The sequence below is a fragment of the Calothrix sp. NIES-2098 genome (genome assembly GCF_963875125.1).
GTDB lineage: Bacteria > Cyanobacteriota > Cyanobacteriia > Cyanobacteriales > Nostocaceae > Aulosira.
This window is the reverse complement of record NZ_CAWNKJ010000001.1, coordinates 7,807,615-7,865,285: the sequence shown is the minus strand read 5'-3', so window position 1 is coordinate 7,865,285 and position 57,671 is coordinate 7,807,615. Positions and strand designations below refer to the sequence as shown.

Here is a 57,671-nt window from a genome sequence, read left to right as displayed (position 1 = left end):
CACAATGAATTAGGAATACAGGGGCAAAATCTAGCTTTATCCAAAGTTCCCGGTCAGATGTTGCCAGAAATTTTACCTAAGTTGTAGACATAAATATAGCTGCACACAGATAAATAAAGATGAATTTATAAGCTTACACCGATGTTCATCTGTGGTTGCAAACTATTTTAGTAAGGCATCAAAGCATCTAATCTCCCTAGTACTGCCATATCTTCTGCATCTAATTCCATTGGCGTGCCACTACGAATTAGTTCAGAAAAATCTTCATTGGGCACCATAATTGTTAATGTATACAAGCGAGTTGAACCTGTATTTTTAATCAAATGAGTGCCTGTAGGCGGTACTAATAAACTATCTCCTGTTTTAATAGGAACTTTCTTGCCATCACAAATAGCTATGCCTTCCCCTTTGAGGACAAAAAACATTTCCACTGCCCATTGATGACGATTAGGTGGAGTTTGCCCGCCAACATCAAAAATTTCTACACAGCAAGTTAAGGAAGTATTCGCATTTGCTGTATCGAAGATAATTGCTAACCGATTAGAATCGTGAGGACTAATGCGGTAAACTTGGTAATCTTGGGGAGATTTAATAACAGGAATTACACAACGAGTAGCGTGCATTAATATATCTCCTGTGAATGATTATCAGATGCAAAACTCAAGCATCAGCATTTTGCAATGCTGTTAAAATCGCTTGTGAATCAGTAACAAACCCGAAGCATTGTTTCACGTTGTACAACGTCGCCAGCCAACAATAGTCGGGGGAGGTTGTAGCGGTGCAATCTTTTACTAAAATGCAGTCATATCCTAAGAAGTTGGCATCACATAGGGTAGCCATCACACATTGGTCGGCATTGACACCAGCAAAAAATATTGTCGTCTTTCCCAGGTTCCGCAAGATACTATCTAAGGGAGTATCCCAAAAGCCACTCATACGGTATTTATCAATACGAATATCTTCCGGTAACTGTTGAAGTTCGTCTACTACTGCTGCTGCCCAACTACCTGCCATCAGTACCTTAGCACCATTGCTAGGTAGAGGAGCGCCCAATCCTACGCCCTCGCCTGTAGAGTTGTAAACGTGATGCAAGCCAGCACTGATATTGAGTAAATCGGGACGATTTCCCCAATTTAGCCAGATTACCGGAACACCAGCTACACGCAGTTGTGGAAGTAAGTTTTGTAAAGGTTCGATTGGCTTGCGGGCCGGGGTGATATCTACGCCAATATGGGCTAACCAGCCATCGGGGTGGCAAAAGTCGTTTTGCATATCAATCACGATCGCGATCGCTTTTGCCAAGTCTAGTCGCAGGGTTTTGGTTTCTGTTGATAAGATAGCGGGTTGTGGGGTCTTTGGAGGACGAGTAATGTCTGCGATCGCCTGATTCACTGTCCATGCATTTGGTGCAACTCCCAATGACCGTAAAGGCTGATTCATAAATGGCAATACCCAACACCTTTTTTTATTTTGTACCCTGAAATCCCCTGAGACGTTCGATTACTTAATCAAGGTTAAAATCGTGAAGTTTACTATCAAGAATGCTTTAATTCCCACTGATAATGCTTACGCATTCGTTGATGTCCAGATTGGAGATGGGAAAATTGCGGCGATCGCGCCGAACTTAGATGTAATTGGTACAGCTATTGATGGCACAAATCAATTATTACTTCCTGGCTTCATCAATGCTCATACCCATTCTTCGGAAATGTGGCAACGTGGAGCGATTCCACCTTTACCTTTAGAATTATGGCTGGCGGAACTCTACGATTTTGCTCCCCTCGATTTAGAAAAGGTTTACCTCAGCGCTTTGGGAACGGCGGTAGAAACTCTGCTTTCTGGCGGTACGAGTGTAGTAGATCATTTGGTATTGATTCCAGAACAAGAGTTTGAAACCATTGCTACAGCTGCCCGCGCTTACAAAGAAGTGGGAATTCGGGCTTTTATCGCCCCTTTAATTCAAGATGAATCCTTGACAGCAGGGATACCATCTGGGGAAACGCAACAAACTCATGAACCTTATTTTCGCTCAACGCAAGCAACCTTAGACATCATCGAAGAAGCGGTAAAGCAGTTACATCGTCCCGATGAGGGTGTGAATATTTTAGTTGCGCCTACGGGAATTCAATTGTGTAGTGATGCTTTATTTACTGGCTGTATTGAATTAAGCGATCGCTATAATCTTTGTCGTCACTCTCACTTACTAGAAACCAAAGCACAGGAAAAACTCGCCGAAGAAAAATACGGCTGTTCGGCTGTGGAACATCTCAACCGCATTGGCTATTTAAGCGATCGCACTTCTCTTGCTCATTGCGTCTGGTTAAGCGATGCTGATATTAAAATTCTGGCAGAAACTCAATCTACAGTCGTTCATAACCCCTTGAGTAATCTGCGTCTAGGTAGCGGTGTCGCCCCAATTTTAAAATATCGTCAAGCTGGAGTAAATGTTACCTTTGGTTGTGATGGCGCTTCGAGTAATGACTCACAAGATTTGTTAGAAGCAATTAAAATTGGCTCGATTTTACACAACATTACAGACTTGGATTATCAGCACTGGATTACACCCAGACAAGCAGTAGAAATGGCATCCTTGGGAGGTGCTAAGGGATTAAATCTGGCAGATCAATTGGGTTCTTTATCCATAGGTAAACAAGCCGATTTAGTACTTTACGATCTGACTAATTTATCCTTATTACCCCGTACAGATCCCATTGGTTTATTAGTTTTAGGAAGACCTAGTAATGTTGTTAATCATGCTTGGATGAATGGCAAGCAAATTGTTGCTAATGGCAAAGTTACTACTATCAACGTTAATGACTTGCGAAAACAAATATTTAACCACAGCCAATGGCATAGTCAACGCCCATCTCCAACTGTAGACCAACTTGCAACCCATTATCGTGCAGTTATGGGTTTGCCTTCATGAAAGAGTAGGGGACAAGGAGGACAAGGTAGACAGGGAAGAAACAACTCTTGACTCTTGACCCTTGACCCTTACTTATTTACATCCCAAACTTTCGCGTGTAGAAATACCTGTAACTGGATTTATTCCATCGGCGCGATCGCATAATAAGGACACTTGATAGCGGTCAATCAACGCATCTGTAAAATCAGCACCAGTAATTACCGCATCATAAAAGCGGCTATTGGTCAAAGTTGCTTCTGTAAAAATCGCATTTTTCAAGTTTGCGCTATCAAAAGTTACCCGATCTACTAAAGCACCGGTGAGGTTTGCAGCTTCTAAATTGGCTTTTAATAAAACGCCTTTAGTAAGAATAGCGTTAGTTAAATTTGCTCCTTGAAAATTTGCTCCCCGCATTTCCGCTGCTACAAATTTAGCTCCAGCTAAATCAGTGTAAGAAAAGTCGCGATTTTCTAAATGGGTATTGTTGTAGTTAATGGTCTTTGCTTGCGCAAAAGCTGGTTTAGGAGACAAAATCACCCATAAACCAGCTAGGAGTAAAATCAGTATTAAACTCAAAAAGCGTAGCCAGAAATTTTTCATAACTTTGTCCTTTGTCCTCTGTCAATTGTCAGCAGTCAGTTGTTATTTGCTTACTGACTACTGACTAATGACCAATGACTAATGACTACTTCCAATCTTTACCAATCCGGATTGTTAAGTCAGATTCCAAATCGCCGGTAGCTGAAACTTCGATTTGACCTAAACCAACTAATTGTTGCAAGTCAATTCCTAGTTCTCGTCTACCTTTTTGCACAATAATTTGAGTTTGGCGTTGAGTATCAGGCCAATCTGGCGCTGCGTAAACACTAGTGAAGCCTTTTTGTTTGAGATAATTGATAACTTTTTGAGTTAACTGAGGTTGATTAGAAGCATTTTGAATAGCAATTTTGAGTTTAGTTACCGGTCGCGCGTCGGGCTTGAGACCAGGTACATTTACCCCAACATAATCATTCAATAGGCTTTGTTGTCCAGTCATATTCAACCAATAACTATTGGGGTCTTGGCTGAAACGGCTGAAACCACCAGGTAATACAGTCATTTGGAAATTATCTCTATCTTGGTTGAGAGAGAAATTTACCAATGCCATCATTTCTTCGATTTTCAGGTTGGTATCAAAATACTTCCGCATAATCCGGGTTAATTGCGGCAACCTGGGTAAAACAGTAGGACTATTGAGGCGTTCTAGTAACGCTTTCATGAGTGCTTGCTGCCGTTGCACCCTTGGTAGATCTCCCAAGCCTGGTTCGCGGTAACGTACAAATAATTCTGCTTGTTCGCCGTTAATAGTTTGCCAGCCGCTAACTAAATTAACTGACTGTTGCCCAGAAGTGCCTTCATATGACATGGATTTGGGAACAAAAACCTCTACTCCACCCAACTGATCGACCAACTGACGCAAGCCACTGGTTGAGATGCGCATATAGCGATCGATTGGTGCATTATTTAAAGTCCGGCTGATTACCCGTGCTGCCAAAACTGGGCCGCCTTGGGCATTAGCATCGGATACTTTTGTCAATCCCTTTTCGGGGATCGCAATCATCGTATCTCTGGGAATTGAAAGCACTTTAATCGATTTATCAGCAGGGTTGAGCCTGACCATGAGCATGGTGTCGCTTTTACCTGCAAAACTTTCGGGTGAGCCATCAACAGTACCTTTGACTGGTTCAATCCCCATAATCAAGATATTCATGGGTCTTGAAAGCTGATACTCAGAGATTTTTCCCCATAGTTCCCCAGGTAGAGGTATCTTTTGTTGATCTTTAGTAGCTACTCCAGCGTCTTCATCGGTTTGATCGAGATTGCTCCATAAAGGAGTCCATAAAGCCAAGGTAGATACCAATAGCCCCGATAAAACGATCCCCAAAACCACCGTTAAAATCCACAACAGCCATCGCGGCATGGTTAAGCCCAAGCGCTCATAAAGCTGATTGGGGATTTCACCTACAGACTCGACGACGCCACGGGAAACATGAGTTGGTTCCTTGGGTCTAACTTCCTGCTCTGGTGCTGGTGTTTCTTGAGGTGCAACCTGATTTTCTGACTTTTGTAATTGCTGAGGTGTAACCTCATCTAAATCTATAGCTGGTACTTGCTGAGGCGTAACTTGATTTTCCGTCCATTGCATTTGTTTGATCACAATTATCTCCCCACTCAACCACTCCCTAAACGTATGTTAATGCAACCTACAAATCCTGCCAGTGGCTAAACCCACTGTAAACTTGTAGTGTTCTTTAGTAGGCATGTATGACATAATGACTAACTCATTGTTCCCCGCGATCCTTGCTGGTGGTAAAGGTGAGCGTTTTTGGCCATTGAGTCGTTCTGGGCGACCCAAGCAATTTTTAAGCCTTGATGGTAGCTCTAGGAGCCTACTGCAAGCAACCGCCGATCGACTGATAGAATTCGTAGGCGGATGGGATTCTTTATTTGTCATTACTTCTAAACAACTAGCTGAAGGAGTGCGACAACAACTACCACAACTGCCGTCACAAAATTTATTGATCGAGCCAGAGGGAAGAGACACTGCCGCAGCTGTTGCTTGGACAAGTTTAGAAATCAAACAGCGTTATGGAGAAGACGCGATCGTTGGCTTTTTCCCCGCCGATCACTGGATTGCCGATCGCGAAGCATTTGCAGACACATTAAATGCTGCTAGCTCTTTGGCAGCAAGCACAGAAGCGATTGTCACATTGGGGATCGAGCCTACTTTCCCATCAACTGGTTACGGCTATATCGAACAAGGCGCAAAAATTGGTAACTTTAATGAGTTGCCAGCTTATCACGTCAACCGCTTTACTGAAAAGCCCAACCGCGAAACGGCTGAATCTTTCTTATCAACGGGGCGTTTTAGCTGGAATAGTGGTATGTTCGTTTTTCGAGCTGGGGTGGTTCTGAAGGAACTTTATACCCATGCACCGGAAATTATCGAACCTCTAGCACAAAATGGGCCTGATATTTACTCGCAATTACCTAAAAAAAGTATAGACTATGCTCTCATGGAAAAGACCACTTTAGCATATGTCTTACCTGCGGCATTTGGTTGGGACGATCTAGGCGATTGGAATGCGATTGAGCGCTTGCTGAAAACAGAAGAGACTCCCAATGTGGAACTTGCTACCCATGTTGGGTTGGACACAAAAGGGGCACTACTTTACGCCACCGATCCCGACGACGTGATTGTTACCATAGGCTTAGAGGATGTTGTGATCGTACGCGATCGCAATGTCACCCTCGTAGTCAAAAAAGACCGTACCCAGGAAATTAAGCAGATACTCAAAACACTCCAAAGCGATCCCCGATTTACCGACTTGCTATAGCTGTAAAATTTAAAACCCTTGGCAGAGGCTAAAATTCTGCTTGTTTCATTATAACTTGATATAGGCGAGTGACTAGAGGCAGGGGGTAAAGAGGCAGGGGAGCAGGGAGCAGGGGGAGAAGAAATGCTTGACTCTTGATTCTTGATCGCCAGTTCACTCAACGGAGGGAACCTCCGCACGTGACTGGCTCCTCTTAACAAACTGACCATGACCTTCTTCCCAATCCCTAATACCCCATGCCCCATGCCCAATGCCCAATTCCCAATGCCCCATCCCCAAAAAAATGTTCCTCACTCAAACAGTTCCTCGTCAAAGAGAAATTATCGAAGTAGTCCTACGTAATGGCTGGGACTATATGCGCAGGCTACTTACTGGTGGTAAAGCTGATGAACCACAGTTACCTACACCTGCGGTACTAAAAAATATCCTGGTGGATTTGGGGCCAGTTTATGTAAAACTAGGTCAGCTACTTTCTACTCGTCCAGACTTACTTAGTGCTAGCTACATTGAAGAACTATCGACACTGCAAGATGAAGTTCCACCAGTTCCCTGGACAGAAATAGAAATACTTTTGCGCCAACAACTAAAAAGCCCCCTAGAGCAAACTTTCAGGACAATTAATCCCGTACCAGTAGCGGCGGGATCGATTGCCCAAACCCATCGCGCTACATTAACGGATGGTAGAGAAGTAGCTTTAAAGGTGCAACGTCCGGGGATCGATATTACAGTTGCTCAAGATATTGCTTTAATTCAAGGAATTGCTGATTTAGTAGCTCGAACTGATTTTGGCAAAACCTATGAAATTAAATCTATTGCCGAAGAATTTACTAAAGCCTTAGAAGCAGAATTAGATTTCACCAGGGAAGCAGGATATACCGACCAACTGCGACAGAATTTATCTCATAGCCGCTGGTTCGATCCCCAGCAAATAGTAGTTGCCCAAATTTATTGGGAATTAACTACAGAAAAATTAATGGTGATGGAGTGGCTGGAGGGTGTACCGATCCTGACAGCCAATTTTAGTAATAATAATGGTAAAGATCCCGTTACAGAACGCAAAGCGATCACGTCTTTGCTATTTCGAGCTTTTTTTCAACAACTATATATAGATGGATTTTTTCATGCCGATCCCCATCCGGGGAATTTATTTTATCTCCAAGATGGCCGGGTTGCTTTGTTAGATTGTGGTATGGTTGGCAGACTCGATCCCCGCACCCAGCAGATATTAACAGAAATGCTGTTAGCGATCGTGGATTTGGATGCTCAACGATGCGCGCAGTTAACTTTACAGTTAGCAGATTCTAGCCAGCCTGTAATTTTAGCGCGCTTAGAAAATGATTATGACCGGATGCTGCGCAAGTATCTCAACGTCAATTTATCGCAAATTAATTTCAGTCATGTCATTTACGAAATTCTGCAAGTCGCCCGGAATAATAAAATTCGCTTGCCCAGTAACATGGGTTTGTATGCCAAAACTCTGGCTAACTTAGAAGGGTTGGCACGGGGGTTTAATCCCGAACTCAACTTCATCGATGAAATTCAGCCATTACTCACAGACTTATTTCGCCGCCAGTTAGTAGGAGCCAATCCTTTGCGATCGCTCTTAAGAACGGCATTGGATCTTAAAAGTCTCTCGTTACAATCTCCCCGCCAGATTGAACTGTTATTAGATCGAGTAACTTCGGAAACATTGCAGTGGAATTTATCGCTGCGGGGTTTAGATGGTGTACGCCGAACTATGGATGATGCAGCCAACCGCCTTTCTTTTAGCATTTTGGTAGGTTCGCTGATTATGGGCGCAGCAATTATTTCCAACCATGCACAGACAACTCAACTATCTTTTTTGAGCAGCGTCCTGTTTGCAGCTGCTAGTCTGTTGGGACTGTGGCTAATTCTGAGTATTTTGCGCTCAGGTCGTTTAAAATGAGGCTTATGCCGATAATCGTGGCTGAAAACCTCAGCAAATTTTATCCGGTGGCGGTGAAAGAGCCTGGTATTAAAGGGACGATCGCTCACTTTTTCCGCCGCACTTACCGCCAAATTAAAGCAGTTCAAGATGTTTCCTTTGAAATCGCTACTGGGGAAGTAGTAGGTTTTTTAGGGCCAAATGGTGCAGGTAAAACTACTACCCTGAAAATGCTGACGGGACTGATTCATCCTTCTAGCGGTCGCGTTAGAGTCGCAGGACAGGTTCCCTTTGCGCGCCAAGAAGCATTTTTGCAGAAGATTACTTTGGTAATGGGGCAAAAGCAACAGTTAATTTGGGATTTACCAGCCCTCGATTCGTTAAAAATTAACGCTGCTGTCTACAACATCCCCGATCGCGAGTTCCAGCGACGGGTAGGTGAATTAGCGGAGATGCTTTCCCTAGAAACTAAGCTTACCCAACCAGTCAGGAAGCTATCTTTGGGCGAACGCATGAAGGCGGAACTTTTAGCCGCACTATTGCATCGTCCGCAGGTATTGTTTTTAGATGAACCTACCTTAGGTTTAGACGTGAATGCTCAAGCAGGAGTGAGAGATTTTTTACGCGAGTACAATCAGCGTTACCAAGCAACTGTATTATTGACTAGCCATTATATGGCTGATATTACAGCTTTATGTCAACGAGTGTTGTTAATTCATCATGGAAAACTGATGTATGATGGCAGCTTGGATGAACTCTTAGAACGCTTCGCACCTTACCGAGAAATTCACGTTGAGTTAGCTCAATGTTTGCCCCAAGAAAAACTTGCAACTTATGGTGAGGTGCAACTTTTAGAAGGACGAACTGTGCGTTTTTTAGTACCCCAAGAAACGTTAACTCAAACTGTATCTCAGATTTTGGCTGACTTAGAGGTAGTCGATTTAAAAGTAACTGAACCGCCTGTAGAAGAAGTTATTGGTAAAGTATTTCAAGCAGGAGTTGTGTAGTAAATTTTGAGTAGAGTGGACACTGTCCACCTTTTATTTAAATGTTAATTAGATAAGCTATTGGTGGGCGATGCCCACCCTACAATTTCTATTCTAATTCTTTTAAATTAGCTATAAAATTGCAATCAATAAATGAAGCGAATTATTAGAAAAGCCCTAACTTTGCTGTCAGTTTACTACGCCTATATACTTGAGTATCGGGCAGAAATGATTTTTTGGGTTTTGTCTGGTTCTTTACCTATTATCTTTATGGGTATTTGGATACAGGCGGCGCAAAATAGCAAATTAAATTTAACACCTGTAGATTTTGCTCGTTACTTTTTAGCAGTTTTTATTATTAGGCAATTTACTGCTGTGTGGGTAATTTGGGATTTTCAAAAAGAGGTAGTGGAAGGCAAACTTTCTCCCAAACTCCTACAACCTATCGATCCTGTTTGGCATCATGTTGCAACTCATGTTGCTGATAGAGTTGCTCGGCTGCAATTTACATTTATATTAATACTATTATTTTTTATCCTTTATCCTCAAGCATTTTGGCTGCCTAGCTTGAGTAATTTGTTATTGTTTCTGTTATCAGTAGCGTTAGCTTTTACTTTAAGATTTATTATTCAATATACTTTCGCGATGTTAGCTTTTTGGACAGAAAGAGCAACTGCTTTAGAAAATATTTGGTTATTATTTTATTTATTTTTATCTGGTTTGATTGCACCGTTAGAAGTATTTCCTGAAGGCGTGCGAATGATACTCATGTGGACACCTTTTCCTTATTTAGTTGATTTTCCTGCGAGTATTTTGGTTGGTTTACCTGTGGATTTAGGACGAGGATTTTTATCCTTGGTAGGTTGGGCATTAATATTTTTCGTGATTAATCGCTGGCTATGGCGTATGGGTTTGAAGCAATATTCTGGAATGGGAGCGTAAATAATTTAAAATTAAGAGTTAAGAAATTTAAGGCTTTAGTTAACTAAGTTTAATCAAGTTTAGATACTTAAGCATTCTAGTGATTTTTAGATTCTGAGACAGCTTTTCAGGCATGATTTTGGAAGTAAAGAAATGACAGAAGCACTATGCTCAAATTTAAAAGCTTATTTTGCTTGGTTCCTAATGCTATATTATTCAATCTGCTAATAGCGAACGCGCCATCTCAAGCCAATTGCGCCGATCAAATTGCGAATTTACAAAAAGTTCAACCTGCAATGGAACGTCATTGGCAGCAATTGCAACAGCAGAAAACTTATCCTTGGGGTGAAGCGCGTCCTTACGGTAAACTAAATGGCGATCGCATCACTCTCACTTCAGCATTCGATCGTTTGACCACTCCCCAAAAGGAGCAAGTATTAAACACATTACTTTCTTATACTTTGACACCACAAGAGCAACAAGACTCATCGGGTGATTATATTGGCGCACCACCCTTTAAAGTTTATGCTAACGATGGTCGCGCTGTCTCTATGCCCTACGATGGTTGTACTCGCTTTACTCTACTGACTGAAAGGGCAAGATATGGTTATTATTACAACACCGTCTACGGCTTTAATCGCGGTAACTCGATTTTAGAGCAATTGCGTAATTCTGGGCGTCCGTCGTGGCGAGAAGTAAGATTTCCGATTTCCGCAGCAGAAGAAAAGAAAACTCGTCTGCAATTTTGGAATGTTATCGGCTGGAAAACTGGTGAAGTTTGGTGGATTGCTTGGGTGCCAGAAAACGGATACTTTGAAATTAACATTCCTGTTGGGTATCAACAAAGCCGTTTGCAACGTTTCTGGCAGATTGCACCGCGTCAGTATCGTTATGTGGTAGTAGCCAATGATGGCAGAGTTTTGCTAGAAAAGAAGTTTTAATAATAGAATAACACTCACATATTTTCTATAAATTACTTGGGATTGTCTTAAATTTCTCCGCAGAACCCAAGGAATAATCTTCTAATTTAAAATCAGCAAAAGGTTTCTTATCTAACCTATTTCTTAAAGCTTCATCTAAAATTACACCCTTTGATTTTTTCTTAACGCCAATAATAATAATGCTTCTTTGATATGCAGTTAAATCTTGATTAGGCTGACAATCATCGCGTTGAAATTGTCCGAGGTTTAATAAGCGATAACCTTTAACGCTGGGTATATTGCTAAATAATTTTTTGGTTAAAAGTTGTATTTGTTGAGAACGTTCTAGCGCGCGGCGTTGTTCGACTGCTACATTGCCTTCACAAGAAGCTGTACCTACAGAAATAATCTCGTTAGGATTTTCCATTATATTCTGTATACCTTCTTGTTCTAAGTTTAATTTTAAAGCTTCTATACTGATAATTGTATTGTTATGTTTTATTTGGAAATTACTACCTAACAGCCATTTATATTCAATTGATAAAACAGCTATATTAAATTCTGCGGTTCTACCTTCGCTGTCTTTACCTTCAGCATAGCTAAAGTAATCTACCTTACCTTTTCGTTCTGGTAATTGTGCATAATTAGGAACGGCAGGAAATTTTAGTGTGCTAAAAAATAAAGCTATAACACCAAGTAATCCTAATGAGGTGAGTAATGCTGCTATTAATGCCAACAATGGCATTTTTTCTGGACGCTTTTCTGACGATGAAACAGTTTTGCTAGCTGGCGAAGCTAACTGTTGTGTTTGTTGATTTCCCTGTACAGTTAGTTGTTGTTCAATTTCTGCTAAACGCTGTAGAATTTCTTGAGCATTAGCAGGACGGTTTTTGATGTCTGGTGCCATTAACCAATCAATGAGATTTAATAGCAAAGTTGAGACATGAGTCGCACGATTTCGCCAGTGCAAAACATTGTGTTGAAGATCGTGCATATCAACAGGATGATATCCCGTCAGCAAAAATACAAAGGTACGTCCCAAAGCAAAGAAATCTGATTGCGGTACAGCTTGACCGTGCATTTGTTCTGGGGCACTATAACCAGAGGACATCATTGCATTCATCCTGGTTAAAGTTTTAGCTAATTCTTTAGCTGTGCCAAAATCAATTAAGACTAAATTTCCCCAATCTTCCTTCTCCAAAGTATTTGCAGAAGTGCGCAGCATAATATTAGAGGGCTTAATATCTCGATGCAGATATTGTTTGCCATGTAATACAACTAAAATCTCTGTTAACTGTTTCAACCAGGCTATAGCTTGTGCTTGAGAAATGGGGAGATTATTTTGCTGCTTTAACCATTGGTCTAAGTTGAGTCCGTCAATTTTCTCCATTGCCAAGCAGTGCAACGCCAAGCCATTTCTGGTTTGATACTGAAAGTAACCATCTATTTTTGGTATACCAGGATAATTTAACTGTTGCAGTACAGCTACCTCTTGCTGGAATAGTTCAACTACTTTGGCGTCCCCAGACAGATTTTCTTGAAGCACCTTGAGAATTTTGGCTGTGTCTTGTTCGTATGCTTCATAGACTTTAGTAAAGCCAGTTTTGTCACTTAACAGGCCCATCACTCGGTAGCGTCCCAACAATTCCAACTGGGAACCACAATTTTGACAAAAGCGTTGTTCCTCCTGGTCTGATTGATTTGGTTGAGGACAAACGGGATTAATACAAAGGCTCATGACTGACCAATCGGTGATATAAGGAAAGCAATCCTCATCTGATTTCTAGCGTTCCCGTCAATGATAAGGAGATTTCTCTTATTTGTGCTGTTTTAAAAAAGCTTCCACAGTCTGGTTAAAGGCGTCCGGTTGTGTCAAGAAAGGCCAATGATTTCCGGGAACTTGGCAGATGCTTAAGTTTTTCAGATGAGTTTTGTAGGGTTTAAGTTGCCATTCTTGACGGTTTACACCTTTTTGGGGTTGTACGAACAGAGTAGGTAGGTAAATTGGCTGTGTCAACCCAGGTACTCGCATGACATCTTCAAAAATGCGATCGCGGGCAGCTATCGTAAATTTACTACCCCAACTACCATCGGGTTTTTGTTCAATTCCAGCTTCAAAGACTTTTTGGTGTAAGTCAGTCCATCCTTGATATTGGCTTAACTGTTGCGCTTGTTGTTTGGCTGACTCGTAACTAGCAAAAGGCCCCATGCTTTTAAGGAAAGGTAAGACGCGGTATAACAGAGGAAATGTCAGCTTGAAGACGCTGGGCATTTTCCAGATAAAGATGGGATCGACCAGAATCATACTCCGCAAACGTTCTGGATTTTGTTTTGCCCAAATGGCAGCTAGTTTACCCGTCCACGAATGACTGACAACATGGGCACTAGACCATCCTAAACGATCCATGAGAGCTTCTAAATCCGCGATCGCACTCTCAAAACTATAATCATCTTCTGGCTTGCTGCTTTCGCCATGACCGCGCATATCTGGGGCAACTATGTGATAATCTGCTGCTAGATAATCTCCTAAACTAGACCAGACTAAGGCATTGTCGGCTAGTCCGTGTAAAAACAATAAGGGTTCTTCACCTTGGTGCCACTCTAAGTAAGATAGTTGAATGTCAGATTTAGATAAGGTTTGACGTATAGGCATCATTGCATATCCACCCAGAGATAGACCTTTGCGCTTATTATGTTATCGCGAAAAGAAAAATGCCTGCACAGTAGGAGGATACTGCTAGTGAATTACAGGTATGACCCCGCTTATCCCAAGCCCGCCGTCACACCATAGAATGGTGCTGCTAATTGTACAAAGCCCACGCAGGTGGGCTTTGTATGTATAGCCCCAGGCTTCTAGCCTGTGGGCGGTATGTCGGTTATGCGAGAGAACTATTTGTATCCTCTAGGGTATCGGGTCGCATCGTGTCGATATTGCCAAGCGATCGCAGGTGTTTCCACGCTATAAAAAGAATAATGAAGACTAAAAAGAAACGAAACGCTCTGCGACAATCACTGGCCGTTTTCCGTTACAGCGGACGCGCTATTAGCTTGGTGTGGACTACCAGCCGCAGTTTAACTATTATCCTTGCTACTTTAACTTTAGTGGCTGGTCTGTTACCAGCAGCGATCGCCTACATCGGAAAGTTGATTGTGGATGCTGTAGTGTTGGCATCTCAAGCTGGTGCAGATCGTAACATTACTAGCCCTTTATTGTATGTAGCCTTAGAAGCGATCGCAGTCATGTTATTGGCGGGAAGTCAGCGAGGTCTCACCGTCTGTCAATCGCTGTTACGGGTGCTACTAGGTCAGCGCGTGAATGTACTCATCTTAGAAAAAGCGCTGACACTGGATCTCACCCATTTTGAAGACTCAGAATTTTATGACAAACTCTTGAATGCGCGGCGAGAAGCTTCAGTACGTCCGCTTTCTTTGGTAACTCGCACATTTGGTTTAGTGCAAAGTGCCCTGTCATTGGTGACTTACGGTATTTTGTTGGTGAAGTTTTCTGTGTGGGCGTTGATTGTGCTGATTTTAGCAGCAATGCCCGCATTTATTGCGGAAACCAAATTTGCTGGGCAAGCCTTTCGTCTATTTAGTTGGCGCGCGCCTGAAACTCGCCAACAGCATTACCTAGAAAATCTCTTGGCGAGAGAAGACTTTGTGACAGAAGTCAAACTCTATCAACTAGGAGAAATGCTGCTGGGACGTTATCGCAATATTTTTGACCAACTTTATGGCGAAGATCGGGACTTAACTTTGCGGCGCGGGCTGTGGGGATATCTTCTGAGTTTGGTAAGTACCACAGCATTTTACATAGCCTACGCTTGGATTGTTGTCGAAACTGTTTTGGGTAGGATTTCTTTGGGAGATATGACGATGTATCTCACCGTCTTCCGCCAAGGTCAGTCTACTTTTTCGGGTGCGCTGACTTCTATTGGGGGGATGTACGAAGATAACCTCTATCTTTCTAATCTTTACGACTTTCTTGAAGAGGAAGCGCCTCAGCCTTGGGGTACAGTTACCAGAGGTATCAATCCCCAAGATGGGATTCGGTTTGAGAATGTCTCGTTTACTTATCCAGGAAGCTCAAAGCCTGCATTGAAGAATATTTCTCTACATTTAAAACCGGGAGAAAAACTGGCAATTGTCGGTGAAAACGGTTCTGGTAAAACAACTCTCATTAAATTACTCACCCGACTTTACACTCCCGACTCCGGAAGGATTTTCCTTGACGGTGTGGATTTGCAAGAATGGGAGATCGAAGCATTAAGGCAGCGCATTGGTGTGATTTTTCAGAACTTTGTCCGTTATCAATTCACGGTCGGGGAAAATATTGGCGTTGGTGATGTGGAGTATTTGGAAGATACAAATCGCTGGCAAAATGCTGCCCAAAAAGGCATGGCGGAACCATTTATTCACCAGTTACCTGACAGCTTTAGGACGCAACTTGGTCGTTGGTTCAAGGGAGGACAGGAACTTTCTGGGGGACAGTGGCAAAAAATCGCCCTTTCCCGTGCTTTTATGCGAACTAGGGCAGATATTTTAGTATTAGACGAACCAACATCAGCAATGGATGCCCAAGCTGAGTTTGATATTTTCAATCATTTTCGCAGCGTTACCCAAAATCAAATGGTATTCTTGATTTCCCACCGTTTCTCGACAGTACGCATGGCCGATAAAATCATGGTGATTGAAGCAGGACAGGTTGTGGAACAGGGAACTCACGAAGAATTGTTAGCCGCTGGTGGACAATATGCCAAGTTGTTCTTGTTACAAGCGGCAGGTTATCAGTAGAAGGCAGAAGGCAGGGGGCAGAGGGCAGGAGGAAGAGTAAATTTGATGGTCGGTTGTGAATTGATGATGTCTGTTGAGCCTTTTAAGGTGAAAGATGAGCCTTGGAACAATGAAAATTGAGCCTTTGAGCCTGAACGTTGCACCTTGGAACGCGGAAGTTGAGCCTTTGAGCCTGAACGTTGCACCTTTTATCCTCGATGTTGCGCCTTTGAACTTGAATGTTGCGGTTTTGATGTCGAAAATTGCGCCTTTTATCCTTAATGTTGCACCTTTGATGTCGGAAATTGCACCTTTGAACCTGAACGTTGCGGTTTTGATGTCGGAAATTGCACCTTTGAACCTGAACGTTGCGGTTTTGATGTCGAAAATTGCACCTTTGAACCTGAACGTTGCGGTTTTGATGTCGGAAGCTGCACCTTGAAACTTAATCTTTGACTATTGACCCTTGACTTTTGACTCTTGACTCTGGACTTTTGACCAAATTATGGAGTAATCGCTAATGAGATTGATATCCGAACCGCCAATTTCTGTGAAAATTCACAAGATGCAGGAAAGGGTGCGGTGGCTACACCCGAATATTGTGCAAAGAGGAATCGACCAAACTAGTATGGTCATTGACGATTGTAAAAACGATCGCCCAGACTTCTCTTTTATGGTGATTGGTGATAGTGGTACAAAGTCTCATTACGGACACCACCCCCAACGCCAAGTTGCAAAACTGATGCTTCCCCACAAAGACGAGTGCAGTTTGGTGTTGCACACGGGTGATGTGATTTATGTGGTGGGTTCCCATGAATATTACCCGACAAATTTTATCGAACCTTACCGAGAATTTCTGGTAGGTGGGGAGAATCCAGAAAATATTGCCTATGATCGCATGGTATTTAATCTACCTTTTCTACCAGTGCCGGGCAATCATGATTATTACGATGTTCCTTTGATGTATCGTCTGCTGACAGGCAGTACGCTGCGGCTACGGCGGATGCTACGCTACAAAGATTTTGAAATTGGTTGGCACGGTTCTAATCAAGGCGATGCTTACTCGCGGGCGTTTCTCGATTATCTCGCAGGAATCGCTTCTTCTGAAGAATTAAACGAGCATTTAGACTTCCATTACACGGCAAAAACAGAAACAGGGCGATGTTTGCGCTACGAACCAGGAATTTTTACCCGTTTACCCAACCGCTATTACACTTTTAGGTACGGTGGTATAGATTTTTTCGCGCTTGATTCTAATACTTTTAACGAGCCTTCACCTTTACCGACAACTCAAGCAGGGGGAATTTACCGTCTAGAATTGGAAAAGCGCCGCCATGAGATAGATCGGGAAGAAGTCCAGATTTTAGAAATGAGCGATCGCCTAAACCCCGATAACCCAGAAGATGCGGAACAACTCGATGACCTCAGTGCTAAATTAGACCAAATAAACGAAATCAAAATCGACATTGAAAAACAACTAGCATCTCATACACCAGCAACTATTGACTTAGAACAACTCAACTGGCTGCGTAACAGACTAATTGAATCTTGGAATAACTCCGAAGTACGGGGAAGAGTAATTTATCTCCACCATCCCCCCTACGTTACCGAAGCAACTAAATGGCAGCAAGCCCAAACTCTAGCAGTGCGTCACCGTTTGCGATGGGTATTTGAGCAAGTAGCACAAACTCTTGGTTCCCAACTGCAAGAACGTCCCGTAGTAGATTTAGTACTTAGCGGTCACGCCCACTGTCTAGAATATCTCCGCACCGTTGATACTGGTTACGCCGACTCCCATATCAACTATATAATCTCCGGTGGTAGCGGTCGCCGCCCTCGCCGCCAAAGACCAGAGGGAAGCGAACTTCTGGAAACCTTTACCGAGGTTCCTGGTAGCCCCACTCGCAAAGTCGCAGATTCCCATCTCTATGTAGGACGCAAAGACTACGCTTTTCAAAAGCAACTTTCTTATTCTTGCGTGCGCATTGACGTTAATGACGGCACTCCACCCAAGTTTACCGTCAGACCATTAATCGCAGAGCGCGTTGGCGAACAATGGTTTAGTAGCCGCCTTGACTCCTTCGTAATTTAACTTGATATCGTCTCTTTATATCATCTTCGTTCAAATAACCGTCATTGCGACCGTAGAGTAGCAATCCCAAAAACACTGAGATTGCTACGTTTCACTTTGTTCCACTCGCAATGACATATTAAGGTAATTTACAGGACATCAAATTGTCTGCGTCTCCGCAGTTTTGCGTGAGAAAAAACCCCAATCAAAGGTATAATTTGAACCGCGATCGCAGGGATAGCACTACCGTAACAGTCAAATAATACCTTTGTAATCAACAACCAATGAAAACACCTCTAGCTGCTGTGACTGCTGGCTTTGCTGTACTCATAGGAAGCAATGCTGCGATTGCGGCTGTACTGTATAACGGCTTATCAATTCCTAGCCAAACATTAGCTCAACAAGGATGGATGTATCTTTGGAGTGCTGTACCTCCTGCACCGACTGCGATCGCCACAACTAATGGTACGATTCTCGATACTAGCGGCACTAACGCCAATTATGCTGGATATTTCCGCCAATCTCCGGTGACTTTAGATCGCATTAAAGGTTACACCATCACTTTTAGAGTGCAAATTAATTCTGAAAGCCACAGTTCCAATAATCGCGCTGGCTTTAGTATGATGGCGATCTCTAACAAGTTGGCTAACGAACAGCAACCCTACGGTATAGAATTGAGTTTCTGGGAAAACAGCATTTGGGCGCAGGATGTCGGCTTTACTCGTGGCGAAAATGTTGCTTATGACACGAAGGCTTCAGCAAAAACATATAAGCTAACCGTCAAAGATACTAACTATCAACTGTCCGTCACCGGAATTGTTGCTCCAATTCTTCAAGGTAAGCTGCGACAATATACAGGTTTCACGCCACCACCGGGTTATAAAAATCCTTACACCACACCTAATTTACTTTTTCTGGGCGACAATACTACATCTGCCAAGGCAAAAGTCACTATAGTGAGTGTGGAAGTAAACTAAGGCAGGGGGCAGATGGCAGGAGGCAGAAGGGGAACTTCTTCAAAGGTTGGTGTTGTATTAATCTTGGTTATCATCCTGAGTTTTCTACTTAGTGTGAATAACACAGCCATAGCTTACGAACAGCGCACTATCCATAGCCCCGATGGTATTGGCAAATACTACATGGGTAGAGAAATTGCGCAGGTGATGGGACATACAGGCGCAGGCTGGTTGGAAAGACCTAATCGCGAAGCCGAGGAACAGCCAAGCAAGATAGTCAGCGTCCTTAACCTCAAACCTAGCGATGTAGTAGCAGATATTGGTGCTGGTACAGGCTACATGAGTTTCCGTATCGCGCCATTATTAACCGAAGGGAAAGTGTTAGCTGTAGATATTCAGCCAGAAATGCTGGATATTATTGAGTTGCTTAAAAAAGAAAATAATATTACTAACGTTGAACCTGTCTTAGCCACCCTGACCAACCCCAACCTACCACCTGCAAGCATTGATTTAGCGCTGATGGTGGATGCTTATCACGAGTTTGCTTATCCCCAAGAAGTAATGCAAGGTATAGTTAAAGCACTTAAGCCAGGTGGAAGGGTAGTTTTAGTAGAATATCGGGGCGAAAATCCCTTTATTCTGATTAAACGCCTGCACAAAATGACGCAAAAGCAAGTCCGTCAAGAAATGCAAGCTGTAGGTTTAGTTTGGCGTGAAACCAAAAACCTGTTACCGCAACAGCATTTAATGGTGTTTGCAAAGCAAAGCTGATTGATTTATTCAATCCTGATTTTCTTGCTTGAGCGCCCGACGAGCTAATTTGACGTAGGTTTTCACGGTAGTATAGGGCATCTCTAAATCTTCGGCGATTACTTGCAAAGATTCTCCCATTTCCCGCCGTGCCAAAATCGTTGCCCATGTAGAAGCAATTTTATCAGTGCGATCGCCTCCTGTGCGTTTGCGTTGAGCAGTAAATAAGGCTGTCAATTCCGCAATACGTTCTCCCAAGAGATTTGTTAGCAATTGCGTAGGCGTAGTTGGTTCTGGTTCCAGCCATTCTAAGCGCGTTTGTCCCAACCCAAAAGTAGTTTTATGTCCCGTACCGCAGTAAGGCGCAAGTTTGACTAAGGCGTAAAACAACTGGGTAAATTCAGTGTTAGCCAAAGCAGCTTTACTTAAACCACAAGAAATTGCACCTGTGAAACCAGTCACCGAACCGCGTTTACCCGCCGCTACTTTGACTGACTCTAAGCGGTGCTGGTGGATAATTACCCCTTCATCTATCCATTCCAAAAAAGACTCTGGTTCGACAAACATTCCCGAAAAATCATTCCAACGCCGCAGGTAACTGTGAAACAGATTTACAGGAACGGGAAGAGGAAAATGATGACCTTTGCGGCGAAAGCTGGTAGGTGAAACAAAACTCAGACTGACACTAGCTTTTTTCTCTACAGATGACTGCAACAATTGCGCGTAAGTGGTGGGTGGATGAGCAATACTCACCTGTTTGATTTGCAAAGGTGCATCTCTTAAAGCCAAAGTTTGCGGTAATTGAGTTAACCATTGGCTAAGAAACTGCGCTACTCTTTGAGACAGAGCGTTGACATGCCAACGATAAATTTGTTTAGCTTCTAGTTGCAGTTGTTTGCCAGTAGGAAGAAGTTGACCTTCCAGCGCCGAAATATTGAAAGGCTTTTCTGACTCCCCATCATGGAGGTAAGCAGAAAGTTCCGGGTTTAATTGCCTTACTCGATCTAAAAACCAGGCATGAAGTCCAATTGTGTACTGAGAATAGAGGCTACTAGAACTAGTTGCCTCAAGGTCAAACACCAATCCTACCAATTCAGTGTCATCTGTCCAAGTGGGAAGAGAAGAAGCTGACACAGACTTGGACTTGGCTTTGCGACTGGTAGATGTAGCTGCTCTTGCCATCGCTGCTTGCTTTGCAAATAACGTTAAATATTTTACTTTGTATTCATCCCCATAAGGAGATGAAAATCAAATTAGGTGTAATCTAACCAACTTTCTTCTGTCCAAGCTAGTAGAAAATCAAACTCTTCAGATGAATATTACCTTCGCGCAGCGTTTCGTAGAGAAGCAGTACTAGTTTCCAGGGAATGTATTGGTTCTTCATGCCAAAATCCTCTAACTTTAAGCAAGTGAAGCCGCTAAAAACGGGTAAAGACCTATGCTAATAGCCGTCGTTGGACATGGAACTAAAAATCAATGGGGATCAATTTCAACATAATTCCTAATTACTAATTAACCCCACAATTCTTTCGTTTTGTAAACTGAAAACTGCGTTTCTACGCTGACTCCGATTGCTGAAGTTGTTTATTTAGCTAGTAACTAGTGAAATATTACAGATTGTTAAAATAACCAACTCAATAAGACTAGTCAGTAATTTTAAATCAAAAAATCCTTTACCTGTGTGTTCTAAATTTTTACCGCAAAGAAATCAAGTATTTTGAAGTGAGACGCTAGCGCTTCGATTTTCGAGTACTCAATTGCCATTTTAGAGACTACAATAGCTATTTCGGATACTACAATTGCAATTTCGGAGTACTCGATTGCGATTTCGGAGTACTCGATTGCCATTTTGGTTACTACAATTGCGATTTCGGAGTCCTTAATTGCCATTTTGAGTACTACAATTGCGATTTCGGAGTACTCAATTGCCATTTCGGAGTACTCAATTGCTATTACGCCTTCTACCCAAAGCCTTTTTTCAAGTTAGGACAAAGGACATTAATCAACATCCAACTGAATTTCACAATTTAATCTTTTGAGCAGCGATATTTTATACACATCGCCTTGATTCATTTCGCCTGGTATCTGCATTTGACTCAAAGCGGTGACAACTTCATCAGAATTAGCGGTGAGAATTACCACAGGGCGATCGCACGCTATGGGAAAATCATGCCAAGTGCCAATATGCAACAACAGTCCATAACCAGCAGGAAACCGCAGTGCTTGTACTTGATTTAAATTAGGCAAGTTTTCGCCATTTTCATGATTAGGTGGTGCCATCACCATAATAAATGGTGCTTGTCCCAAACCAATAAACATTTGGGTCATGTGCATATGGCGTTCTAACCAAATAATTGAGGGATATCCTGGTAAGATTTTTGCAGTTCTAAAAGTTGCCGTTCCCCGATAAGTAAAGTCAATATTTTCGCCTTCTAATACTCGTCCTTGATAAAAGGGAATTCCTAACCCAGGTTTACTCACATCATCACCTAGAAGATGCCCATAGGGTTTGGTATTTTCTGTATTGGCATCAATTACAGGGATTTTTAAAATATTAGTTTGCGAAACATCCATATTTTTAATTTTAGAGCTTAGATAAATGAATATTAATTATCTAGAGTTTATTAATCCACTCATAAATACCTTCACCTGTAGTTAACCAGGTCTGAGGTTGATTTTTAATATGTAACAAACACTGCTTTAAATATTTTAGGCGTAGTGGTTGACCAACAATAAATGGATGCAAGCCAATTGCCATTACTCTTGGTTGATTTTTGCCTTCTTGCCACAGTTGGTCAAATTGGTCTTCAATAGCTTGGGCAAATTCTGCACCCGAAAATCGGTTACTTAAACATAAAGTAATATCATTTGCTTCTATAGTGTAAGGAATAGCCAGCAAGCGATCGTTATTAGGTAAAGGATACCAATAGGGTTGGTCATCATTTACCCAATCAGCAGTGTACACAATTCCGGCATTATGTAAAATTTCAAAAGTTGATTCTGTAATCGAAAAGCCAGGGGTTAACCAACCTTGAGGAGTTTTACCCGTTGCTTGACGCAGTAAATCTAGAGTTTGATTAATTATCTCTGTTTCTACTTGCATATTCATTCCACTATGCCCAGTGGAATTATTAATCCCATGCGCCATTATTTCCCAACCATATTGTCGTATGGCTGTAATTATTTCTGGATAAAGCGTACAAATTTCGCCGTTAACTGCGGCTGTTACCGGAATTTCTAACTCAGCAAATAGTTCAAACAATCGCCAAATACCTACACGATTTCCATAGTCTCGCCAAGCATAATTAGCAATTTCTGGGTAGCTATTTAAATGGGGTTGAATTGCGGTTCCGAGTTTGCCAAAGGTGAAGTGTTCGACATTCATTACTACCCAGACTGCAACTCTGGCATTATTGGGTAATTTTAATGCCGGACGCTGGGTAATAGCTTGAAAAGATGGAGGCTGCAACATTAAAAATTCAAAAATCAAAATTTATGAAGTTGTCTTATACCAATTAACAGAAACTATGATATTGATAGATTTTTCGTAGGGGCATCGCATTGCCATGCCCTTACCGATGTATTTGTATCATGATTAATGTGAAATGGTATTATTACCGCTTGGCATAAGTTCGTAACGTTTTTAAACGCAGAAAAACACAAAGGTTAACGTAGAGTATTTACCAAGCTATTCGCTACTTAGTGCTTTACTTGTTCATCCTTTGTCACCGCAGGTGAAGGTTTGATTGCTGTTGCTTCTTCTTTAGCTTGCATTTCTAGCAGTTCCGATACTGTCACGCATTTATAACCTTTAGCTTTCAGACCAGCAATAATTCCTGGTAAAGCTTTCACAGTCCGAGAATGATTACCACCACCATCGTGCATCAACACAATTGAGCCTGGTTTGGCATTATTAACTACATTTTTGATCATTCCTGGCACCTGTGGTACATGACGGTCAGCATCCCCTGTAAGACTTGACCACATCATGACAGCGTAATTCTGACTTTTGGCGTAGTCAGCTAATCCATTATGCAGGTATCCTCCAGGAGGACGGAACAATGCGGTTTTGACTCCTGTAGTTTTATAGATAATATCTGCTGTGCGATCGATTTCACTAGCCGCCGTAGCTGTATCCATCTGACGATACCAATGATGCCAGGTATGATTACCAAGGGCATGACCATCAGCTACGACTTGTTTGGCGATTTGGGGATAAGTTTGCACCATTTCCCCAAGAAAAAAAAACGTAGCTTTAATATGATTTTTCTTTAAAATCTCTAGTACCTGTGCGGTATTTTTCGGGCCCGGGCCATCATCAAAAGTTAGAGCAACTAGTTTGTCATTCGGCTTCAGATTTGCATGATAAATGGTTTGTCCCTGAAATGGCTTTGGCACTTCTACAATTAAATTTTTGGCGGGTGCAGTATTTTGAGATGTTAAATTTTTAGTCCCACCTTTGACATTGTGATTAGTTGGCTTGTTAGTTGCTAATTCATGGAGTAGCCCACCCTTTAGCAAAGTCAGACTTAAACCCCCTGTAGCAATCACAACTATAATGATTACTGCTTGTAAAACTTGCGATATCCTCTGGGCAGTCACTTTAACACTCCTTACACTTCATTTATGAGTTCCGTTCGCGTTTCCCTTTTGCAATCCTGGCTGTTTGAATAGTAGCTGAGATTTTTGTTCCTGTAGGTCAGATCACAATAGATTGTAAATTAAGTTATCCGTTGCCAAAAGAAAAAAAGGCATTGCATAAATAGATGATTTTACGGAATCTCCTTGACTACAGAGGTTTACACTAGCTGCTACCCTGTCGCTAGAGCAATAAACAAAACCTAATAAGTAAAAATACTTTCTATAATAAAGTGTAATTTTTTACAAAATATCATAGCCTACAAATTCATCTTTATGCCTTTAAACTGAGGTGAGAACGCTCGTTAAATTCTTGCTAGATGAATTTAAATTAAAAGTGCGATCGCAAGGCATATCCTATGAGAGTTCTTCTTAAGGCTGTTCTGTGTCTCATCCTTGAAGCGATTTGCACAAAAAAATAATAGCGCTACCTGCAATACTAGGTAAGCGCTACTGTTTCAGTTTGACTCAAGAAAGATTCAAAAATAATTAAACAGATTTGCAGATTTCTACAATCATTCGTCCGCAACCTGATTTTTACACGGCGCTGTGGCGGTTTAGTAAGTTCCACAAGAAGACAGCAATAATCGCGCCAATAACTGCCACAAAGATCCCAGGAATACTCAGAGTAGGAGCTGCTAAAGCTAATCTACCTGTAGTGAATAATATGCCCAGGCTACCGCCAATAAATGCACCGATGATCCCTAAGATGATTGTTGCCAGAATGCCACCGCCTTGACGGCCAGGATAAATGGCTTTAGCAATAGCACCAGCAATCAGACCTAAAACAATCCAAGCAATAATGTTCATAAGTTCACTGTTTATTAAAGGTTTTTACTGAAAAAAATAGTAACAGTCATGCTAGAAGCAGCCAATCTATCAACAGAACTAATTATTGAATACCTTGAGGAATATATAAATTACTGGTATATAAGACTACTATTAAACCTTTACAAAATTTATATACTTAAATTTCCCTTATTGCCTGTGACCAGTTCTCTTGTGCTATGAGTAATTTCTGCAATAAAATCGGATTTATATATCTATAGATAGATGCCACTCAGGAATTAAGAAAAAGCTTCTAGCAGGTCTTTTACTAGAAGCTTGTCAAACTATTGCTTGGTAATTGCAGTATATGCATTTCTCATTAACTATCTCTTCTACTAGAAGCATTAGAGAATGTATGAAAATTCCAATTTGCTAAGGGAGTCTCACCAAAATCCGCTGTAATGCATTTAAGCTGCATATTTGCTCAACAAGCCTTTCATTTACCATTGCTCCCCTTGTCTTCCGAGACTCCTATAGATTTATAACAATGGGATCGTTTCTTTGATTTGAAAGTCTCTTATACCTAGCTCAGGTAAGCATCGAAAGTAATTTGATTATTTATTGCCTCTATTTTCTTGAATTATATGAATAATCGATGGCAGCAAAGAAATCACGATAATTAATCCAATAATCGGTAATAGATATTTATCAACTTGTTCGGCTGGCAAAGATTTTCCTAAGAAAAATCCTAGAAAGGTAATTCCAAATGTCCACAAGAAACCACCAATCAAGTTATAAGACATAAATGTCCGATAATGCATGGCACCAATACCTGCAACGATAGGTGCAAAAGTCCTAACAATCGGTACGAAACGTGCTAAAACAATGGTTTTTTTACCATGTTTTTGATAAAAACTTTGGGTTTTATAAATATGCTTTTTATGAAATAACCATGAATCTTCTTTGCTAAATAATTTTCTGCCAAATCTATATCCAGTAGTGTAACCAACATTATCACCGAGAACTGCACAGATAAAAGCACCAATAATTAAAATCCAAATGTTTAATAGTTGCTGAGAAGCGACAAATCCAGCAGTAAATAATAAACTATCGCCAGGCAGAAAAAAACCAATTAATAACCCAGACTCAGCAAATATAATTCCCCATACACCGAAATAGCCGAGTGATTTAATTAATGCCGGTAAATCGAAATGCATAGAATATCGTACCTTTTAAGCATAAACATACAACATCTTAACGTTCGGCAATTTTTCGTGATGCAAAATAATATTAAGATTACGTGAATATATTGTTGACTCTACAAAAAACTCATGGCAATCGGTAGGTTTTCGGTTAAGGGTGCAAGATGCAGAGATATTTGCAAGTTTTAAAACTATTTTGGAGTACTGCGATCGCAGCTGAGATGGAATATCGCGTTAACTTTATCGTCGCTACCATCACTAGCTTAGGTAATCTGGCGGGTAGCCTGTTTGGGCTATTCTTGTTTTACCGTACTGGCTACACTTTTGCTGGCTGGTCATGGAACGCCGCTTTAGTTGTACTGGGTATTTTTACTCTGCTACAAGGTTTTTCTTCTACATTTCTAGCTCCGAACCTAAATAGCATTGTCCGCCACGTGCAAGAAGGTACTTTAGACTTTGTGCTGCTCAAACCTATCCGCAGTCAGTTTTGGCTTTCTACTCATACCCTGTCGCCTTGGGGACTACCCGATTTAGTTTTTGGTAGTGCGATTATTGGTTATGCAGGTACGCGCCTTGGTTTAACTCTCAACAACTATCTAGTCAGTGCAGTACCCTTATTGTTGGGTTTGGTAATTCTTTATAGCTTGTGGTTTATGCTAGGTGCCACTAGCATCTGGTTTGTGAAAATATACAACGTTACTGAAGTATTACGAGGTTTATTGGAAGCAGGAAGATATCCGATCGCAGCTTACCCTGCTGCTTACCGCTTTTTCTTTACATTCGTAGTACCCGTAGCTTTTTTAACTACTGTGCCAGCAGAAGCTATGCTGGGTCGCGGACAAATTACTTGGCTAATAGGTGCAGTGGGATTAGCATTAGGGTTATTTTTTATTTCTACTTGCTTTTGGCGGTTTGCGTTGCGTTTTTATACCAGTGCTTCGAGTTAGAGGGAAGGGCGAATAACTGCTGTTTCTACCGATTTTTACCTAAAAATAAAAAATATTTGTAAAAATATGAGAAAATTTTCAGGAAATTTACATAGAAGATGTGGTTTCAATATAAATATTGTGTAAATCACTGCTGACAGTCAATTGCTTAAAACCTGAAAGGATACAAAATGAGTTCTGAATCTAACGTCAAACTGACGATCGCTCTTCCCAATCCCGACTTAGATGCAGAAGAGCAGGAGCGAGAAACGCGAAATTTCCTGCGAGAGATAAAAGACTTAGATGTAGAAAGTGCAGAACTCGTAGCAGTGACAAAAACACCCCAAGGAGCAAAGTCTGTTGGAGGTTTTCTGGTAGGAGTTTTGCAGACTGAGGTAAGCCTAGCCAATTTTAAGAAAGTTTTGGGATTTTTGCGCGATCGCCTGGGTAACAAACCAATTGAATTGGAAGTAGAAGCCAACGGGAAAAAGCTAAAAGTTAAAGCTAACAGCCAGCAAGAGTTAACCGCAGTCATTGAACAAGCGCAAAAGTTTGTCGCAGGTAACTAAGTAATTCCAGCAGTAAGGAACAATAACGAGATGGTGAAAGTAGCACTGCTAATTGGAGTCAGTGAGTATGAGCCTGGTCTTACCCCATTGCCAGCGACAATAAAAGATGTTGAGGCAATGCAGCGAGTTTTGCAGAATCCAGAGATTGGCGGTTTTGATGATGTAAAAGTACTGCTGAATCCTCAACAACATGAGATGGCGGAAGCTATTGAAATCTTGTTTGCTGATCGTCAAAGAGATGACCTCGTTTTGCTATTTTTCTCTGGTCACGGAATCAAAGATGAAAGCGGCAAACTTTACTTTGCTACTCGCAATACTCGCAAAACAGATAGAGGAGTACCGATTAAGGCAACAACAGTACTAGCTAGCTTTGTGCATGAAGTCATGAGCAATAGTCGCTCCAAACGTGAGGTAGTGATTCTTGATTGTTGCTTTAGTGGTGCGTTTGCTGAGGGGATGTTAGCAAGAGATGATGGTTTTGTGGATGTCAAAAACCAATTGGGTGGCGAAGGACGGGCTATTCTCACATCTTCGACTTCAACCCAGTATTCTTTTGAACAGCAAGGAACAGATAACTCAACTTACACCCGCTACATAGTGGAGGGGCTAGAAACTGGTGCAGCAGATCGTGATCAAGATGCTTTTATCTCTGTTGATGAATTGCATGAGTATGCTACCAAGAAAGTGCAAGAAAGCACTCCGGCTATGAAACCGGAGATATACGCTATCAAAGAAGGTTATAAAATTAAGCTTGCTAAAGCACCAAGTAATGATCCCATGCTCACATATCGTCGAGAAGTTGAGTATTGGGTAGAGGGAGGTAACGGTGAAATTTCTGTTGCTGGTCGTGCTGCATTGGTAGGTTTACAAGAGACATTAAAACTAACACCTGAACAGGCTGCGGCAATTGAAACTCAGGTTTTAGCACCTATAGAAGATAAAAAGAAAAAATTGCAGCAATATGAGCTAGCTTTCCGCGACGAGATTAAACATGGGTTTCCTGCGAGTGATAGAACTCGCGCTAATTTGAAACGTGTTCAGCAACGTTTAGGGCTCAGAGATGAAGATATAGCCCTAATCGAAGCTTCTTTAATTACTGAACACCAACTTACCGCATCTCCGGTAGTTGTTCATCCTCCACGTTTCCAAAATAGGAATTTTTCATATTACATAGGAGCGTGCATTATTGGAGTAATCGGAGTAGTTTTTGGTGGTGCTGTAGTCTACTTATTTAATATTCGATATCAACCTCAACCTGTAGTTCAGCCTATAGTAAATTCTTGTGTCAAAGAGGAGTATATTATGGTCGATAGAATTAGCTTGGGTGAAGAAATTTTATTGAAACAAGATACAAACCTTGATAAAGAAGCTGGAGTTCAAGCATTTGCTAAAGGTGATTGTAACACTGCTATTGAAAAGTTTGATGCTTATCGAAAAACTAATCCTACTGACCCAGAAGCATTAATTTACTTGAATAATACTAAAGCTCGTCAGAAAGGAGAACGGCTCAAAATTGCTGTGAGCGTACCGATTGGTACAAACCCAAATGTAGCAAAAGAAATGCTGCGTGGTGTGGCTCAAGTACAGGATGAGGTAAATAATAGTAGTGGTATTAATGGCAAAGCGTTGGAAGTCGCTATTGCTAATGATGACAACAACCCAAGTAAAGCTGCATTGCTTGCCTCTGAGTTTGTCAAAGATCAAAACATTTTAGCTGTCGTAGGACATAATTCTAGTAATGCTTCCCTCTCCGCAGCTCCAATATATCAAAAAGATGGCTTAGTAATGGTATCTCCTACTAGCTATGCTCAAAATCTTGATAGTGTTGGCAAATATATTTTCCGAACTGTTCCTAGCGTTAAATCTATAGCAAATAAGGTTTCTAATTATGCTATTAAAAATGTAGGAAAAACTAATTTTCTTATTTGTGTTGATTACCAAGGAATAGATAATCAATCATTTAACAGAGAGTTTGTTCAAGCTATCAAGGCGATGGGCGGTCAGATTAATCCTACAGAGTGTGATGTTTCTGCTCGTAACTTTAACCCTAGTAATGTTATTTCTAAAGCTTTAAGTAGTGGTGCTAATGGCTTAGTGTTAGGTCTTTATATAGACAAAATAAAGGAAGGTTTAGCAATAGTAGAATCAAACCAAGGGAAGTTGACTGTATTTGGTAGCCCTACACTGTTCACTGAAGAAACATTAAAGGAAGGCAAAGGTATCAACGGATTGATCATCTCTACGCCTTGGCATTCTACAGCATTTCCTAATAATCCTTTTTTGCAAAATTCGCAAACCCTTTGGCGTGCGCCGGTGAACTGGCGAACAGCTACAGCTTATGACGCAACTAAAGCAATTATCGCTGGCTTGCAGCAAAATAGTACACGTGACGGATTACAACAAGTACTGCACAGTCCAAATTTTTCAGTCGAGGGTGCGACAGGAGAAATTCAGTTTTCACTAAATGGCGATCGCATTAATAACCCTATATTTTTAGTCAAAATTCAACAAAAATCTGGTAAAAATGAATATGAATTTGTGCCTGTTCAACCTTAATAAAGGTGAGTTGTATTATTACTTCAAACTATGCAATCAAAGGTAAATTAACAATAAGCTACAAATTCTTCTTCACCCAATTTCTAAAATTACGAATCGCTTGACTTCTGCCAATCGTTAAACACTGCCGAACATATTCATTGACTAATTCAATAATTGGGATACTAAGAAAATTAGGACTAGATTGAGATTTGATATATTTTCCTTCTCGAAGCAAATTAATTTCTAACCCTTGTTGTGTATATCGCCAAAATTCAGGAACTCCTAAAAGCTCATAATTTTCAAATCGAGTACGGGATGTAATATCAATTTCAATCGCTAAATCTGGTGGCGAATCTACAGTTAAATCAATCCGATTTTTGCCAATTATAGCAGCTTGATTTTGAATATAAAAACAAGTATCTGGTTCTACTGCTTGCCGCATTCGCTCATTTTTCAGTGTTGTGGAACCAAAAGGTTCAAAATCAATTTGCAGTTGTTCTAACAAGATTTTGACTAAATCACCAATCAATTCTTTATCTTTTTCGTGTTCGGGTAGCGGCACCATAATTTCTAACCAGCCATGACTATAGGAAATGCGTGCAGCACGGTGTTCTCCCATTTCTGCCAAAATATTTTCTAATTGCTGCCAACTCACATCTTTAAGCAACATTTGTTGTCCTGGTTTGACGATAATTTGTTGCAGTTCTAAAAGCATATCGCCTCGAAAAGTGGATGTAGATATCATTCTAAATCTGGCGATCGCATTTCTCTTCGATCTTTCTGGCTCCGAACTTACAGAGGATTGTTCTTCATGTTATTTTTGCTACTTAACCATGAGGTTTTTATATCCAGGCAGAAAAAAATATAAGGCTGATTTTAAGTCTCAGACTTTCTAACTAGACGGTTAGTAACTGCTTATAAGCGCATAGGCTCTTTACTCTTAGTACTAAGTCTTAACCATGTCTTATTTATTTATTAAAAATCAATTTTTATTTTCTTGATTACTGGTGTTTTTCAAAAAATATTCTGATGAGCTTATCAAGACGTAACTTTTTCAAGCTCGCTGGTGCGAGTGCTGTTGGTGTATCAATGCTTTCTCCTTTAGAAGCTTTGTATGCCAGAGCAGCTCGTGGTCAAGTGGCGGGAGGAATTGGTTATGGCCCATTAGAGCCGAAGCTACCCGTAAATGCGGATGAACTTGCTGATGTTATGCTTGGTGGAATTAACTTAGGAACCCAACCCCTATTAGAACTTCCTCCTGGTTTTAACTATACCGCCATATCCTATACAGGCCAAAGTATGGATGATGGAGGAATAGTACGAAGTAATCATGATGGTATGGCTGCCTTTGCTGGCCCTAACAACACCACAATTTTGGTGCGCAATCATGAACTGAATCCTAGTTCTAATGGGCTTTTAGCTTCACCCCGGTATGACCAGATTGGGGGAGGTACAATCACAGTTGTTGTTGGCCCTAATCGTAGAGTGAGAAAGCAATTTGTTTCTCTAGCAGGGACTATTCGCAACTGCGCTGGCGGGCCAACTCCTTGGGATACCTGGATTAGCTGTGAAGAGAATTTGACTCTCCCTGGAACGGGTGGTGCAACCAAAAAGCACGGCTATAACTTTGAGGTTCCAGCAACATCAGACATTCAAGTGGCTGCTCCAACTCCCCTTGTGGCTATGGGACGCTTTAACCATGAAGCCATTGCAGTCGATCCAAACACTGGCTACATCTATCAAACTGAAGATGATGGCAGTAGCTGCTTCTATCGCTTCCGTCCTAATGTCCGTCCGACTAAATATGGCGACCTCCAGAATCCTAACATTGCTGGTACTGGAGTGCTAGAAGCGCTAGTAATAGATCTTCCTGGTAGACCGCCTGCAACTAATGCTCAAACTGCAATTAATACTCGGACGAATTTTCTGCAATATAAAAACCAACCATTGCCTGTTAGATGGGTGCGGATCGATAATGTTGACCCCAATGACAATAGTTTTGCTACTTCCACACGGGGTCAAGGACAAGCTAAGGGTGCAGCTATCTTCTCACGTGGTGAAGGCGCTTGGTATGGCAACGGTTTAATCTACTTTACCTGTACCAATGGTGGCAATGTTGGGCAAGGGCAGGTTTTTGCTTATAACCCCAAAGACAACACTATTACCTTAGTCGTGGAGTCTCCCGCTGAGAACATATTAAATTTCCCTGATAACATTACTGTGGCTCCTTTCGGGGATCTCTTTCTGTGTGAAGATGGTAGCAATACTGAATACGTTATCGGTGTTGACAAGAACGGTGAACTGTATCGGTTTGCAACAAATGCTATCAACGGCAGTGAATTTGCTGGTGCTTGCTTCTCGCCCGATGGACACACAATGTTTGTTAATATCCAAGATCCTGGAATTACCTGTGCGATTTGGGGCCCTTGGAATAGAAAACGAGCATAAGGGATTTGTAACAACTTAAGATAAAGCAAGATTTGTCCAAGATTTGAGGCTGCTGTTCTACAGTCTTAACAACATCAAGATTTTGGTTTTCGGAAACCGAAAAAAATAAAACAGGGTCAGTTATCTGACCCTTCATAACCTTGCTTGCAGTGATTAAGGCAGCTATGCAGTAAAAGTTAAGCTACTGTTAATAGCATTGTAAGATACGGCTAATATACTTTTTTAATCAAAAATATTGATGTATCAAATAGCTTCAATGCTATTTACGATAAATGTGGTCGTTACTTTAATATAATACTGAAAGCTCAATCCAAGAATTAATAGAAAGTTACCGGATGTCTAGCCGAACCATTAATAGGAGATTTTTGGGCAAAAAACCTTTTCATTTTAGAAAAATAACTTCTAAATTAACAGAAATCAGAAAATTGTGTGATTTTATACTAATTGAAGCACTACCATTAGTTCTAGCGATCGCAGTATTAATTAGCATCATCAGCCTCAAAAGCCCGGTACTACTATTTTGTCTCTTAATGGGGAGCCTAATAACAATAATTACGTACAAAATAGGTCGGCAATTTAATTTACCAAAGCAGAAATTAATCTCTGTGCAAATATTAGTAGCGATCGCTATGTTGAGTATATTTTGGCTAGACTACTTCGTCGCCCCAGCGCAAGCACAATTCTTCAAAAAAGCCGAAGACTTTTTTCAAAACACTCTTACCCAAGGTTCTAATAATGGTGGTAACACTCAACTAGCAGTAGGATTAGTATTCAACGTCTTGCGGGCACTATACCTACTATATATAGCTGTTGCCCTCATTGGAGTAGTCAACGCCGTGCGCAAAGACGAAGATTGGCAAAGCATAGCCAGAACACCCTTATTAGTAGTAGTTGCAGTCACAATTGCTGATGTCCTCACAGGCTTTGTCATTGGCAATGGGAATAAATAACGAAATAAAAAACATTAGATTTATATGTATTAAATTTGCTGTTATTGACGTTTCATTGATTTATTAGCAGCGAATAAATTAGCTGAAACCAAATAATATATAAAATATGCAAATTATAAGATCGAGAATGTGCTGGACTACCCATTAGCTGCTCAAAAATATGAAAAATAATTCAATTTATTCCAATGGTTTTTCACCAAATTTATCTAATTCGGAATCTAATGACTATTTATTGGAATCAGATAATACTGTACAAAATTTAGCTCACATAAAATCAGAAAAATATCCATTAGAGCCAGAAAACTCTGATGATTGGGAATTACGAATGGCAAAATTAGTTGGTTTAGAAGTAGAATCTATATCTGCCGATACCGAAATATTAGAAGAATCAGCTAAATCGCCCCCACCATCATCGGAACCAACGCAAGAGAAGACTGAACAATCGCTCTCATCAAATCCCTTTGCTAAGTTAGGTTTAGTAGGTACTGCTACTTTAGCTATAGTTTTATTTGCTGGTGGTTTTTTATCACAGTTGATGAGTAGTTCTAATCAAACGCCAAAAAACAATAACATTGTGGCTTTAGAAACGCCATCGCATCTCAAACAACAATCTAAAGAACAAGAGTTAGAGGAAAACGTAGAGAATCTGAAAACAAAATTGGCTTTGACAGAACAAGCATCAGCTGTGAAGCTAGCACAACAACAATTAAGAAATGGAAATGCGATCGCAGTTCCACAAAATTCGCAGCCAGATAGTTCTAGAGATGGACGCACGGTAGTACTAAGAACGCCAACACCTACCTCAACAGTTTACGTACCTAAGATAGTTACAGTTGAGCGCATTCCTAGATCTGGTCAATCTTACCCACCACCTCCAACAATAATTCCCAATCCACAAACTCAACCATTAGTTAATGTAAATCCGCCATCTACACCAAACCCAGTCCAAGATTGGGAAAGGTTATCAAAGTTAGGTAGCTATGGACAGATGGCTGTTAACAATCAATCTAATGCGAATGTAACGACACCACAGGCGGAAAATAACGATCGCACAGAACCACCAACCAAAAATCCTCAACCAGAACAGCAAAATTCCACAGTCAGCCAAGGATCGCAGCAGAGTCCAAAATCGATCGCAGTCGGGAGTCATGCCAAAGCTGTGTTGGCAACCGCTATATTTGGAGAAACAAGCAAGTCTACAGATGGCGATCGCACAAATGTATTTGTAGTGCGTTTAAAAGAACCATTAAAAACTGTAGACGGTGCGATCGCTGTTCCAGCAAATACGGAATTTTTAACTGAAATTAGCTCTCTTTCTGAGCAAGGCTTAATCCAGCTGAACGTAGTCAAAGCTATTTTGCCAGATCGAGGTCAACTTACAGAAAAAAGCTTACCCCAAAATGCCCTGATGATTCGTGCGCCCCAAGGTAAACCGCTGATTGCTAACCAATTTCCCAATCGGGGGTCATCTATTGCCAGTATGGATCTAGGATTATTCGTTTTAGGTGGTCTTGGCAAAGCAGCAGAGTTAGTTAACCGTACTGAGTCTCAAGTTGTGACTACAAATGCTGGCGGTACTATCGTTAGCAATACCAACCCACAACGCAATATCTTGGCTGGAATTTTAGAAGGTGGGATGAACACTGTAGTACCTCAAATTGCCCAACGCAATCAACAAGCAATCTCGCAAATGACTCAACGAACCAACGTTTGGTTTTTACCAGCTGGCACATCTGTGGAAATCTATGTCAATCAAGCTCTACAATTTTAAAATTTTTGTTTAGGTACTGAGCGATCGCACCCACGCTCACCTTACCCGCAGCATTTCCGGTAAAATCAAGATCCTAAAGATTGTGGATCGGGAGAAACTTGGGGTGTCTACACTCGGCGTAAACATTGACCACATTGCGACAATTCGACAAGCACGGCGCACGGTGGAACCTGACCCCGTAGCGGCGGCGGTGCTAGCAGAATTAGGCGGTGCAGATGGAATTACCGTGCATCTGCGAGAAGATAGACGGCATATCCAAGACAGAGATGTGCGACTCTTACGGCAAACGGTGAGAACGCACTTAAATTTAGAAATGGCCGCTACAGAGGAAATGTTAGGAATTGCTCTGGATATCAAACCTGATTATGTAACTTTAGTACCAGAAAAACGCGAAGAAGTCACCACAGAAGGCGGTTTAGACATTGTTGGGCAAATTGCTAAAATAGGTGAGATAGTTGATAAATTGCAGAGTGCTGGCATTCCAGTTAGTCTATTTATCGATGCCGAACCCTCACAAATTGCAGCATCTGCCAAAGTGCAAGCTAAGTTCATTGAACTGCACACTGGGCAATACGCTGAGGCCGTCGATGAAACCAGCCGCAAACAAGAGTTAGCCGTGTTAGCTAAGGGGTGCGAACAAGCGATTCAAGCTGGTTTGCGAGTCAATGCCGGTCATGGACTTACTTACTGGAACGTTTATCCTGTAGCTAGTCTTCCAGGGATGGAAGAACTCAACATTGGTCATACCATCATCAGTCGCGCCGCATTAGTTGGTATAGAAAGAGCTGTACGCGAGATGAAACTAGCCATCCGCGGAGAACTGTAAACAGTTAACTAAATAACTGTTTAAACGCTTAGAGGGGTCATAACTGCGAAATCCAAAAATTGGGCACACAATCTTAAGCAAAGACTTCTATGAGCGCAACACAATCTAACAGCCTGCCACTTTGGGTACAGGATCGGGATAAAGTTATTGAAGGAAGTACTGATGCCCAATGGCGCTATCAGACACCTCCTGATTATTCTCGGTCTAAAGAGAATTTAGCGAATGAAAGTACACGCAGTCATTTAGAGGGAACCCTGGAAGCGATCGTACAAAACCTGGTAAGAACCTTCGAGATGGAAGTGTCTTTCAAAACCAACCCACAGCAGTGGTTATCTGTTGTCAATGACAAGTTTCGTGTAAGTACGAATGGAGGTCGAGAATACACAGCTACAGATTTATCAGCCCAAGGTACTTACAACTTATTTATGGCTGATTCAGAGCATTACAAAGCTTCTGCTGAAACCTTTGAATCATCAGCGCAAATCTTCCATACAACCTTTCCTCAAGGATTTCCTTGGGAAGTTTTGGAAGTGTTCTCAGGCCCGCCAACCGTAACATTCAAATGGCGACATTGGGGACATTTTAACGGTGCATACAAAGATTTTGCACCAACTGGAGAGACGATAGAAATTATCGGCACGAGCATTGCTAGAGTTACCGATGACTTAAAGATAATTTCCTTGGAACACTACTTTGACAATACGCTGTTTTTAGAAAAACTAACAGCTGGCGGCAAACTGCCAATTAGTGAAAACAAAGGAAGTGCTTGTCCCTTCAGTTCTTGGTTTAAAAAAGTCAAGAAGAGTTAATTTTTCAGGGTACAGTCTGTATACTGTGCCCTGGAATTCATGATTAGCAACCACAGGATCGAAATGCAAACATACTATTACGTTTTGGCAAGTCAAAAATTTTTAGTGGAGGAAGAACCTATTGAAGAGGTTCTCAAAGAACGTACTCGTCACTATCACGAACAAGAAAAAGAAATTGATTTTTGGTTAGTGAGGCAGCCAGCTTTTTTAGAAGCACCAGAAATGGCAGAGATTAAAGCCCAATGTCCTCAACCAGCTGCGGCAATTATTTCTACCAATCACCAATTTATTACTTGGTTAAAACTGCGATTGGAATATGTCATCATAGGAGAATTTCAAGCTCCTTCTGCGACAATTTCCGATCCAATAGCATCTCTAGCTACCGTATCCTAATATACTATTAATTAGGTAGACAGACTTAAATAGGGCATGGGGCAATAGTATTTTTCATTTGTCATTTATTATTTCCCCGTGTCTTTGCGTCCCTATGTCTCCGGGTCTCCCATCTGGGGGAACAAAATATGTTTTGATGAAATCTGTTAAAAAATCCTCTTTTATGTCTGAGACTGTTGTGCAGAGATTTCCGAATTTACCACATGCTGTAGTATTAGCGATCGCAGGGTTGATGGGTAGTATGAATTATGTTACTGCTCAACAAGCTCTTCCTATCTGTCAACCTCCTAGTGCTGGTGAGTATCTTTTATTGGTAGTTAGTCCCACAGCAGATAATCAGAAGCAGCTGCGCAATGCTCTACCTAATGAACTCAAAAGCACTACCTGTCAATATTTAACAGAGACAGTAACGCGGATCGGGGGTTTTAACAAAATTGATGATGCTAATCGTTGGGCAAGGTATATTAACAACATTGTTGGGTTGTCTGCCATCATCACTACTCGACCCGCAGATGTACCACCGCCTCAAACAGTTGCCTTTAATCCTAAAGCTTTAGGAGAAGGCTATGCTGTATTAGTTGATTATTTTAATCGCCCAGAACTTGCATCGAGTGTCGGACAAGTAGTGGGAGGTGATGTTGGTTTTGCTTCCTACGGACAACGCCCTTATTTGCTGGCGGTTTACACAACTAATCAAAAAGAAGCATACAGCACATTGCAAAAGCTCAACGAACGAGGCTTTGCTGCCTATCTAGTAGATAGCCGTAAGGTGATGCTATTGCGCTCAAATGTGCGGTCACAGTAGTTAGTCGAGAGTCAAGAGTCGAGAGTCATTAGTATTAATTATTTCTCCTCTACTTCCTCTGCTCCTTGCTTTTCCATCAGGATTGCCTTCTTGCACTATAGACTAGTGGCTAAGAAAGACCTCGCTAACAAAGATGTAGTTATACCTAAAGCTGACCCAGCTATGACTTGAACTGGTGTGTGTCCCAGCAATTCTTTCAGGCGGTCTTGACTAAAGTCGTGCTTATCAGCAAATAATTCATCAATCATTTGATTGAGAATCCGAGCTTGTTTTCCAGCGGCTTGGCGAACTCCTGCGGCATCATACATGACAATGATGGCAAACACTGTAGCCAGAGCAAAATCAGGAGATGACCAGCCGAGAGTTTGCCCTACACCTGTGGCTAGAGATGTAACTAAAGCCGAGTGGGCACTTGGCATACCGCCAGTTGTGACTAAAACACGTACATTTAGTTTGCGATTTTTTACTATTTCGATGACGAGCTTCAGAGATTGAGCAATCAAACAAGCTACCAGAGCAACCAGCAGCACCCGGTTGTCTAAGATGTTGCCTATGTCCTGCATGGTATTTTGGTGAAGTTAGTAAATATTAGCAGTAGTTGTGTTGTTTGGAACAAGATGCGACCTGAAAAAACTGTTTAGAGGCAAGCTACCCTACGGGCGATTATGTGAGCAGAATCCAAGATAGAGATGAATTCCCCGTAGGGGTTGATTTAGCGATCGCGACTGATAATAAAATGAGCGATCGCTTTTAGCGGTTGAGCTGATTCTCCAAATGTCTCTAATTCTGCACAAGCTGCTTCAATTAACTGTTGAGCTTTAGAACGGGATTTTTCAATTCCCCACAGGCTGGGGTAAGTTACTTTCTGCGCTTTGAGATCCTTACCAGCAGTTTTTCCTAATTGTTCTTGAGTAGCAGTAATGTCGAGGATATCGTCAATAATTTGGAATGCCAGACCAATATTCTGAGCATACCGACTCAGTCGTTGCAATTCTTCAGCAGATACACCAGTTAAAATTCCGCCACAAACAACACAAGCCTCTAAAAGTGCTGCTGTTTTATGGTTATGAATGAAATTCAGCGTCTCTAGGGAAGTATCTGATTTACCTTCCGATTCCAGATCCACCACCTGACCGCCAACTAAGCCAGCAGCACCTAATGCCCTACCGAGACGCGCTACTACTTGCAAAACTCTATCTCTAGGAACATCTTGAGGAGTTTGGGTAGCTACAAACTCAAAAGCATAAGCTAATAAGCCATCCCCAGCTAAAATTGCAATATCTTCACCATAAACCTTGTGGTTTGTCAACATACCTCGACGGTAATCATCATTATCCATCGCCGGTAGATCGTCGTGAATCAAGGACATAGTGTGGATCATTTCTACAGCACAAGCTGTTGGCATAGCCATTTCGATTGTGCCGCCAGTCATTTCACAGGTAGCAAGGCAAAGAATGGGACGTACGCGTTTGCCACCAGCTAACAGAGAATAGCGCATTGCTTCATAAATTTTTTCTGGATAAACGATGGGTATCGCTCGATCCAATGCATTGTCGCAAAGCTGTTGTCGCTCTTTGAGATAAGCTGATAGGTTAAACGTAGCTGTCTCTGGCGTTTTTTTAAACTTATCAGTTGCTACCATTCTTAAAATTCCTGAAATTTTGGTATTTTTGTCATATACGTCACAATTTTAAGGGGCTTTGGCACTCAAAGCGCGAGTAATTAAGAGTTAAGAATTAGGAAGCATCATTCATAATTCATTCTTCATAATTGCTGATTCCTTGCCTCCTTAAATAGCTGGCAAATGTATTTTGCAACAACATAGCGACAGTCATAGGACCAACACCACCAGGGACTGGGGTGAGAAACTCCGCCACGCCAGCTGTTGATTCCCAGTGGACATCGCCGACTAAACGACTTTTACCACTAGCATCGATGACGCGATTCATCCCCACATCTACCACAACCGCGCCCGGTTTCACCATTTCTCCGGTAATCAATCCCGGAACACCTACTGCGGCAATCAAAATGTCGGCATTTTGAGCGATCGCTTTTAAATCGTGCGATCGCGAGTGGGCAACGGTGACAGTCGCATCAGCTTCTAGAAGCATCAACGCCATCGGTTTACCCACTAAAATACTACGTCCCACTACCACTGCTTGTTTTCCCGACAGAGGAATTTTATATTCTGCCAACAGCCGCATCACGCCTGCTGGGGTACAACTGCGTAAACCTGCTTCTTGCCTTACCAATCGCCCTAAATTAACTGGGTGCAGTCCATCAGCGTCTTTATCGGGATCGATTTGATTCAGCAACTTTACAGCGTCCAAGTGTTTGGGTAAAGGTAACTGAACAAGAATCCCATCTACCTGTTCATCTTGATTAAGAGCTGCAATTACATCTTCTAATTCTTTTTGTGTAGTTTCAGTAGGAAAATGCTTACCAAAAGAAGCAATACCCACCTTAGCGCAGGCTCGCTCTTTATTGCGTACATAAGCAGCCGATGCGGGATTGTCGCCAACCATCAATACTGCTAAACCAGGAGGACGTCCAATTTGTGGTTGTAACTCTGTAATCCGCTCTAGAAGATGTTGGTGAATTTTTTCAGCTAAAGCTTTACCATCAAGAAGTTTGGCAGTTTTTGTTTCCATGAGAATTTACAGCTATATTCGCCTTGAGTCTAAAGTTCCACCTCTAGCCATCTGTAGCTTGGCTGTTGACTATGATGGTCTTGCTATTTTATGCCGTAGCGTCGCTCAAATAGCAAAATCATCCTGTCTTATCTTCTCAGATCCACTGCATCATCTCAAAGAGGGAGTGTGGGAAGTGTGCGGAGTGTGGAGAGAAATAAATAATAACCATTGACCCTTAACGCTTGACAGGTGACCAATGACAAATGACAAACAACAAATGACCAACAAAAACATTTTTCTCTATCGCTTAGGATTGGCCTTTGTGCTGATACTAGGACTTTGCGGTTGTGGTAACTTAACACAGTCTGGATTGAACGTCGGTAATTTCCGTATTGGAAGTAACGTCACGCCAATTCGGGAAATTAAGCCAGTAAAAGACAATCAGGCTACAGTTTACATCCAAGGTAAAGTAGAAAGGCAAGTGCCGCTTGTGAAACGATGGGCGTATCAAATTGATGACTCAACAGGAAAAATCTGGGTTGTTACTAATCAAAATAAGTTGGCAAAAGGAGAGCAAGTAGTAATTAAAGGCAAAGTTCGCTATCAAAGCATACCCTTGGCAGGTCAAGAATTGGGAGAAGTCTATCTAGAAGAAGCTTCTTGATGATTATTTTGAAATAGCTAAATAAAACTTATGAACAATCATCAGGTACAGGTTGCGATCGCAATTCTCTACCAAGAAAACAAGTTTCTCATGCAACTGCGAGACAATATCCCTACTATTCTCTACCCAGGTTACTGGGCGCTGTTTGGTGGACATATTGAGTCCGGCGAAACCCCAGATATTGCGGTCAAGCGAGAAATTTTAGAAGAAATTGGTTATAATTACCCAAATTTCTCTGAATTTGCCTGTTATTGGGATGAAAAAGTTATCCGTCACGTTTTTTATGCACCACTGTTGGTAGGTTTTAATCAACTGGTTTTAAATGAAGGCTGGGATATGGGTTTCTTAACACCAGAAGATATTCGCGAGGGTAACTGTTATTCCCAAAACGCTGGCGAGGTCAGACCTTTAGGGCCTATGCATCAGCGAATCATGCTGGATTTTATTGAAAGCGATCGATAGTTAATGGGTATGGATGGGGTATTGTATCGTTTGTCATTTCTCCCCACTCCTCCCACACTCCCCACACTTCCCACACTCCCTTCCAGTCCCCAGAAGCAAAAATAAATTTAGAGCCTTTTGTGGAGTTCCCACTCATGCAATCAGTAAACAAACTACCACGCTGGTTAAGTATCGGATTGGCATTCCCAATTGCCATTCTTAATGGTTGGCTATTACTCCAGGTTGTGCAATATTTTCAACCTCTAGTAAGTATTTTTGCTGCCGCTATCTTACTAGCTTTTGTATTAAATTATCCAATTCAGTTTCTTCAGGAACGTGGGGTAAAACGCAACCTAGCTATTGTGGTAGTTTTACTATTAACTGTAGTGATTTTAGTAGCTTTAGGTATCACTTTAGTACCGCTGATTATACAGCAGCTGAATGAATTAGCTAATATTCTTCCCTACTGGATTGATTCTGCCAGTCAACAAATTCAAGCTTTTCAAAACTGGGCGGCAACACAACAACTTCCAGTGAATTTAACTGGTTTAGCTACCCAAGTATTAGAAAGATTGTCTAATCAACTTCAATCTTTTACCGGAAGAATTCTCAGTGTTGCTTTTGATACTATTGGTGTAGTCGTGAATGTGTTGTTGACAGTAGTGCTAACTGTCTATATGGTATTAAACGGCGATCGCCTCTGGGATGGAATTTTTCAGTGGTTTCCTCCTCACATTGGCCCAAAAGTACGGGAATTATTGCGAGAAGATTTTCATAATTATTTTATTGGTCAAGCTACATTAGGCGCAGTTTTAGGATCGGCAATTACATTAGCATTTTTGACACTACAAGTTCCGTTAGCGCTACTTTTTGGAATTGGTATTGGCTTTTTCTCACTTTTCCCTTTTGGTACAGGAATAGGCATTACTATAGTTAGTTTTTTAGTAGCTTTACAAAATATTTGGTTAGGAGTAGAAGTATTAGGTACAGCTGTAGCAATTGACCAAGTAAATGCTAATTTTATTGCGCCTCGTCTTTTGGGTAATCTAACGGGCTTAAATCCTGTATGGGTAGTAATTTCTTTATTGATAGGGGCTAAATTAGGCGGCGTTTTAGGTTTATTAATTGCTATACCTATTGCCAGCTTTATCAAAGATATAGTAGATAGCTGGCGTGATGGAGCATTTAGTCAAGTCATTGTATCTAATGACCATATCAAACCTCCTTCTCCTGTTGAAGTGGGTGAGTAAGGGTTCCTATTTTGAGCTTTTGTAAAGAGAAAACTTTGTAGTCAGGACTTTAGTTTGAGATTTTTAAGCACTAAAGTCCTAAATACTTTGCGATTCATGAATCAAGCTGAACGGGAATTTTAATAATGAACTCAGTGCCTTCTCCTACTACAGATATGCATTGCAACTGACCGCCATGTTTATCTACAATAATTTGATAGCTGATAGATAACCCTAATCCCGTGCCTTTACCGACACTTTTAGTAGTAAAGAACGGGTCAAATAACCGCTTTTGTATATTTTTAGGTATTCCCAAACCATTATCGGCGATGCGGATAATTATATGCTTATCATCTATGAGTTCAGTACGAATCCGAATTAGGGGATATTTTGGAGATGAAGCTGGTAAACTAGAGCAATCATAATTATTAAAAATAGCATCAATAGCATTCGCCAGAATATTCATAAAAGCCTGGTTGAGTAGTCCCGGATAGCATTCTACTAAAGGAAGTTGATCGTACTCTTTAATCACGGTAATTATTTGACCTGTTTGCTGATTTTTTAGGCGGCTTTGTAATAATAGTAAAGTACTATCAATCCCTTCATGAATATCAACTATTTTTCTCTCGGATTCATCAAGACGAGAGAAATTTCGTAAAGCTAAAACTATCTCGTGGATACGTTCTGTACCCGCCTTCATAGAATTCAGCAGTTGGAGAAAATCAGCTTTCAAAAATTCTAGTTCAATATCAGCGATCGCATTTTGAATTTCCGCTACTGGTTCGGGATAATACTTTTGGTACAAGCTAACTAAATCCAGTAAATCTTGGCTGTAGGCGATCGCATAGACAATGTTACCTGCTATAAAGCTGACAGGATTGTTAATTTCATGTGCAATTCCTGCAACCAGTTGTTCCAAAGCAGCCATCTTTTCATTCTGGACAAATTTTGTATAGTTATGCTTGAGGGTACGAAAACCTGCTTCGGTAATTTTAGATTGTTCTTCTACTTGCTCTAGTTGAGCTAATGTTAAGACATTAATCTGAGAATAGGCTAAAAGTAACTGATGAAAATCTATTAGCTGATATTTTCCCGACTTAGTTTTTACTAGAATCGGCTCATAAACAAGTTGAGGTACTCGCTGTAATGCTAGCTGAGTTGCTTCTACAATTGGTGTTTCTTCAGAAATTACACACACTTCTGGCTGAAGAAAGTTAATTAAATTTTCGATAGGGCGTGTGGCAAATAGTGACAAACTATAGGGACGGCTCATATGTTCAAAAAATCTTTGCCGCGAAATCATCCCCACATATTCCTGATTTTTAGTCAGAATAATTCCCGGTAGTAGCGGTTCTTGTTTGAAAATTGTCGTTAGATCGTTTACCGGATTCTTGACTTCAACGTAAACTGACCACAGTGGTAAATCTTTTAAAGTTGACTCCAATTGCAAGTTCAACTCATTAGCACATGTCATGCTATGCATAGCCAGCATACTTTCAATCCTTTACCGTTGAAGTAAGATTTTTGGTGACAGACCAAACAACCATTGCGATAATTGCAAGGTTCATCAAACGTTACAAAGTTATGATTCCCCGATTACCACTTAAAATCACAGGAAACGTGGGAATTTATCGAGAATAGGGTATCCTAAGCTGCTTTAAACTCGTCGAATGATTCCTAAAGGTAAATAATGCTAATTTCCAGCTTTTAGGAAAATCAACTGTAATTCTACGCATACTCTAGGCAAAATTACTAAAGGATGAAAAAATCTTGAGCGATCGCAATTCCACTATCAATCAAGTTATCATCAGATCCTGTGGCTTTTCCGTGCGTAACTCCTTGCATTTATGACCGCTTCTGATTTTGACATTCAGCCAACGGAACCCAACGATCCTAGTGCGCCTCACTCGGACACGCGTCTGGTAGACCGCAGCAAGCTTAGTAAGATGTACCAGCATTATGTAGAGGTGAAGGATAAGTATCCTCATGCGCTGCTGCTGTATCGGGTGGGAGATTTCTTTGAAACTTTTTTCCAAGATGCTGTAACTGTATCTCGCGAACTGGAACTGGTTCTGACTAGCAAACACGGCGGTGAAGTGGGTCGGGTGGCGATGACTGGTGTCCCCCACCACGCATGGGAACGCTACACTACCCAACTGGTAGAAAAAGGCTACGCTGTGGTGATTTGCGACCAAGTAGAAGATGCTTCGGAAGCTGTGGGGTTAGTACGGCGCGAGGTGACGCGCATTCTTACCCCTGGGACTCTGCTAGAAGAGGGAATGTTGAAAGCAAGTCGCAATAATTACCTAGCTTCTGTGGTAATTGCGGCTAATCATTGGGGACTAGCCTACGCAGATATCTCAACAGGGGAATTTCTGACATCTCAAGGTAGCGATCTAGAACACCTGACTCAGGAATTAATGCGCTTGCAGCCTTCGGAGGTGCTGTTTCCGACGAATGCTCCCGATTTGGGTAGTTTACTGCGTCCGGGAGAAACTTCACCCCATCTCCCCCAATGTTTACCGCCAGCTTTTTGTTATTGTTTGCGATCGCAAGTACCATTTTCGCAAGGGGAAGCCAGAAGTAGATTATTGCAGAAATTTAAAGTGCGATCGCTTGAAGGATTGGGTTGCGAACACCTCCCCCTCGCTGTCCGCGCTGCTGGTGGGCTTCTCGAATACCTGGAAGATACTCAAAAAGAAAACCAAGTTCCTCTACAACTGTTACGCACCTATACCGTCACCGACTATCTAATTGTTGACCATCAAACCAGGCGTAACTTGGAAATTACCCAAACTGTCCGTGATGGGACATTTCATGGTTCCCTGCTGTGGGCATTAGATAGAACTAGCACAGCGATGGGCGGGCGGGCTTTACGACGGTGGTTACTGCAACCGCTAATTGATATTAAAGGCATTCGCGCAAGGCAAGATACCATTCAAGAATTGGTAGAAAATACAGCGTTACGTCAAGATTTGCGGCAATTATTACGTCAAATTTATGACCTCGAACGGTTAACCGGGAGGGCGGGTTCTGGTACTGCTAACGCTAAAGATTTAATGGCTTTGGCAGATTCTCTCTCACGCCTACCAGAATTATCCGAGTTAGTAGCTGAAGCGAATTCTCCCTTTCTGAGGGCTTTGCAGAACGTGCCACCGATATTAGAAGATTTGGCACAAAAATTACACGCCCATATTGTCGAGTCACCACCCATACATATTAAGGAAGGTGGCTTGATTCGTCCTGGTGTAAATAGCCTGTTGGATGAGAGAAAAGCAACCGTAGAAGCGGATCAACAGTGGATTGCCAATTTAGAAGTTGACGAGAGAGCAAGAACAGGAATCCCAACTTTAAAGGTAGGATTTAATAAAACTTTTGGTTATTACATTAGTATTTCCCGTGCTAAATCTGACCAAGTACCCGCAAATTACATCCGCAAGCAAACGCTAACAAATGAGGAACGTTACATTACACCAGAGTTAAAAGAACGGGAATCTCGAATTCTTTCAGCACGCGATGATTTGAATCAGTTGGAATATGAAATTTTTGTCGCCTTGCGAGAAGAAGTCGGAGTACAGGCGGAAGTAATTCGCCATCTTTCCCGCGCGGTGGCGGCGGCGGATGTATTGTGTGGTTTGGCAGAGTTAGCGGCGCAGCAAGGTTACTGTCGTCCAGAAATCTTACCAGGACGGGAAATAGAAATCATCGATGGCAGACATCCGGTAGTTGAACAGTCTTTACCTGCGGGGTTCTTTGTACCCAATTCCACCCAGTTGGGTCAAGAGTCATTAACAAATGACAAACCTGACTTAATTATCCTCACCGGGCCAAATGCCAGTGGTAAGAGTTGTTATTTGCGTCAGGTAGGGTTGATTCAGTTAATGGCGCAAACGGGGAGTTTTGTCCCAGCTAGGTTTGCGAAGTTGGGAATATGCGATCGCATTTTCACTCGTGTAGGTGCAGTAGATGATTTAGCTACTGGTCAATCTACCTTTATGGTGGAGATGAATGAAACAGCGAATATTCTCAATCATGCCACATCGCGATCGCTAGTATTGTTAGATGAAATTGGTCGGGGAACGGCAACTTTTGATGGACTTTCGATAGCTTGGGCTGTAGCTGAGTATCTCGCCACAGATATCCGTTCCCGAACAATTTTTGCCACGCACTACCACGAGTTGAACGAACTCGCAGGGATGTTAGCAAATGTCGCTAATTATCAGGTAACAGTGAAGGAATTACCCGACCAAATTATCTTTTTACACCAAGTTCAACCAGGAGGCGCTGATAAATCCTACGGTATTGAAGCGGGACGGTTAGCAGGTTTACCAGCTGTGGTCATTCAACGAGCTAAACAAGTGATGGGACAGATTGAAAAACACAGTAAAATTGCGATCGGTTTACGAGAGGGTTTATAGATGTGTACATTACATAATCTGCTGTAAATGCAACACGAATCCAGGTAATACATCTTCGCCTGATAAGGTAGCTGGATTTTCTAATATCTCTACATCTTTACCTGGACGATAAATTTCTACTCGCTTGTTTTTGCGATCGATTAACCAGCCTAATTGAGCGCCATTTGCGATATATTCCTGCATTTTATCTTGCAAGTCCTTCAGCGAATCGCTAGGCGAGCGTAACTCCACTACAAAATCAGGACAAATCGGGGCAAATTTTTCTTGTTCTTCTGGGGTTAAAGCATTCCAGCGCTCAATTTTTACCCAAGAAGCATCAGGAGAACGATCTGCGCCATTGGGAAGTTTAAAGCCAGCAGAAGGGCCAAATACTTCACCTAAATGATTTTGCTCATTCCAAATATCAAGTTGGGTAGTGATTTTAACGTTGCGCCTGTCTGTATCGCTTCCTGATGGTGTCATAATTAATAATTCACCTGTTGCTGTGCGCTCAAATCGATAATTGCGGTTTTTCTGACACATCTGGAAAAACTGATCGTCAGTCAAGTCGATTTTTAATTTCAGGCTAAGAGGCAAAGTTATTGTAGCGGTGTCCATAAGCTTACCCCAAGATATTACTTTCTAGTTTAGTGGGGTTTGGTAGGCGATCGCATTTTGGAGAACGTGGAGAGCGATCGGACAAACGTAAACCTGCTTGGATAAAATGAGCGATCGCTAAACTTCATCCTTACACTGAAAGATGTACAAAGTTATTTTAGTTGATTAACTTATCTCTATTTTCATTGATTATTTTTTCTATTTTTAGAAAGTCATCTTTAATAAAATTTTCCCAAAATTCCTGTATTTTTTTTGTTAAATCCTCAATGTTTGCCAGTTTATAATCTTTACTATTTAAAATATCTTTTTGATAAATAGTTATCCATCTATCAGACCATCTAGCATTATTCTTAAAAATTGTTGGGTTACTTAGGCAGAAGTGGTACATTTTGTCACGTCTATATTGCTCTCCAGAGCTAATGCCAAGTTGTAGCCTAAGATTTTCGGTATCATTATCAAAATAGAAGTAAAGAGGTAAATTTACCTCTTTCCATTCTCTGAGATCAAATCCTACAGATTTAGTACTAAGAAAAAGGACAGAACCTTTTTGATTATCAATATCTTTACTTGCTAAATCGTAAACTATAGTAGCAATTTCTGATTGTAAATCTACACGATGTTCAAAAATTAAATCGAGTGCTTGTTTATGCTTGGAATATATTTTACGGCACAGTTCAGCAACTTCTGAATCAGTCATAATATGTCTCCTAATTAATATAGAATAATGACTTATCAAAGTATAAACATCTGCGCCAAGACTAGATTTATAACTTGTGCAAATGCTATCAATTAGTTCGGCAATATTAGAATTAGGACTTACGCAATTGGCACAAATAGCAGGCAGGGCAAAGCCCTGACACGCGACAATATAAATCAAACCAAGCACATAAAAATACTTGGGCGCTTCAGTTGCTGAATTAAATAATTAGAAAGCAAGTTATGCTTGATTTGATAGATAGTTTTGCCAGTTCTATAGGCTAAATTCTTTAACCTAACCCAAACCAACATTGCACAAGCAATATGATTTCTTTGGAGTCTAGCTTTCCGACACTGGCAAGATTCAATGCCAGTTAGTTGTTTAATTTCCCTGTGAAACTCCTCTATTTTCCAACGAATTTTACACACCTGTTGTACAACATCCGTGGAACTTTGAGATAAATCGTTAGTGGCGACATAATCCGTTCTGTTGGTAGAAACAGTAACCCGGAATAGTTTCACTTTTTTATTAGCTGGGAATCCTTTAATTTTTATGATTTTACCACAGTCTAATTCTTCTTGGTTCCATTCTAATAATTCAATCCGTTTATATTTTTCTTGACCAAATGTATCATCAACTAAACGATTATTTTTTAAAGGGCAATAATAAATTTTGTCTAAGCTATCAATATATAGCATTAAACTGTGTACCGCATACCATGTATCCATCAAAACAGTATCAAATGGTAAAAGCTTATGATACACAAGGTTTTGGAGCATATCTTTCACATGGTCTATCTTGGTTTTCCCATCGACATCAGGATTAAAAATTCGATAATCTATGACCCAAAATCTTTGAAGTGTAGGGTTGACATACACGCAGCTAACTACACCAATGCCTTTCAGGACACCATGCTCATTACCACTATATTGTCTTCTGACTATTTCTATTTCTTCAGAATACTTTTTATCTAAAACGCTATCATCAAATATGATGTAACCATTTTCATCAGACTCAACGACCTCTTTCACGTTATCCCATAGTAAACGAGGTGTTAATTTTTCGGTTTTCAAATAATAGTTAATTGCGTCATGACTAATACTCTCTAAATGCTCTGCCAAATTGGTAATTGTATAATTAATTTGACTACTTAATAAATATTGGCAGTAATTAAGCTTAGTAAATCTCATTACCCTTAGCGAAATTTATCTAATATAACCTCTACCTATTTTCTCACGAATATTTCGATAGTACTTCCAAGACAGCGACTTCTATTACGAAGGCAAAGCTTTCAAAATCAGATTTAATTAATACCTATGTACTATGAACTAACGATCGCATTGTGCCAGTTGCGTAAGTCCTGAGAATATTTATAAATTCTCCAATGTTCATCAGATGGTTTATTACCTTTTGGTGTTAAATAAATGAATATTTTTTGATAATTACTATATTGATTCTCAATAATCTTGCGGTATCTTTCTAGTTGATTTGAATGCTCTCTAGAGTCAACTTTATTTTCTATTGCACAAACTAGTTTGTTACGAGGTGAGTGTATAAAAATATCAATATTTTGCCATTCGCGCTTAACCTCAGCGTCTGTTAAATCAGCTATATCTACATCAACAGAACTAATATTGGCATAATTCACATTTGTAGATTGCTCTGTGTCTAACAGCACTCCCTTGAGAAATCGCTTGAGAAAAATATCATCAAGTCTATGATTTTGAGAGGGATTTAACAAGAATGCTAAAAAATTTGAATGGCGTATTTCTTGTCGCACTACGCCAATTGCTTCAAAAATATTAAATTGAGCAAGTTTTGATTCCAAATTGTCTAATTCTTCATTATCAACAATGAATTTTTCTAGTAATGCTTGTGCTGTTGGGGGTATTGCCATTACTCATGCATTCTTTAATGAACAACATTTATATTGTTCCCATCAATTCAGCAAGGATAACTTTGATAACAGATAATAAATATAGAGAAAATTTTTGGCAATGAAAAAGCGCCCTCCCAAGTGGGAGAGCGCTTTTGATTCACAGAAAAACTATGACTTGTTACTCAAGAATTAGCCGTTAATCGCAGGAGCAGTCAGAGCTACAGGAGCTTGCTCGCCAGCAGCCAAATCGAGAGGGAAGTTGTGAGCGTTACGCTCGTGCATAACTTCCATACCCAGGTTAGCGCGGTTGATGATATCAGCCCAGGTGTTAACAACGCGACCAGTAGAATCAATTACAGACTGGTTAAAGTTGAAACCGTTCAAGTTGAACGCCATTGTGCTCACACCCAGCGCGGTAAACCAGATACCAACTACAGGCCATGCAGCCAAGAAGAAGTGCAGCGAACGGCTGTTGTTGAAAGAAGCGTATTGGAAGATCAAGCGACCGAAGTAACCGTGAGCCGCTACGATGTTGTAGGTTTCTTCCTCTTGACCGAACTTGTAACCGTAGTTTTGAGATTCGTTCTCGGTGGTTTCACGCACCAAAGAGGAGGTTACTAGAGAACCGTGCATTGCACTGAACAAGCTACCACCGAAGACACCAGCCACACCTAACATGTGGAAGGGGTGCATCAGGATGTTGTGCTCTGCTTGGAACACAATCATGAAGTTGAATGTACCGGAGATACCTAGAGGCATACCATCAGAGAATGAACCTTGACCGATGGGGTAAATCAAGAATACTGCGGTTGCTGCTGCTACAGGTGCAGAGAATGCTAGGCAGATCCAAGGACGCATACCCAAGCGATAGCTGAGTTCCCACTCACGACCCAGGTAGCAGAATACGCCGAGCAAGAAGTGGAAAATTACCAACTGGTAAGGGCCACCGTTGTACAACCACTCATCAAGAGAAGCTGCTTCCCAAATCGGGTAGAAGTGCAAACCGATAGCGTTGGAGGAAGGAACAACTGCACCAGAGATGATGTTGTTTCCGTAGAGTAGTGAACCTGCTACTGGTTCGCGGATACCATCGATGTCTACTGGAGGTGCGGCGATGAAGGCAATTACGAAGCAGGTGGTTGCGGCTAGTAGGGTTGGGATCATCAGGACGCCGAACCAACCGATGTAGAGACGGTTGCTGGTGCTGGTGATCCATTCGCAGAAGCGATCCCATACGTTGGCGCTGGAGCGCTGTTGTAAGGTTGCTGTCATTGTTTTATGAATGCGTTTGTGATTTATGAATCAGACAACGTTGTGTGTCGCCTGTAAAATTACTTTACAATGCTTTACAAAAGTTTATCAAGTAATATTAATTTAGTAAAATTAATACTTGTCATGAGTTTTACTTATTTAATCGTCAGAATTTTGACTGTCAGAGTGGAGGTATCAGCGCCCTCATATAGCTTTAGAGACGTTACACCTAACGTCTCTAAAAATATCTGTCAGATTATTTTTTAAATCGGTGGTGACACTCAAACCGCTTCCAACAAACCCTTTTCTGGTGAAGTTTCTCCGCTAACAAGGCAGTAGTGCAAATCCACATCAGTTAGGTCTACTTCTGTAAAATCAACGTAAGTGAGATCGGTTTTGAACAAGATAGCTTTGGTGAGAATACAATGACTCAAGTCTGTCTTGCTCAAGTTTGCCCCTGTAAGGTTTGCACCCCAAAGATTTGCCCCAGCTAAGAAAGCACCGCTGAGGTTGGCATAACTCAAGTCGGCTCCAGCTAAATTTACACCGCTGAGGTCGGCATTACGCAGATTTGCTAAACGCAAGTCGGCTTTTGTTAAGGAAGCTTTGTGCAAGTCAACTTTAGTCAGGTTTGCCCGAATCAAGTTAGCAGCCTTGAGATTTGCCCAGATCAGATTTGCTTCAGTTAAGTCTGTTCTCCACAGAGAAGCTGCTGTCAAATTTGCTTCTATCAGGTTTGCTCCCCGCAGGTTAGCGTGAGATAGCGTGGCTTTAACTAGATTAGCCCCAGCCAAATTAATTCCAGGTATACATACTTCGCTCAGATTTACTGAGTGCAGGCTTACCTGAGTGAAATTTTTCTCTCCTGCACGATAGCGGTTGAGAAGTTCATCAGCATCCATCAAGCCTGCCTCCCAAATCTATGATTTATCATTCAGTACACTACCCAAGTGAAAATTGCTGTAAATAGCTGTAACGATCGCGCTTTGAAAGATGCCGCATCAATCTTAAAACTATTTAACAATCTGCTGTGATGCCGCAAATGGAACTAATTCCTTTACGCAGCAAAGATAGGCGTTTTGCTCAATCGTGACGAGCTAGCGATCGCTTCATCACTCGTTCGCGTTGATTCCAGACCATAAATGCATACTCAGCAGCTATCACACGCTCAATTGCATGGTGATTCAGAACGTAATGGGTAACGCCTTATATTGCAATTACATGCCTTTATGTAAAGAAATATAACAATTCCGTTACAAAGAAGCAATCACTTCTCAGATAGATTTTGATAATTCTTGATTATGTGAGATATAACTTTTTGCAGCCTTAGCGTTGACAACCAAGGCTTCTGGTAAAAACTTTTTGTGCGATTCTTTTAACGCAAACAGCGAATCGCCTCTAATAAACCTCTAGCTTTATTCAGAGTTTCTTCATACTCTTTCTCTGGTTCGGAATCAGCTACTAAACCCGCACCAGCTTGCACAGTTACGGTGCTATCGTGTACTACCATTGTGCGAATTGCGATCGCACTATTTAATTGCCCTTCAAAATCGTAATAACCATAAACACCAGAATAAACACCACGCCGACTCGGTTCTAACTCGTGGATAATTTCCATCGCCCGAATTTTGGGCGCACCGCTGACTGTACCCGCAGGAAAGCAAGCTTTTAATAAATCCCATGCTGTTTTGTCAGGTGCTAATTTACCAACAACATTACTGACAATATGCATGACATGGGAGTAGCGTTCCACCACCATTAATTCATCAACTCTGACGCTACCGCTTTGGCAAACCCGCCCCAAATCATTCCGCCCTAAATCTACCAGCATGACGTGTTCGGCCACTTCTTTAGGGTCTTGGAGTAAATCTTCTGCTAAAGCCGCATCTTCTTTGCTAGTTTTACCCCGTGGACGCGTCCCTGCAATTGGGCGGACTGTGGCGATTACCTCATTATCGCGATCGCGTTCTGCTTTGACCATTACTTCTGGACTGGAACCAATAATTTGCCAATCTTGGAAGTTAAAGTAAGCCATGTAAGGCGAGGGATTAATCTGGCGCAAGGAACGGTAAAGCAAAAAAGGATCGCCTGTGTATTTGGTCGATAATCGCTGAGAAATGACAACTTGAAAGATATCTCCCGCTTTAATGTACTGCTTTGCTTTTTCGACGCTGGCGCAGAATTCCGGGCGAGTAAAGTTGCTGCTGTATTCCTCTGTTGACGCTTTCTTGCTACCTGGGGGCGTCCATTCAAATATAGTTTTCTCTGGCGATAAGGGCAGAGATAGCTTGCTGACCATTTGGGTGACGCGATCGCAAGCTTGTTGATAAGCTGCTTGTAAATCTACTTCCGGGTTGCGTAAATCTGCATAAGCGATCGCCCAAATTTTCCGCTTTACCTGGTCAAAAATCAGCAGGTGGTCTACCTGCATCCACAAACCATCGGGAATATTTCTCTCGTCTTGGGGATAAATTGGCACGCGGGGTTCTATCCAATGAATTAACTCATAACCCCAAAAGCCAAACAAACCCCCAATTCCCGGTGGTAGTTGTGGTAACTTTACTGGGTGATAAGGTTCTAGACATTGGGCTAAAGCTGTAAACGGGTCCCCTGTAAACTCTACCTGAGAACCATCGCGGTGTGTCTGGGTTGTATTATTACCCCTAGCTTCCAAAACCCACAACGGATCGCAACCCAATAAACTATAACGTCCTAGTTTTTCCCCACCTTCCACAGATTCCAACAAAAAACTGTAAGGCTGACCAGCACAGACCTTATACCAAGCGGATACTGGCGTATCCAGATCTGCTACCCATTCCTGATATACCGGAACAAAGTTGCCTTGCGAAGCTAGTTGAGAAAACTGCGAAAAATCGGGAAAAATCATACCTTATCTAAAATTTAATAACTATACCCTCACAAGCGTTAGCATAGTACCTCCACAAGGAGGCTTGCACTCACAACAAGGGCATGAAAATTTTACCCTTCTCCCGTCTTGCACTCTGAACTTATTTTTAAGACAGCATTTACACTTATTCTGACTTGAAAATCAATGCCCTATGCCCAATTTTCCACCTAATTACTAGAGGCTAAGAAATAGGGAATGAGACTGGAAGTACCCAACTCCCAAGCCCCAATCCCTAATTCTCTAGCCCCTAGTGCAGAGAGTTAAGCATCGTAGGTATATTTACCACTGAACTTAAGGTGTGATGGCTCAGGGTTGCTGCCAATATTGCGTGGTACAAAACGTACTTTTTCACGGCCTGCGTTCACTTTTTCAGGGAATACGCCATCCGCTGGGTGAATTAGAGAGGTTTCTCCGTTGGGCAAAATCCGATAGATTTTGTAGTCTGTGATTTTGAATTTCCGGAGTTGACCGCCCAAAGCGATACCGTATTCTTTGCGAGCCAGGTACAGAAGGTTTGCGCCCTGGTGCATAGTAGCAGCACCACCTGTAGGCAGTTCAAAAACTTGTGCCTTGGGGCTAGTCCAGGTGATAGCGTACTTTTCTTCAGTTTCTGCTTTTGACAGCAAGCCGCCAGTGCTGCCAGCATATGACGGAGTTTTTCCAGAAAGTGCTTCTGCCATAAAGTAGTCTCTCAACGTTTTTAGGGCATCCTAACACTGTCAAATGGATCGTGTTGCGATCGTGTCATAGACTGTAACAGTTTTTAGTCAAGAGTCCAAGGTCAAGAGTCCAAATTCCCATAACCATTGACTATTTACCTTTGACCCGCGATCGCTTTTCTTCTGGGCTGCTCTGCACAATCGGGATGGTAAAGTGAAACTGACTGCCTTGGTCTTTGCCGTTGGAGGTTGCCCAAATTTCTCCACCCCAGCCGTTGACTATTTGGCGGCAAATCGCTAATCCCAGCCCTGTACCGCCTGTGCTTCGTCTGAGTGCGCCTTCTTCTTGATAGAAGCGGTCAAAGACAATTTCTAAGCGATTTGGTTCAATACCCCGTCCTGTATCAGCTACGGTGACTTCAACCATCTGCTGCTTGTTACGCGTTGCACTAATGCTGATTTCTCCCTGTGATGGTGTGAATTTACAAGCGTTATCTACAAGCTTGGCAATTACCTCTACCAGCCAGTCGCCATCAGCTTTCACTAAAGGCAAGTTCTTGGCAATTTTAGTTGTAATTTGGGGCGGCTTTTCAATGGTGGAGCGCGTCCGCATTCGGCTAAGTGCTAAATCTACGCACTCTTGTAAAGTCAGCGATTCCGGATGCCATTCTACGCGCCCGCTTTCCAAATTAGAAAGTGTTAAGAAATCTTGCACTAATTTGCGCATCCTTTCGGAATCAGCAAGGGCAGTAGTGAGCATTACCTGCTGTAAATCCTGGGGCATATCTGGTTCGCTGGCGAGGCTTTCGAGGCAAACTTGAATGGTAGATAGAGGAGTGCGCAGTTCGTGTCCAGTGATGGCTATCAGGTTGCTGCGGGTGCGGTCTAGGGCTTCTAACTGCTGATTAAGCTCTTCTAAGTTGGCATAGGCTTCTGCTTGAATTAAAGCTGCTCCTACTTGGGTAGCGATCGCTTTTACTAAATCCAATTCTCCTGGTTGGCACTCATGGGGCGGCATAGTGCAATAGTGTAACTCGACGATGCCGAGCAATCGCCCTTGATAGAAAACTGGTTCCATCACCCAAGAACGAATGGCAAACTTTTTGGCGATCGCAGATAGCACTGTTGAATTAGTCACCCAAGGATCGGCCAAGGTATCGCTGACGCAAACACCCTCACCAAGTTTTACTATTTCTCGAAATAGAGGATTGCGCTCTAATTCCCAGGTTTGCCCTAATACAGATAACACCCCTGGAGTTAAAAATTCATGTTCAATTATGGCTTTGGCTTCTGTCGCGTGTGCGCGGTAAATCAAACAGCGCCCAGCCCCCATATGTTGACCCAATTCTTGTGCGGCTATTTGCAGTACTTCATGCGGATCGAGCGATCGCCTAATGGCTGTACTAATGGAGTTGATTAAGCGTTCTTTCCGTGCTTGGGCTGTAATTGAACGATAAGCTTTGTGTAATTTGTACTGACTAGCTTGGAGATAAGTTACCAAGCGTTGCACAAACGGGTCGGTATCAATGTCACAAGCATACTCACTGCTGTGTTCTGCGCTTGAGGAAATTCTCGGTTTCCCAATCCCAAATCTTTGGCGTGCATCCTCAACTTTCTCTGCCAGATCTGGTCTGTAAATGACAATCCTATCTAGTAATAATTGTGCTGCTTTGAGACTGACTCCCCGTTCTGATGTCCAAATTCCCTCAAACCTGCGTGCTGTATCCATATCCAGACTAGGAATGAGTTCCGGATTTTGCTTATTTTTGGCAATCGAGCCTAAGCTTTCGCGACAAACTAAACAAGTAGCATAGTTATCAGCAACTACCACCAAATGCCATTCTTGGCTCAAGGCATCATCTGGCTCAAAAGCTATTTTTTCGTAATATTCCGAGCTATTAGCAAAATCTGTTTCTGGTGCCGATAGTACGTATATTTGGTTACTTCGCTCCGATAACCGCTGGTAGCGATGCGCTTCTTGGCGATAAAACCTTTCTCTCTGGAAGCTAGCTATTACCAAAGGCTGGACTAAAGTCGCCGCCAAAACCTGGTCTTCCATCGCATGGGAGAGCGCCGTTAGTGAAGCC

General features: G+C 41.6%; 53 protein-coding genes (2 of these 53 only partly in view). 26 read left to right on the top strand and 27 right to left on the bottom strand.

Annotation, left to right across the window (positions count from 1 at the left end; translation table 11 throughout):
• Positions 1–87, top strand: partial view of a tetratricopeptide repeat protein gene (locus AACU33_RS33150; protein ID WP_096594503.1) — the 3' end only. Its footprint begins 2,124 nt before the window's first position; only the last 87 of its 2,211 coding nucleotides appear in the window; its start codon lies off the left edge, out of view; its stop codon occupies positions 85–87.
• Positions 88–167: 80 nt separating this feature from the next.
• On the opposite strand, the gene AACU33_RS33145 is transcribed toward AACU33_RS33150, so the two are convergent.
• Together AACU33_RS33145 and AACU33_RS33140 are read right to left on the bottom strand one after the other, a co-directional pair.
• Positions 168–623: a cupin domain-containing protein gene (locus AACU33_RS33145; protein WP_096594502.1), complete on the bottom strand. Its 456-nt coding sequence runs from the start codon at positions 621–623 to the stop codon at positions 168–170.
• Between the two features lie 37 nt (positions 624–660).
• Positions 661–1,440: a cysteine hydrolase family protein gene (locus AACU33_RS33140; RefSeq protein WP_096594501.1), complete on the bottom strand. Its 780-nt coding sequence runs from the start codon at positions 1,438–1,440 to the stop codon at positions 661–663.
• An 82-nt stretch (positions 1,441–1,522) separates the two neighbouring features.
• Here AACU33_RS33140 and AACU33_RS33135 point away from each other — a divergent pair, with 82 nt between their 5' ends.
• On the top strand, positions 1,523–2,926 hold the full coding sequence (locus AACU33_RS33135) for an amidohydrolase (RefSeq protein WP_096594500.1): 1,404 nt from the start codon (positions 1,523–1,525) through the stop codon (positions 2,924–2,926).
• Between the two features lie 72 nt (positions 2,927–2,998).
• Here the strand turns inward: AACU33_RS33135 and AACU33_RS33130 are convergent, their stop codons facing one another.
• Together AACU33_RS33130 and AACU33_RS33125 are read right to left on the bottom strand one after the other, a co-directional pair.
• A complete protein-coding gene (locus AACU33_RS33130) occupies positions 2,999–3,505 on the bottom strand; it encodes a pentapeptide repeat-containing protein (protein ID WP_096594499.1) in 507 nt (168 codons plus the stop codon).
• A gap of 85 nt (positions 3,506–3,590) precedes the next feature.
• A complete protein-coding gene (locus AACU33_RS33125; RefSeq protein WP_096594498.1) occupies positions 3,591–5,102 on the bottom strand; it encodes an LCP family glycopolymer transferase in 1,512 nt (503 codons plus the stop codon).
• 115 nt (positions 5,103–5,217) lie between these two features.
• On the opposite strand from AACU33_RS33125, the gene AACU33_RS33120 reads away from it, so the two are divergent.
• The 5 genes from AACU33_RS33120 to AACU33_RS33100 all read left to right on the top strand — a co-directional run bounded on the left by AACU33_RS33120 (position 5,218) and on the right by AACU33_RS33100 (position 11,036).
• Entirely contained in the window at positions 5,218–6,282 is a 1,065-nt protein-coding gene (locus AACU33_RS33120; protein WP_096594497.1) for a mannose-1-phosphate guanylyltransferase, read from the top strand.
• Between the two features lie 283 nt (positions 6,283–6,565).
• Complete coding sequence (locus tag AACU33_RS33115) at positions 6,566–8,209, top strand: AarF/UbiB family protein (RefSeq protein ID WP_096594496.1); 1,644 nt, start codon at positions 6,566–6,568, stop codon at positions 8,207–8,209.
• Positions 8,210–8,214: 5 nt separating this feature from the next.
• Positions 8,215–9,195, top strand: a complete 981-nt coding sequence (locus tag AACU33_RS33110) for an ATP-binding cassette domain-containing protein (protein WP_096595473.1) — start codon at positions 8,215–8,217, stop codon at positions 9,193–9,195.
• Between the two features lie 132 nt (positions 9,196–9,327).
• Positions 9,328–10,116: an ABC transporter permease gene (locus AACU33_RS33105; RefSeq protein WP_096594495.1), complete on the top strand. Its 789-nt coding sequence runs from the start codon at positions 9,328–9,330 to the stop codon at positions 10,114–10,116.
• 146 nt (positions 10,117–10,262) lie between these two features.
• The gene (locus tag AACU33_RS33100; RefSeq protein WP_096594494.1) at positions 10,263–11,036 is read left to right on the top strand and encodes a phosphoribosylaminoimidazolesuccinocarboxamide synthase; all 774 of its coding nucleotides are present in this window, start codon (positions 10,263–10,265) and stop codon (positions 11,034–11,036) included.
• A gap of 25 nt (positions 11,037–11,061) precedes the next feature.
• On the opposite strand, the gene AACU33_RS33095 is transcribed toward AACU33_RS33100, so the two are convergent.
• Complete coding sequence (locus AACU33_RS33095) at positions 11,062–12,753, bottom strand: serine/threonine protein kinase (protein WP_096594493.1); 1,692 nt, start codon at positions 12,751–12,753, stop codon at positions 11,062–11,064.
• A 78-nt stretch (positions 12,754–12,831) separates the two neighbouring features.
• Positions 12,832–13,668 (bottom strand): alpha/beta fold hydrolase, encoded by an 837-nt coding sequence (locus AACU33_RS33090; RefSeq protein ID WP_096594492.1) that lies wholly within the window; start codon positions 13,666–13,668, stop codon positions 12,832–12,834.
• Positions 13,669–13,988: 320 nt separating this feature from the next.
• On the opposite strand from AACU33_RS33090, the gene AACU33_RS33085 reads away from it, so the two are divergent.
• The 5 genes from AACU33_RS33085 to AACU33_RS33065 all read left to right on the top strand — a co-directional run bounded on the left by AACU33_RS33085 (position 13,989) and on the right by AACU33_RS33065 (position 19,586).
• A complete protein-coding gene (locus AACU33_RS33085; RefSeq protein WP_096594491.1) occupies positions 13,989–15,809 on the top strand; it encodes an ABC transporter ATP-binding protein in 1,821 nt (606 codons plus the stop codon).
• Between the two features lie 94 nt (positions 15,810–15,903).
• On the top strand, positions 15,904–16,230 hold the full coding sequence (locus AACU33_RS33080) for a hypothetical protein (protein ID WP_096594490.1): 327 nt from the start codon (positions 15,904–15,906) through the stop codon (positions 16,228–16,230).
• A 78-nt stretch (positions 16,231–16,308) separates the two neighbouring features.
• Positions 16,309–17,880 (top strand): metallophosphoesterase family protein, encoded by a 1,572-nt coding sequence (locus tag AACU33_RS33075; protein ID WP_096594489.1) that lies wholly within the window; start codon positions 16,309–16,311, stop codon positions 17,878–17,880.
• A gap of 263 nt (positions 17,881–18,143) precedes the next feature.
• Entirely contained in the window at positions 18,144–18,836 is a 693-nt protein-coding gene (locus tag AACU33_RS33070; RefSeq protein WP_096594488.1) for a choice-of-anchor Y domain-containing protein, read from the top strand.
• Positions 18,837–18,848: 12 nt separating this feature from the next.
• Positions 18,849–19,586 (top strand): class I SAM-dependent methyltransferase, encoded by a 738-nt coding sequence (locus tag AACU33_RS33065; RefSeq protein ID WP_096594487.1) that lies wholly within the window; start codon positions 18,849–18,851, stop codon positions 19,584–19,586.
• A gap of 9 nt (positions 19,587–19,595) precedes the next feature.
• Here the strand turns inward: AACU33_RS33065 and cas6 are convergent, their stop codons facing one another.
• The 7 genes from cas6 to AACU33_RS33030 form a co-directional block, all read right to left on the bottom strand.
• Entirely contained in the window at positions 19,596–20,747 is a 1,152-nt protein-coding gene (gene cas6 / locus AACU33_RS33060) for a CRISPR-associated endoribonuclease Cas6 (protein WP_096594486.1), read from the bottom strand.
• 504 nt (positions 20,748–21,251) lie between these two features.
• On the bottom strand, positions 21,252–21,497 hold the full coding sequence (locus AACU33_RS33055) for a hypothetical protein (RefSeq protein WP_096594485.1): 246 nt from the start codon (positions 21,495–21,497) through the stop codon (positions 21,252–21,254).
• Positions 21,498–21,563: 66 nt separating this feature from the next.
• Positions 21,564–22,139: an ureidoglycolate lyase gene (locus AACU33_RS33050; protein ID WP_096594484.1), complete on the bottom strand. Its 576-nt coding sequence runs from the start codon at positions 22,137–22,139 to the stop codon at positions 21,564–21,566.
• Between the two features lie 40 nt (positions 22,140–22,179).
• The gene (locus tag AACU33_RS33045) at positions 22,180–23,034 is read right to left on the bottom strand and encodes a polysaccharide deacetylase family protein (RefSeq protein ID WP_096595472.1); all 855 of its coding nucleotides are present in this window, start codon (positions 23,032–23,034) and stop codon (positions 22,180–22,182) included.
• A gap of 230 nt (positions 23,035–23,264) precedes the next feature.
• Positions 23,265–24,167, bottom strand: coding sequence for a polysaccharide deacetylase family protein (locus AACU33_RS33040; RefSeq protein WP_096594483.1), 903 nt, complete (start codon positions 24,165–24,167; stop codon positions 23,265–23,267).
• A 573-nt stretch (positions 24,168–24,740) separates the two neighbouring features.
• Positions 24,741–25,013: a GlsB/YeaQ/YmgE family stress response membrane protein gene (locus AACU33_RS33035; RefSeq protein ID WP_096594482.1), complete on the bottom strand. Its 273-nt coding sequence runs from the start codon at positions 25,011–25,013 to the stop codon at positions 24,741–24,743.
• 572 nt (positions 25,014–25,585) lie between these two features.
• Positions 25,586–26,188, bottom strand: a complete 603-nt coding sequence (locus AACU33_RS33030; RefSeq protein ID WP_096594481.1) for a DedA family protein — start codon at positions 26,186–26,188, stop codon at positions 25,586–25,588.
• A 149-nt stretch (positions 26,189–26,337) separates the two neighbouring features.
• Between AACU33_RS33030 and AACU33_RS33025 the strand changes: the two genes are divergently transcribed.
• From AACU33_RS33025 to AACU33_RS33015, 3 genes are all read left to right on the top strand, one after another.
• Positions 26,338–27,120, top strand: coding sequence for an ABC transporter permease (locus tag AACU33_RS33025; RefSeq protein ID WP_096594480.1), 783 nt, complete (start codon positions 26,338–26,340; stop codon positions 27,118–27,120).
• 170 nt (positions 27,121–27,290) lie between these two features.
• Entirely contained in the window at positions 27,291–27,668 is a 378-nt protein-coding gene (locus tag AACU33_RS33020) for a hypothetical protein (protein ID WP_096594479.1), read from the top strand.
• A gap of 30 nt (positions 27,669–27,698) precedes the next feature.
• Positions 27,699–30,224, top strand: coding sequence for a caspase, EACC1-associated type (locus AACU33_RS33015; RefSeq protein WP_096594478.1), 2,526 nt, complete (start codon positions 27,699–27,701; stop codon positions 30,222–30,224).
• A 58-nt stretch (positions 30,225–30,282) separates the two neighbouring features.
• Here AACU33_RS33015 and AACU33_RS33010 read toward each other — a convergent pair whose 3' ends face one another.
• On the bottom strand, positions 30,283–30,921 hold the full coding sequence (locus AACU33_RS33010; protein WP_096594477.1) for a Uma2 family endonuclease: 639 nt from the start codon (positions 30,919–30,921) through the stop codon (positions 30,283–30,285).
• A gap of 314 nt (positions 30,922–31,235) precedes the next feature.
• Between AACU33_RS33010 and AACU33_RS33005 the strand changes: the two genes are divergently transcribed.
• The 7 genes from AACU33_RS33005 to AACU33_RS32975 all read left to right on the top strand — a co-directional run bounded on the left by AACU33_RS33005 (position 31,236) and on the right by AACU33_RS32975 (position 38,208).
• Positions 31,236–32,654 carry an alkaline phosphatase PhoX gene (locus AACU33_RS33005; RefSeq protein ID WP_096594476.1) on the top strand — a complete coding sequence of 473 codons (1,419 nt, stop codon included), beginning with the start codon at positions 31,236–31,238 and terminating at the stop codon, positions 32,652–32,654.
• Positions 32,655–32,989: 335 nt separating this feature from the next.
• Positions 32,990–33,604, top strand: coding sequence for a hypothetical protein (locus tag AACU33_RS33000; protein ID WP_339376424.1), 615 nt, complete (start codon positions 32,990–32,992; stop codon positions 33,602–33,604).
• Between the two features lie 160 nt (positions 33,605–33,764).
• Positions 33,765–35,375: a TrbI/VirB10 family protein gene (locus AACU33_RS32995; RefSeq protein WP_096594475.1), complete on the top strand. Its 1,611-nt coding sequence runs from the start codon at positions 33,765–33,767 to the stop codon at positions 35,373–35,375.
• Between the two features lie 103 nt (positions 35,376–35,478).
• Positions 35,479–36,201: a pyridoxine 5'-phosphate synthase gene (locus AACU33_RS32990; protein ID WP_096594474.1), complete on the top strand. Its 723-nt coding sequence runs from the start codon at positions 35,479–35,481 to the stop codon at positions 36,199–36,201.
• An 89-nt stretch (positions 36,202–36,290) separates the two neighbouring features.
• On the top strand, positions 36,291–37,010 hold the full coding sequence (locus AACU33_RS32985) for a SnoaL-like polyketide cyclase (protein ID WP_096594473.1): 720 nt from the start codon (positions 36,291–36,293) through the stop codon (positions 37,008–37,010).
• A 63-nt stretch (positions 37,011–37,073) separates the two neighbouring features.
• Positions 37,074–37,403 (top strand): MgPME-cyclase complex family protein, encoded by a 330-nt coding sequence (locus AACU33_RS32980; protein ID WP_096595470.1) that lies wholly within the window; start codon positions 37,074–37,076, stop codon positions 37,401–37,403.
• Between the two features lie 163 nt (positions 37,404–37,566).
• Positions 37,567–38,208 (top strand): hypothetical protein, encoded by a 642-nt coding sequence (locus AACU33_RS32975; protein WP_096595469.1) that lies wholly within the window; start codon positions 37,567–37,569, stop codon positions 38,206–38,208.
• Between the two features lie 95 nt (positions 38,209–38,303).
• Here AACU33_RS32975 and AACU33_RS32970 read toward each other — a convergent pair whose 3' ends face one another.
• The 3 genes from AACU33_RS32970 to folD all read right to left on the bottom strand — a co-directional run bounded on the left by AACU33_RS32970 (position 38,304) and on the right by folD (position 40,859).
• On the bottom strand, positions 38,304–38,771 hold the full coding sequence (locus tag AACU33_RS32970) for a divergent PAP2 family protein (RefSeq protein ID WP_096594472.1): 468 nt from the start codon (positions 38,769–38,771) through the stop codon (positions 38,304–38,306).
• Between the two features lie 149 nt (positions 38,772–38,920).
• Positions 38,921–39,850 carry a geranylgeranyl diphosphate synthase CrtE gene (crtE, locus tag AACU33_RS32965; protein WP_096594471.1) on the bottom strand — a complete coding sequence of 310 codons (930 nt, stop codon included), beginning with the start codon at positions 39,848–39,850 and terminating at the stop codon, positions 38,921–38,923.
• A 115-nt stretch (positions 39,851–39,965) separates the two neighbouring features.
• Complete coding sequence (folD, locus tag AACU33_RS32960; protein WP_096594470.1) at positions 39,966–40,859, bottom strand: bifunctional methylenetetrahydrofolate dehydrogenase/methenyltetrahydrofolate cyclohydrolase FolD; 894 nt, start codon at positions 40,857–40,859, stop codon at positions 39,966–39,968.
• A 238-nt stretch (positions 40,860–41,097) separates the two neighbouring features.
• Between folD and AACU33_RS32955 the strand changes: the two genes are divergently transcribed.
• The 3 genes from AACU33_RS32955 (at position 41,098) to AACU33_RS32945 (ending at position 43,196) form a co-directional block, all read left to right on the top strand.
• Positions 41,098–41,505 carry a hypothetical protein gene (locus AACU33_RS32955; protein WP_339376423.1) on the top strand — a complete coding sequence of 136 codons (408 nt, stop codon included), beginning with the start codon at positions 41,098–41,100 and terminating at the stop codon, positions 41,503–41,505.
• 30 nt (positions 41,506–41,535) lie between these two features.
• A complete protein-coding gene (locus AACU33_RS32950; protein ID WP_096594469.1) occupies positions 41,536–41,967 on the top strand; it encodes an NUDIX hydrolase in 432 nt (143 codons plus the stop codon).
• Positions 41,968–42,101: 134 nt separating this feature from the next.
• Entirely contained in the window at positions 42,102–43,196 is a 1,095-nt protein-coding gene (locus AACU33_RS32945) for an AI-2E family transporter (protein WP_096594468.1), read from the top strand.
• 94 nt (positions 43,197–43,290) lie between these two features.
• On the opposite strand, the gene AACU33_RS32940 is transcribed toward AACU33_RS32945, so the two are convergent.
• Complete coding sequence (locus AACU33_RS32940; protein ID WP_339376422.1) at positions 43,291–44,658, bottom strand: ATP-binding protein; 1,368 nt, start codon at positions 44,656–44,658, stop codon at positions 43,291–43,293.
• A 364-nt stretch (positions 44,659–45,022) separates the two neighbouring features.
• Between AACU33_RS32940 and mutS the strand changes: the two genes are divergently transcribed.
• Complete coding sequence (gene mutS / locus AACU33_RS32935; RefSeq protein ID WP_096594466.1) at positions 45,023–47,593, top strand: DNA mismatch repair protein MutS; 2,571 nt, start codon at positions 45,023–45,025, stop codon at positions 47,591–47,593.
• A 9-nt stretch (positions 47,594–47,602) separates the two neighbouring features.
• On the opposite strand, the gene AACU33_RS32930 is transcribed toward mutS, so the two are convergent.
• The 9 genes from AACU33_RS32930 to AACU33_RS32890 form a co-directional block, all read right to left on the bottom strand.
• Positions 47,603–48,190 carry a Uma2 family endonuclease gene (locus AACU33_RS32930; protein WP_096594465.1) on the bottom strand — a complete coding sequence of 196 codons (588 nt, stop codon included), beginning with the start codon at positions 48,188–48,190 and terminating at the stop codon, positions 47,603–47,605.
• A 157-nt stretch (positions 48,191–48,347) separates the two neighbouring features.
• Positions 48,348–48,887, bottom strand: a complete 540-nt coding sequence (locus AACU33_RS32925; RefSeq protein WP_096594464.1) for a hypothetical protein — start codon at positions 48,885–48,887, stop codon at positions 48,348–48,350.
• Between the two features lie 176 nt (positions 48,888–49,063).
• Complete coding sequence (locus tag AACU33_RS32920) at positions 49,064–50,077, bottom strand: IS701 family transposase (RefSeq protein WP_096586464.1); 1,014 nt, start codon at positions 50,075–50,077, stop codon at positions 49,064–49,066.
• Between the two features lie 131 nt (positions 50,078–50,208).
• Complete coding sequence (locus tag AACU33_RS32915; protein WP_096594463.1) at positions 50,209–50,784, bottom strand: PDDEXK-like family protein; 576 nt, start codon at positions 50,782–50,784, stop codon at positions 50,209–50,211.
• 171 nt (positions 50,785–50,955) lie between these two features.
• A complete protein-coding gene (gene psbA, locus AACU33_RS32910; RefSeq protein WP_096587332.1) occupies positions 50,956–52,038 on the bottom strand; it encodes a photosystem II q(b) protein in 1,083 nt (360 codons plus the stop codon).
• A 260-nt stretch (positions 52,039–52,298) separates the two neighbouring features.
• On the bottom strand, positions 52,299–52,919 hold the full coding sequence (locus AACU33_RS32905; RefSeq protein WP_096594462.1) for a pentapeptide repeat-containing protein: 621 nt from the start codon (positions 52,917–52,919) through the stop codon (positions 52,299–52,301).
• A 473-nt stretch (positions 52,920–53,392) separates the two neighbouring features.
• On the bottom strand, positions 53,393–54,904 hold the full coding sequence (gene trpE / locus AACU33_RS32900; RefSeq protein WP_096594461.1) for an anthranilate synthase component I: 1,512 nt from the start codon (positions 54,902–54,904) through the stop codon (positions 53,393–53,395).
• Positions 54,905–55,185: 281 nt separating this feature from the next.
• Positions 55,186–55,605 carry a photosystem I reaction center subunit II PsaD gene (locus AACU33_RS32895; RefSeq protein ID WP_096594460.1) on the bottom strand — a complete coding sequence of 140 codons (420 nt, stop codon included), beginning with the start codon at positions 55,603–55,605 and terminating at the stop codon, positions 55,186–55,188.
• Positions 55,606–55,735: 130 nt separating this feature from the next.
• A protein-coding gene (locus tag AACU33_RS32890; RefSeq protein ID WP_096594459.1) for a DICT sensory domain-containing protein crosses the window boundary here: on the bottom strand, positions 55,736–57,671 show its 3' portion. The gene runs 74 nt beyond the window's last position; 1,936 of the gene's 2,010 nt are visible here — the last part of the coding sequence; its start codon lies beyond the right edge, outside the window — the gene reads right to left on this strand; the stop codon is at positions 55,736–55,738.

What these genes read in the sequence shown, in the direction of transcription:
- AACU33_RS33145 (WP_096594502.1), bottom strand. Translation starts at nt 623, where the DNA reads ATGCACGCTACTCGTTGTGTAATTCCTGTTATTAAATCTCCCCAAGAT.
- AACU33_RS33140 (WP_096594501.1), bottom strand. Translation starts at nt 1,440, where the DNA reads ATGAATCAGCCTTTACGGTCATTGGGAGTTGCACCAAATGCATGGACA.
- AACU33_RS33130 (WP_096594499.1), bottom strand. Translation starts at nt 3,505, where the DNA reads ATGAAAAATTTCTGGCTACGCTTTTTGAGTTTAATACTGATTTTACTC.
- AACU33_RS33120 (WP_096594497.1), top strand. Translation starts at nt 5,218, where the DNA reads ATGACTAACTCATTGTTCCCCGCGATCCTTGCTGGTGGTAAAGGTGAG.
- AACU33_RS33115 (WP_096594496.1), top strand. Translation starts at nt 6,566, where the DNA reads ATGTTCCTCACTCAAACAGTTCCTCGTCAAAGAGAAATTATCGAAGTA.
- AACU33_RS33110 (WP_096595473.1), top strand. Translation starts at nt 8,215, where the DNA reads ATGCCGATAATCGTGGCTGAAAACCTCAGCAAATTTTATCCGGTGGCG.
- AACU33_RS33105 (WP_096594495.1), top strand. Translation starts at nt 9,328, where the DNA reads ATGAAGCGAATTATTAGAAAAGCCCTAACTTTGCTGTCAGTTTACTAC.
- AACU33_RS33100 (WP_096594494.1), top strand. Translation starts at nt 10,263, where the DNA reads ATGCTCAAATTTAAAAGCTTATTTTGCTTGGTTCCTAATGCTATATTA.
- AACU33_RS33095 (WP_096594493.1), bottom strand. Translation starts at nt 12,753, where the DNA reads ATGAGCCTTTGTATTAATCCCGTTTGTCCTCAACCAAATCAATCAGAC.
- AACU33_RS33090 (WP_096594492.1), bottom strand. Translation starts at nt 13,668, where the DNA reads ATGCCTATACGTCAAACCTTATCTAAATCTGACATTCAACTATCTTAC.
- AACU33_RS33085 (WP_096594491.1), top strand. Translation starts at nt 13,989, where the DNA reads ATGAAGACTAAAAAGAAACGAAACGCTCTGCGACAATCACTGGCCGTT.
- AACU33_RS33080 (WP_096594490.1), top strand. Translation starts at nt 15,904, where the DNA reads ATGAGCCTTGGAACAATGAAAATTGAGCCTTTGAGCCTGAACGTTGCA.
- AACU33_RS33075 (WP_096594489.1), top strand. Translation starts at nt 16,309, where the DNA reads ATGAGATTGATATCCGAACCGCCAATTTCTGTGAAAATTCACAAGATG.
- AACU33_RS33070 (WP_096594488.1), top strand. Translation starts at nt 18,144, where the DNA reads ATGAAAACACCTCTAGCTGCTGTGACTGCTGGCTTTGCTGTACTCATA.
- AACU33_RS33065 (WP_096594487.1), top strand. Translation starts at nt 18,849, where the DNA reads ATGGCAGGAGGCAGAAGGGGAACTTCTTCAAAGGTTGGTGTTGTATTA.
- cas6 (WP_096594486.1), bottom strand. Translation starts at nt 20,747, where the DNA reads ATGGCAAGAGCAGCTACATCTACCAGTCGCAAAGCCAAGTCCAAGTCT.
- AACU33_RS33055 (WP_096594485.1), bottom strand. Translation starts at nt 21,497, where the DNA reads ATGGCAATTGAGTACTCCGAAATCGCAATTGTAGTACTCAAAATGGCA.
- AACU33_RS33050 (WP_096594484.1), bottom strand. Translation starts at nt 22,139, where the DNA reads ATGGATGTTTCGCAAACTAATATTTTAAAAATCCCTGTAATTGATGCC.
- AACU33_RS33035 (WP_096594482.1), bottom strand. Translation starts at nt 25,013, where the DNA reads ATGAACATTATTGCTTGGATTGTTTTAGGTCTGATTGCTGGTGCTATT.
- AACU33_RS33030 (WP_096594481.1), bottom strand. Translation starts at nt 26,188, where the DNA reads ATGCATTTCGATTTACCGGCATTAATTAAATCACTCGGCTATTTCGGT.
- AACU33_RS33025 (WP_096594480.1), top strand. Translation starts at nt 26,338, where the DNA reads ATGCAGAGATATTTGCAAGTTTTAAAACTATTTTGGAGTACTGCGATC.
- AACU33_RS33020 (WP_096594479.1), top strand. Translation starts at nt 27,291, where the DNA reads ATGAGTTCTGAATCTAACGTCAAACTGACGATCGCTCTTCCCAATCCC.
- AACU33_RS33015 (WP_096594478.1), top strand. Translation starts at nt 27,699, where the DNA reads ATGGTGAAAGTAGCACTGCTAATTGGAGTCAGTGAGTATGAGCCTGGT.
- AACU33_RS33010 (WP_096594477.1), bottom strand. Translation starts at nt 30,921, where the DNA reads ATGCTTTTAGAACTGCAACAAATTATCGTCAAACCAGGACAACAAATG.
- AACU33_RS33005 (WP_096594476.1), top strand. Translation starts at nt 31,236, where the DNA reads ATGAGCTTATCAAGACGTAACTTTTTCAAGCTCGCTGGTGCGAGTGCT.
- AACU33_RS33000 (WP_339376424.1), top strand. Translation starts at nt 32,990, where the DNA reads ATGTCTAGCCGAACCATTAATAGGAGATTTTTGGGCAAAAAACCTTTT.
- AACU33_RS32995 (WP_096594475.1), top strand. Translation starts at nt 33,765, where the DNA reads ATGAAAAATAATTCAATTTATTCCAATGGTTTTTCACCAAATTTATCT.
- AACU33_RS32985 (WP_096594473.1), top strand. Translation starts at nt 36,291, where the DNA reads ATGAGCGCAACACAATCTAACAGCCTGCCACTTTGGGTACAGGATCGG.
- AACU33_RS32980 (WP_096595470.1), top strand. Translation starts at nt 37,074, where the DNA reads ATGCAAACATACTATTACGTTTTGGCAAGTCAAAAATTTTTAGTGGAG.
- AACU33_RS32975 (WP_096595469.1), top strand. Translation starts at nt 37,567, where the DNA reads ATGTCTGAGACTGTTGTGCAGAGATTTCCGAATTTACCACATGCTGTA.
- AACU33_RS32970 (WP_096594472.1), bottom strand. Translation starts at nt 38,771, where the DNA reads ATGCAGGACATAGGCAACATCTTAGACAACCGGGTGCTGCTGGTTGCT.
- crtE (WP_096594471.1), bottom strand. Translation starts at nt 39,850, where the DNA reads ATGGTAGCAACTGATAAGTTTAAAAAAACGCCAGAGACAGCTACGTTT.
- folD (WP_096594470.1), bottom strand. Translation starts at nt 40,859, where the DNA reads ATGGAAACAAAAACTGCCAAACTTCTTGATGGTAAAGCTTTAGCTGAA.
- AACU33_RS32955 (WP_339376423.1), top strand. Translation starts at nt 41,098, where the DNA reads ATGACAAATGACAAACAACAAATGACCAACAAAAACATTTTTCTCTAT.
- AACU33_RS32950 (WP_096594469.1), top strand. Translation starts at nt 41,536, where the DNA reads ATGAACAATCATCAGGTACAGGTTGCGATCGCAATTCTCTACCAAGAA.
- AACU33_RS32945 (WP_096594468.1), top strand. Translation starts at nt 42,102, where the DNA reads ATGCAATCAGTAAACAAACTACCACGCTGGTTAAGTATCGGATTGGCA.
- AACU33_RS32940 (WP_339376422.1), bottom strand. Translation starts at nt 44,658, where the DNA reads ATGCATAGCATGACATGTGCTAATGAGTTGAACTTGCAATTGGAGTCA.
- mutS (WP_096594466.1), top strand. Translation starts at nt 45,023, where the DNA reads ATGACCGCTTCTGATTTTGACATTCAGCCAACGGAACCCAACGATCCT.
- AACU33_RS32930 (WP_096594465.1), bottom strand. Translation starts at nt 48,190, where the DNA reads ATGGACACCGCTACAATAACTTTGCCTCTTAGCCTGAAATTAAAAATC.
- AACU33_RS32925 (WP_096594464.1), bottom strand. Translation starts at nt 48,887, where the DNA reads ATGACTGATTCAGAAGTTGCTGAACTGTGCCGTAAAATATATTCCAAG.
- AACU33_RS32920 (WP_096586464.1), bottom strand. Translation starts at nt 50,077, where the DNA reads ATGAGATTTACTAAGCTTAATTACTGCCAATATTTATTAAGTAGTCAA.
- AACU33_RS32915 (WP_096594463.1), bottom strand. Translation starts at nt 50,784, where the DNA reads ATGGCAATACCCCCAACAGCACAAGCATTACTAGAAAAATTCATTGTT.
- psbA (WP_096587332.1), bottom strand. Translation starts at nt 52,038, where the DNA reads ATGACAGCAACCTTACAACAGCGCTCCAGCGCCAACGTATGGGATCGC.
- AACU33_RS32905 (WP_096594462.1), bottom strand. Translation starts at nt 52,919, where the DNA reads ATGGATGCTGATGAACTTCTCAACCGCTATCGTGCAGGAGAGAAAAAT.
- trpE (WP_096594461.1), bottom strand. Translation starts at nt 54,904, where the DNA reads ATGATTTTTCCCGATTTTTCGCAGTTTTCTCAACTAGCTTCGCAAGGC.
- AACU33_RS32895 (WP_096594460.1), bottom strand. Translation starts at nt 55,605, where the DNA reads ATGGCAGAAGCACTTTCTGGAAAAACTCCGTCATATGCTGGCAGCACT.